We start from the raw sequence: 56,134 nt of genomic DNA, 5'->3' as shown, positions 1-56,134 counted from the left end.
CCAGACCCCGTCGGACGACGACGAGGCCGTGCACGAAAGCAGCTCCCCACCCATGGGTTACATCGTTTACGACGGGGAAATCCTCGAATTCAAAGTCGAAGACCGTCTCCTCGCCCATCTGCAAATCGTCATCGTGAACAAATTCCGCAAAAACGAGTCCTTGATGTTCTCGTGGCGGGAACCTGCTGAGACGGGCGACGGCCGCGCGACCGTCTGGCTGTCCCCGAACATCGGGTTGCGGTTCAAATTCGCGGGCGGCCGGATGCCCAAGATCAATCCCACCTGGCTTGCTGCCCTCTACGAGGCAGCCGACTCTGGCCGGGGTCTCTACGCCGTCGACGAACCCCCGCGCGATAGCACCACGGAACTGCCCGGGACCAGCGGCAACCCGGTTGATTGGGCCCACGACCGCGTTCCCGCGGGGAAACCGCGTGCAGCCCGGCCGTTGGCAGGGGAGAAGCGTCAGGAGTGAACGCTGGAGGCGGATTCCAGGCGCTAAAGGCCGCGGGAGTTCGGATCACAGAAGGTTCGGTGCATGAACGGCCGGCTCCCCATGCCCTCTACTCCCCGGTGGAAGCATCTCCGGGACGCGGATTATTTGGGGTGAACAGGGTGGCGGCGGCACCAGTGAGGACGTCTGCGACGGGCTTTTCTCGGACGCTGGCCAGGGCTCCGGACAGTCCAGCCGTAAGCGTGCCGGCCGCGATCGAAATGGCTTCGACCACTTCCTCCTGGCGTGGTGTGAGGGGCTCGTCGACGAGTTCGTCGACGGTGTCGAGGAGGTTCTCACGGGCGGCGTCGATAACGACCGGGTCATCGTCATGGAGTGCCGTGGCCTCCGCGATGACCACAAGACCCGCCTGAGTGAGGTCGGAGTTCGGGTCGGGTTGTGCCGGAGGCGAGCCAGTCATGCGGTGCACGGTACACGGGCGTCGGCTGTAGCGCTGATGCAGGTACAGCCGACAGGACAATTCTGCCGGCTCGGGCGGAAGGCGCGGACCGGGGGACAGGTGACTGCCCGGCTGTTGTGGCTGCAGGGTTCCCGGATGAGTTGACGACGTCCGTGTGGCGCCGTAGTCGGAGGAGATCTGGCCGGGTCAAGCCCGGTCGCGGGATCGGCATGCGAGCGTACGGTCGTTTTCTGACTACTTCAGGAAACAGCGACACGCCCGACGGCTCTTCGCACCCGACGGAGGAGCAGAAGAAGCACACCGAAAATCTCGCCGATGGGTCACCGTCCGGCGACGCCACGAAAGACCCTGGTAAGGACAGCGACACGACGTCGGGCGGTGAGCCCGAATGAGCGACCCGAGGCCCACCTCCGTTCCCGAGCCGGACGAGGTAGACCCGGAGACGGGGACAGACCCGGACGGCGCACCAATCGACAACCCGTCCGGTCTCACCCTCCACCTCGACGGAGCGTCCGCGCTGTGAAGTCTTTCGGCGCGGTAGGAATCGGCATCGCAGCGGGCCTGCTGCTTTCCGCGTGTGCCCCCAGCGCCCAGAACCTCGGCCCGGCGGGCGATCAGAACGATGCCGAGGATTCCCGCACCAACCCGGCCCAGGCGAACAAGAACGCCTGCGACCTCGCCTCCGACAGCACGCTGGCGGCCCTGACCGACCTCTCCAGTTCCGGCCCGGCACGGGTGGGCTGGGTCGCCGAAGGCGACGGGGGCTGGTACGTCTCGGCGCCTCTGGGTGAAGACGGAACCCTGTCAGACGTCGTCGGGCTGTGGGCGACCGACAAGGATCCGGCGGACAAGTCGTTCGACTCGACCTTGTACGCCGTGAATGGCGATGCACAGTCGAACTCGACTGCTGCGAAAGCCGCTGCGACCACCTTCACCGCCGAATCATCGGCGGCTAAGAAAGCCATTACCTGCGCTACCGAAACGGACGACTGATCGTTCTCCGTTCGTGAGATGACAAAACCCCGTCACGCACTGCCAGCGTGACGGGGTTCTGTGTTGCAGAGGCGCTCTAGGAGTTCTTGACCTCGTCGGCCGAACCCTGCGCGCTGTCCTTCACGTCTCCCGTACAAACCGTAGCCACAACAATCATGGCCGCTGCGCGCCGGTTCACACCGAATCCGTGACACAGCTCACCGGTTGCGTAATTGCCGGTCTGTAGCCTCATCGACGTCTCCGCAAAACCATCGGTCCAGCACTTCCACGAAGTCCGGGTCGTCAGGTGCGGCGAGCAGGAACAAAGTCATCGACGACTTCAGTTTCTGCGCATCGACACTCCCAAGAAGAGCATCTGCTGACTGCCCTGGGGCTGTTGCGATGGCCCGGGCGCTTTCTCTCAATCGTGGTCCGAGCACGGGGTGGTCAAGGAACGCTCGTGCTTCCTCGAGCGAGCTGATTGCGAACTGCTGCGCGGTCGCGCTTCGTCCGAGGCCTGCCACCTGAGGGAAGACGAACCACATCCAGTGAGACGACTTCCGACCGCGCCCGATCTCACGAAGGGCGGTCGTGTACGTCTGACGGTCGTCTTGAGCCGAGACAAATCGAGCCAGATCGAATGGGTCTGCTTTCGGAGCGTCCTCTGTGCGTCCCTCCGTGTCCATGGCGCTATTTCATCACTCGTGACCAGGCCGCGGTGCGCTTTAGAGCTCGATGCGGCCCTGGTCGATCTCGTCGTCGAATACGGAGATCATGATTTCGCGGTCTCGAGCATCGCAATCACGTGGGGTGTACTCCAGCGAAGAAGATCGGTGGACGGTGGCTTTTCGAGGTCCTCTCCCCAGATAGCAACGGCGGCACCCGCCATCGGGCCGGAGAGCAGCGAGCCTGAGTCGCCGTCCCATGCCCGCAGTGACCAGTTGTGACGAAGGTCAGCAACGGTGTATTTGCTATCAGCTTCGTTCAGGTCGGTCGGCACCTCATAGAGGTAGTAGGAGTTGTAGTTGAGCAGCTCGATGCCCGCGTTGTAGAGGTCGTTAGCACTCGCCCGTCGCTGTCGACGTTCGAGGCGTTCCGCCTTGTCTTCCGTGTCGCCGTCGAAGCTCCAGTACGTGACATGGATGCGCGGATCCAGTTGTCTCGCTTCCGCTCGATCTATCCCGTCGTTCCAGGCCCAGACAGCACGGCTACCGAGCGCGGCCGCGATCTCATTGAGCCACGTAACGCGCCGAACCGCGGTGACGCCACCTCCCCATTCGTCGCCGCCGATGTGCACAGTGCGGCTAGACGGGAAGGTCCGCGCCACCTCCCTGTACAGCTCCGTTGCCAATGAAAGGCTGCCAGGTGCCGACGTCTTGAGCTCGTTTTCACCCGAACGAATACGGTCAACCCACTTCCTGCCGTGCCTCGCTTCGAGGAGGGCGAATGCGGCGGCCATGTGGCCGGGGGTGTCGATCTCAGGAACGATGGCGATGCCCCGCTTCGCCGAATAGGCCGAGATCTCGCGTGCCTGCGAGGCGCTCAGAAATGGACGACCCGTTACTCGGCTCGTGTAGACACCGTTCTTGAGTTCGGCATTTGCGGGGGTTTGGCCGAGGACTCTGCTCTCGATTCCGACGTTCTGATCATCGGTGAGATGCAGATGCAGAAAGCGGCCGCCATTCTTGGCGAGGAGGTCGATGTACTTCTTGATCAGCGCCACCGGGTAGTAGGCGCGAGCGACGTCGAGCATCACCCCTGTTGCCGGGCGTGCACGGGCGGCGGGCTTGATCGTGGTGACGGTCGCTTTCGATGCGCGGCAGTTCTCCTCGGAGTAGGCCCCAGCACAGGCGAGGACCGAAAACTTCCCAGCTTTCGAGCGGAGGGGCGCAGTGTAGGTTGTGCGGATCGTTGTGCTGGCACCCGAGGCGAGTGCCTTCACGGTCGCCTGGCCCAGCGTGTACCTCTTGTGTCCGGCCGCGAGATAGAGCCAGGCATGGAGTGCTGGCTTGCGTGTCGAGGCGGCGTTCCGGACCCTGAGGGTGGTGTGCACGGCTGTGCCGGCGGAGGTGGCGGTGCCGGTCGCGGTGATCTTGGTGACGGTTATCGGCGAAGCTCTGGATTCGACGACGGCGGCCTTCGCGCCAGAAGTGCTCAGCGCTCGGGCGTCCGCTGACCCTGCGAGTGCACCGGTGCCGACCAACGCTGCTACCAACAACGCGATTGCCACACCGACGGCGATGGGGCGTCGAAGCTGATGAGGAAACACTGCTGAAGGCGCCACTGCCATGTTCCTTTTCTGACGCACCACGATGTCCTGCCGCTCATGCATGCCTATCGTCCCCGCCATCGCTCGGCCCTCCGACAGGTAGGGAAGGCTGCATGAGCGTATCGGACTCGTGTGGAGAGCATCGAGTGTTCATCAACCCCCACCGGCACATGCGCTCGCTCGGGCAGAGTCGGCTGCGGAGCAGACCGCCCCGGACGAGACATCTATCGAGACTCAGCACGGGAATTGACGCGAGGAATGTGAAATCAACCGCTTGGTTGATAACCGCATAGAAACTTGATAACTTCACTGTGCCCCGAACGGGGGCGGTCGTTGTCCTCTCGCGATCGGGCTTGTTCTGCCGCTGCCACCCGAAGACGCAGCAGCGGGAGCCCCTACCGGCCACGGCCGCGGTGTCGCACCTTCCCCAGGCGACATTTACACCTCCCGAAAGGCCTCTTTCTTGGCTCACGAAAAAAAGCGGAGGTCGCTGCTGGCGGCCACCGCGACAACCTGCGCGCTGGTGCTCGTCGGCACCTTCGGCGGCGCTTCCGCCGTGCAGGCTGCTCCCGCCCACGCCCCCGCTCATGCCGCACAGGGCCGCGCGGCCAACGCCGCGAAGGCCGAGAAGGCCATTCGCAACGGGTCCGGCCGCATCACCGAGGTGGCTCCCGTCGACGGCACCTGGATGAACCGCAAGCTGTCCGCCGACAAGCGGGCAGACCTCCTCATGGCCAAGATGACCCTCGAGGAGAAGGTCTCCCGACTGCACGGTGAGTTCAGCGGAGAGACGGCGTTCTACATCGCCCCTCTCGCCCGGCTCGGCATCCCCGCACTGCTTCTGACGGACGCAGGATCGGGCGTCCGCGTCACGAACGCGGCGACGAACGACGGTAAGGCGACCGCTCTTCCCGCCCCGATCGCCCTCGGTGCGACCTGGGACACCGCCATGGCATCGGCGTACGGCGACGTGCTCGGCAAGGAGGTACGGGCAACCGGCCAGAACGGACTCCTTGGGCCGACCGGCGACCTCGTCCGGGATCCTCGCTGGGGCCGTCAGTTCGAGGCGCTCGGTGAAGACCCCGCCCTCGCCTCCGCGCTCATCGGACCGGAGATCAAGGCGGTGCAGTCTCACGACGTGGTCGCGACCATCAAGCATCCCGCCGTCTACAACGAAGAGACCAGTCGACTCAACGGCGGAAACGTCACCGTCAGCGAGCGAGCTCTTCGCGAGACGTATCTGGCACCCATCGAGGCGTCGATCAAGGCCGGCGTCGGCTCGGCCATGTGCTCCTTCAACAAGGTCAACACCGTCTACGCCTGCGAGAGCGCCGAGGTCTTCGACATTCTCAAGAAGAGCTACGGCTTCAAGGGGTTCATTCAGACGGACTACGGCGCAGCTCACAGCACCGTCGCCGCCGCGAACTCCGGCCTCGATGTCGAGTTCCCTGCCGCCGGCTACTTCGGTCAGCCTCTCATCGACGCCGTGAACAACGGCCAGGTGTCTCGCGCCACGGTCGATGACAAGGTCCACCGTGTTCTCCGGACGATGTTCGCGATGGGATCCTTCGACCGACCCGTCGGCACCAGCCCTCTGACCGTGAGCGCAGACCGCGCCGCGGCGAGGCAGATCGCCGAGAAGTCCGCGGTTCTCCTGAAGAACAGCGCCGTGAAGGGCACCGCATCGCGCGCTGCCGTCCTGCCCCTCAACCCGGCCAAGACGAAGTCGGTCGCCGTGATCGGTGCTGACGCCGACGCCCTCGCCACCGGCGGCGGCAGCTCGGTCGTGAAGCCGACCGCCTCGGTGACTCCGCTCGCCGGAATCAAGAAGCGTCTAGGATCCTCGGCGGTCGTCTCGTTCACGCCGGGTACCGACCCGGTTGGCCCGGCTCACTCCTTGAGTGGCGCCGCGGTTCCGTCGTCTGTGATGGCCCCCGCGTCCGACCCGACGGCCTCCGGGCTCAAGGCCGAATACTGGTTCGGCCGAGACACCTCGGGAACCCCCAACGTGACTCGCACCGACAAGCAGGTCGCGCTCAGTGCCGGCTTCCTCGCGATTCCCGGGCTCTATGGATCGTCTGTGCCCGCCGTTCCGGGTTACAACTTCGGCGGCCCGCTGTCGGCGCGCTGGACGGGGACCATCACCGCCCCTGCCGATGGTGCCTACACCCTGTCGCTGACCGGCTTCGGCAGCTCGAGCCTGTTCCTCGACGGAAAGCAGATCATCGACGGGTCCGATCCTCACGCGGTTCGCACCGACACGGGCGCAACCCTGCGCCTGGCCAAGGGCGAGGCGCACGAGCTGCGCGTCGAATACACCAATGACGCCACCGACCCCGACCAGGAGAGCTCGGCCGATCTCGTCATGACCTGGACTCACCCGTCACAGGTCGTCGTTCCCGCGGTCGCAAAGGCTGTCGCCGCTGCGAAGGCAGCCTCCGTGGCGGTCGTCTTCGCCCGCGACTACGTCGGCGAGGGTCGCGACAAGAAGACCTTGACCCTGGCGAACGAGCAAGACGCGCTCATCGCGGCCGTCACGAAGGCGAACCCCCGCACCGTCGTCGTCCTGACGACAAGCGGCTCCGTCAACATGCCGTGGCTCGCGTCGGTACCGTCCGTCCTCGAGGCTTGGTACGGCGGACAAGAGCAGGGCACCGCGATCGCTCGCGTCCTCTTCGGAGACGTCAACCCGTCGGGCAAGCTGCCGGTCACGTTCGCCAAGAACGACGCGGCGACTCCGACTTCGGCACCGGCCTCGTTCCCCGGACTCGACAGGACGGCTACGGTCGACGGAGTCAACATCGGCTACCAGGCGTACCGCGCTGCCAAGATCGCCCCGCAGTTCGCATTCGGCACCGGTCTGAGCTACACGAAGTTCGGCTACAGCAAGTTCGCGGTCGCGACCTCGAAGAAGACTGTCACCCGAGGCGCGCCTGCATCGGTCACGGCGAAGGTTCGAGTGACGAACTCCGGCACCCGCACGGGCACCGAGACCGCGCAGGTGTATGTCGGCACGCTGCCGTCGAAGACGGTCGCGACGTCACCGCAGAAGCTCGCGGGCTTCGCAAAGGTCACCCTGCGTCCCGGTCAGTCCAAGACGATCACGGTCAAGCTCAATGCACGAGCGTTCGCGTACTGGAACTCAGCGAAGAACGTCTGGGTAACTCCCACGGGAAAGACCACCGTTAGCATTGGCTCGTCTTCCGCCGATATCCGCCAGCAGGCGGTGGCGGTCCTCCGCTAGAACGATGGCACGACGCCCGCTGGGCTGAGAACGGTCACCTCCTACACTCAGGGGGTGACCGTTTCTCGTCCCAACGCTGCCGTGCATCGAAGTGGTCCACCGACCAACCGGCGTGGGGCCCATACTCGCGCTCACATCATCGCCACGGCGGGCAACCTCTTCGGCTCCCAGGGGTTTTTCGGCACCAGCATCCGCGAAATCGCCGCCGGCGCCGGTGTCAACCATGCCACCCTGCTCCACCACTTCGAGTCGAAAGAGGTGCTCCTCGAGGCCGTTCTGGAAGAACGGGAGCAACAGGTCTACCGCCTCGTCGACGCGTCCGCTCCTCGTCGTGACTTTCGGGAGTTCTATCGCAGGCTCACCCTGCACAACGAGTCGGTGCCCGGCCTCATAGCGCTCTTCGCTCGCACTTCTGTGGATGCGACCAACGTCAGTCACCCCCTGCACGAGCAGTTCCGGGCCCGGTACGAACGGATCGTCCTCAACATGACGACGGAGTTTCAAGCCCTGCAGCAACTCGGGCTCCTCCTTCCTGGCGTGAAACCGGACGAGGCGGCCCGGACACTCATCGCGGCCCAGGATGGCGCACAGATTCAGTGGCTGTACGACCCGGAAGGTGTCGACATCAACGACATTATTCAGGGGCTGCTCGACACGCTTCTCGCGAGCCCACCGACGGCGACGGGCGCAGCCCCGTGACGTGAAAACCAGCATATGGGCCGTCTGCGGGCAATCCCCCCATCGCAATGTGAAGCGAAGTGCTGGCGGGTCGACGCGTGGACATGCCGCTCGGGGCACGTGCATCGACGAGAAGATTCTGGTCGGGGGAACAGATCCCTACCCAAGGGGCTGTTCCGCCCGAACAGACGCAACCGCAACCCAATGGCGGTCCCGCTTCCCCGAAGACCCGAATGCTTCAGGGGGTACATCGAAGATACGCCACACCAGCAGTGTAAATAGCAGAAACTAGTGGTTTATCAGGGTTTTTAGCAATACTTGCACACGAGTGAGCAGCGACGTATAAGACCCATAGGGTACAAAACGGGGTACGAAAACTGCGCCCCACAGAAGTCCCAACCCCTTACTCCTCGGCGAGGAGTGTCGCATCGTCCAGCCCCAAGGTTCCAGGCCAGCCCAGGGTCCAGGGTCCAGGGAGGAGCTTGGACGAGATCGCTTGTCGGAAGGAAACTAGCGCCAGCCATTCGCGTCCGGGCGGTCGGCGGGCACCGCCCGGGGAAGAGAGAATGGTCGACGTGAATATCGTCGACTGGCTGGGAGACTCCCGCGCGGTGCTGCCCTTCGGCATCGCCCTCGCGGTCGCCGTCGTCGCGGCGTTCCTGGAGTCGGGGGTGGGGCTCCTCCTGTTCGTTCCGGCCGGGCCGATAGTGATCGTTGCGGCGAGCGGCACGGCGACCGTCCCTGGGATCCTCGGGCTGGTCATCGCTGTTGTCGTCGCCCGGGTCGTCGGCGACGTCGTTGGCTTCCGGTTCGGGCGCACCCGTGGTGCCGCCGGTGCCCGCGACTCCGCGGTCGTCGCCCGCCTCGGCGCGCAGCACTGGGATGTCGCCGTCTCGTCGCTGAGACGCCACGGCCCGATCGCCGTGCAGCTGTCGCGGCTCGTGCCCGTGCCGCGGGCGCTCGCTCCTGCGGTCGCTGGCGCGTCGGGCATCGCACCGGCGCGGTTCGTCCGAGCGAGCGTCGTGGCCTCGGTCGCCTGGGCGCTGCTCTACGTCGGCGTGGGAGTGCTCGCACGCGCGTCGTTCCCGATCGTGCGGCCGTATCTCGGCGTGGGCGCGTGGTTCGTCATGGCCGTGCTCGTCGCTGTCGGCATCGTGTACCTGGCGGTGCGAACGGTGGTCGTGCGGCTTCCCGCCGGCGACATCCGCCGCGTGCTCGGCGACTCGTCGTTCGCCGGGGCGAGCCCGAACGCCGAGGGTGGATCGAGTCTGCTGCAGCGGCTGTTCCACGAGGACAACTGGCGCACGCTGCCCAATGTGATCTCGGCCGTGCGGATCCTTTTGTTGCCGCTCTTCGGAGTGCTGCTCGTCGCGCATCAGTTCTGGGCCGCGATCGTCACGCTGCTCGTCGTGTTCCTCACCGACTTCGTCGACGGGTTCATCGCGCGCCGCTTCAACCAGATGTCGAATCTCGGCGCCTGGCTCGACCCGGTGGCCGACCGTCTGACCGTCGTCTTCGTGGTCGCCGCGTTTGCGGCGTCGAACATCGTGCCGTGGCAGCTGGTGCTGATCCTGCTCATTCCCGACCTGCTGTCGGGGGCGTGGGCCGTCGTCGCGTTCGGTGGAGCGCCCGATGTGCGCGTCTCGAAAGTCGGAAAGGTGCGGACGGCGCTGCTGTTCACCGGGCTGTTCCTGCTGCTGTTCGGCGAGGCCGTGAGCGGGGCGCACGACGTGCTCGTCGGGGTCGGGTTCGCGTCGTTCGTGCTCGGAGTCGTCGGACACTACCTGGCCATGGCGCGCAACGCCCGCGGCCTGGTGACGCTATGGCAGCGGGAGCCCGCCCGGGTCTGAGTCGACACCACGCCTCATGGGCGACCCCAAGGGGATGCCAAGCAGGGGGAGAGGTCGGGCACTGATCGTTGACATTTCAACGAAGGGTGCACTCATGAACATCAGGCAGAAGGGGATCCGCGGCGCCCGCGCCGTCACCGCGGCCGTCGGCGGCATCGGCATCGCAATCGCGGCCGTCACCGGCATCGCGGTCTGGAACCAGAGCAACGACGAAAAAGCCGACGCGGCAGCGACAAGCACGACCGAGTCGACCGACACGAGCGGCAGCACCGCGACGACCGAGCCGACCGACACGTCCAGCAGTAGTAGCGACACGAGCGCCACGGACGGCAGCACCGACAGGAGCGGCACCGACAGCAGCAGCGGCACGAGCAGCAGCGACTCCACCGACAGCAGCTCGACGACCACGACGACGCCGGTCACTGGCGGAACGTCGAGCGGATCGTCCGACGCGACGTCCACCGGATCCTGACTTCTCGCCCATCAGCAAGCGTCCAGAAACCTCATGGCCACGGCATCGGAACTGGACTGAGAGCGCATAGGCCGGCCGGTGAGAGTGGGAGTCCGCGACGGAAGGACTCCCGCATGAACGAGCAGCTCACCCCCACCCGCGCCACCGCCCTGAACGCGACCATGGACTGGCCCATCTGGAGCACGACGGCCCGCATCGTGGTGACCGACGCGACGGCGCTGAACAGGGCTCGACGGATCGCCGATCGGATCCTCGTCGATGTCGAGATGGCGTGCAGCCGGTTCCGTGACGACTCCGAGCTGCGGCAGATCGGCGGACGGGCATCCGAGGGCATCGAGGTCAGCGACATGCTCGCCGCCCTCGTCGACCGGGCACTGTTCGCCGCGCGCTCGACCTTCGGCGACGTCGATCCGACCCTCGGCGGTGTGCTCGACGGACTCGGCTACGACCGAGACGTGTGCCTGCTGCCGCATGCGCAGCACGGTGACGAGGCCTCGTTCTCGATGTCGGTCGCGACGCCGCGCGAACCGGGCTGGCGCAGGATCCGACTGGTCGACCGGGTGCTGACCGTCCCCGACGACCTGAGGCTCGACCTCGGGGCCACAGCGAAGGCAATTGCGGCCGACCTGTGTGCAACGGCCATCGCCGACGAGCTGCACTGCGGCGTGCTGGTCAGCCTCGGCGGCGACCTGGCGACTGCTGGTCGCTCGCGCGACGACGGCTGGCAGATCACGGTCCGCGATCTCGACCGCGACCCCGAGACTCGCATCACCCTGGCGGACGGCTTCGCCGTCGCGACGTCGAGCACACAGAAGCGACGCTGGGTGCACGACGGCCGTCAGGTGCACCACATCCTCGACCCTCGGCTCGGTCTTCCCGCCCCGGCCGTCTGGCGAAGTGTGACCGTCGCGGCGCACGACTGCCTGCGGGCGAACACCCTGTCGACCGCGGCGATCGTCCGCGGTCGCAGGGCGGTGGAGTTCCTCCGCGACGAGCAGACGCCGGCCCGACTGGTCGACGCCCGTGGCAACGTGGTCCACCTCAACGGCTGGCCCGACGACGAGCGCGAGCCGGCGCCTGCCCTGTTCCGTCGGGCGGGCTGAGATGGAAGACGCACTCTGGGCTCTCGGCCGAGGCACGGGAGTCGCCTCACTCGTGCTGTTCACCGTCTCGGTGCTGCTCGGTGTCGTGACCCGCTCGGGCCGGCCTCTGCCGGGTCTGCCGCGCTTCGCCGTCACCCTGGTGCACCGCAACGTGTCGCTGGCTGCGACTCTCCTTCTCGTCGTGCACATCGTCAGCCTGCTGTTCGACCCGTATGCGCAGCTCACCCTGCTCGACACGATCGTTCCGTTCTTCGGCGAGTACCGCCCCGTGTGGCAGGGCCTCGGCACGCTCGCGTTCGACCTGGTGTTCGTGATCGTCGCTACCGGCCTGCTCCGCCACCGCATCGGCAACCGGGTGTTCCGGGCGGTGCACTGGTCCACCTACGCGCTCTGGCCCATCGCCCTTGCACACGCCATCGGCAACGGCACGAACGGCACCGACGGTTGGTTCCTGGCGCTCGCCGGAGTCTCCGTCGCCCTGGTCGCAGCCGCCGTCGCCTGGCGTCTCACCACCCGCTTCATCGAGTTCCGCGGCGTCCGCGTCGCCTCGCCCGTCCGATCCGGAGGGATCTCATGACCTTGACCCAGCCCATCACCACCAGCATCGCCGGCCCGACCGGCGTCAGTCGCCTCTTCGCCGCCGGGGCCAGCGACTTCCGCTCGCACCGTGCCGTGTTCGGCCCGATGCCGGGCGCCGTCGACGAGGGCCATCTGCTGGCCGAGCTCGAGGCATCGGGTCTGGCCGGCCGCGGCGGCGCCGCCTTTCCGACCTGGCGCAAGCTGGTCGCCGTGCGCGACGCGTCGTTCGGGGGCACCCGCGCTGGCGGCACCGGCCCCGGCAGCCGCGGCTTTGGCACTGGCACCGGCCGCCGCAGCTCCGCGACGCGAGGCGGCCCCGTCGTCATCGCGAACGGCGCCGAGGGTGAGCCGCTCAGCCGCAAAGACGAGACCCTTCTCGCCGGTGCCCCGCATCTCGTGATCGACGGCCTCCTGCTCGCCGCGACGTCGGTCCGCGCATCGGACGTCGTCCTGTATGCCCCGACGCGCAGCCTCGAGTACGTCACCCGTGCCATCGCCGAGCGCACCGACGCCGAGCGCATCCGACTCGTTACGGCCCCCGAGACCTTCCTCTCGGGCGAGGCTTCCGCCGTCGTGAGCGCGGTCGGCGGGGGCCGGGCCATCCCGCGTGACCGTATCGTGCGCCTCAGCGAGAGCGGCCTCGGCGGCGCGCCGACCCTGGTGCAGAATGTCGAGACCCTCGCCCACCTCGCTCTGCTGGCGCGTTTCGGGGCGACCTGGTTCCGCTCCCGCGGCACCGACGAGGATCCGGGCACCCGCCTCGTCTCGGTCAGCGGCGATGTGCCGAGCCCCCGGGTATACGAGGTGGCTGCCGGAATGCCGCTCCTCGATCCGCTGGTGTCTGCCGGCGCCCGGCCCCCGGGGATCGGCGCGGTGCTGGTCGGCGGCTACCACGGCGCCTGGGTGCCCGGCACCGCAGTGGCGACATCGCTCTCACCCTCCGGCCTGCGGCCGTTCGGAGCGGCACCGGGCGCCGGGATCCTGATGGTCCTCGGCCCGCACCGCTGCGGCCTCGACGCCTCCGCCGAGATCGTGAAGTACCTCGCCGGGCAGTCGGCCAAACAGTGCGGCCCCTGCGCCAACGGCTTGCCACGTCTCGCCGATGTGTTGCGGCGACTGGCGCGGCGCGACCGGGCCGAGTGGCTGCCCGCCGAGATCAAACGCCTGGCCCGCGTGGTGGCCGGTCGCGGATCCTGCCATCACCCCGACGGCACCGCACGGCTCGTGCTGAGCACGCTCACCGTGTTCGCCGACGACGTGCAGGCGCACCTGCAAGGGCGCTGCGAGGTGCGGCGATGAGCCGGGATGCCTCCTCGAGCAGCGACGCGTCGCTCCACATCGACTGGACCCTCTGCGACGGGCGGGGGCTCTGCACCGAACTGCTGCCGGAGCTGCTGACCCGCGACGAGTGGGGCTACCCGCTCGCCGCAGCAGGATCGGACGTGACTGTGCCGCGCGAGCTCGTCGGCCCCGCAAAGCAGGCGGTGGGGCTGTGCCCGCGAGCGGCGCTGCGTCTCAGGGCGTCTGCAGGTGCCTGAGGGGCAGGCGTAGCGTTGTGGGCATGACACGTCTCACCACGCCCTTCGGGGCAAAGACCACGGCCGCCGAGATCCTCGACGGCAGCATCACCGACCGAGTCGACCTCACCGGCAAGCGAGCCGTCGTCACCGGCGGCGCCTCGGGCATCGGGCTCGAGACGGCTCGCGCGCTCGCGGGAGCCGGCGCCGACGTGACGCTCGCCGTCCGCAACGAGAGCGCAGGATCCGACGCGGTCGCCGACATTCGCGGCACCACCGGCTCCGACAGGGTTCACGCCGCCTACCTCGACCTGCAGAAGCGCGACACCCTGCGCGCCTTCGCCGACGCCTACGACGCTCCGCTTGACATCCTCGTGAACAACGCCGGCATTATGGCGACACCCCTGACCCGCACGCCGGAGGGCTGGGAGCTGCAGTTCGCCAACAACCACCTGGGGCACTTCGCGCTCGCCCTCGCGCTGCACGACTCGCTCGCCGCGGCCTCGGACGGAGCACGTATCGTCTCGCTGTCGTCGACCGGGCACCACTACTCCGACGTCGTATTCGACGACCTCGCCTTCGAGGCGCGCGAGTACGACCCGTGGCTCGGCTACGGGCAGTCGAAGACGGCGAACGTGCTGTTCGCGGTCGGTGCCGGCAGCCGATGGGCCGACGACGGGATCACGGCCAACGCCGTGCACCCGGGTGGCATCATGACGAACCTGCAGCGGCACATGGATCCTGCCGAATTCACCCGTCGGGGCTGGCTCGACGCCGAGGGCAAGCCGAACCCGGCGTTCAAGTCGACCGAGCAGGGCGCATCGACGTCGGTGCTGGTCGCCGCGTCGCCGCTCGTCGCGGGTGTCAGCGGCCGCTACTTCGAAGACGCCAACGAGGCGGTGCCGTTCGACGAGGCGAAGCCCGGCGTCGGCGTGAAGTCGTATGCGCTCGACTCCGACTCGGCCGACCGCCTGTGGGAGGTCTCGCTCGGCCTGGTGGGCTGACGGCTCGTAGCAAGCCGACGTGAATCGGCCAATCTCGCGCGCCGCGGCGCTGTGATATTGGCCGATTTACGCGATGTCGCCGATCCACCGGGCCATGAAACGGCGAAGGGCGCCGCCACCTCGAGAGGTGACGGCGCCCTTCGGCGAGCGGCGCGAACTACGCGCGGCTGCCCTTGCGGCCGGTGATCGCGCCGTAGATGACGAGCACGATGAGCGATCCGACGATGGCGATAGCCCAGCTCTTGATCGAGAAGAAGCCGTCGTAGCCGATGTTGAAGATGAGTCCGCCGAGCCAGCCGCCGAGGAGGGCGCCGATGACTCCGAGGACGAGGGTGGCGATCCAGCCGCCAGCCTGACGGCCCGGGAGGATGGCACGGGCGATGGCGCCGCAGATGAGGCCGAGAAGAATGAATCCGAGGAAGCTCACGATGGTGCTCTCTTTCTAAGTGGGGTTGCTGTCACCGGTAGGTGAGGAGTTACGCGAAGCGCTTTTTGGCTTTCTTCGCAGCGATCTTGCGGCCCTTGGCGACGTCTTTCTTCGCCTGCTTGCGGGCCTTCTTGACCTTGGGGTCGTTCCAGACGCCGGTGAAGGCGCTGGTGATCTCTTTGTAACGAGACGTACCGGCTTTCGCGCCCAGCAGGTAGGCGAAGAAAGCGATGATGATGATTACTACGAATTTCGGTCGCATTATGTGTCCTCCCAGATGGACTGACGAAGCCGGAGGGCCTCGTGCACTCGAGATTGCCCGAATACTGAGGAAACGCTAGTCCACAGCGCATTTGCAGGTTCTCAGGTGTCAGTTTTTCGGGGTACAAGGCCGGCCTCGGTCGAAGGCGGCGTCACGCCCCCGCCCACTGTTCGAAACACTCCCGCAACAGCGGGCCCCTAGGTTCGAGACATGGGAGACCTCTTCGACGGTTACGCCGGTGTCGCACGCCGAGACACCCGCCGCCGCTCATCACCGGCATGGGACGAGATGTTCCAGGGGGCCGGGCATCCGCGCAGTATGTACCGCGAGATCCATGCCGCTCTCGAGAGCATGACGCAGGACGAACTCCGTGGCCGGACAGCCGCCCTCGCCGACTCATACCTCGCTCAGGGCGTGACCTTCGACTTCGCCGGCGAGGAGCGGCCGTTCCCGCTCGACGCGGTTCCGCGCGTGATCGAGCAGGCCGAGTGGCTCACCGTCGAGCGCGGCATCAAGCAGCGGGTGCGGGCGCTCGAGGCGTTCCTCGCCGACGTCTACGGAGCCCAGCGGTGCGTTGCCGACGGCGTGATCCCGGCGTCGCTCATCACCTCGTCGAGTCACTTCCACCGTCAGGCCGCGGGCATCGACCCGGCGAACGGCGTGAGGATCCAGGTCTCGGGCATCGATCTCATCCGCGACGAGGCGGGTGCGTGGCGCGTACTCGAAGACAACGTGCGGGTGCCGAGCGGTGTCAGCTACGTCATCTCGAACCGGCGGGTGATGGCCCAGACGCTTCCCGAGCTCTTCGTCTCCATGCGGGTCCGCCCGGTGGGCGACTACCCGAACCGACTGCTGCATGCGCTGCGGAAGAGCGCACCGACGGGAGTCGAGGATCCTACCGTCGTCGTTCTCACCCCCGGAGTCTTCAACTCGGCGTACTACGAGCACACCCTTCTCGCTCGCCTGATGGGTGTCGAACTCGTCGAGGGCCGCGACCTCTACTGCTCCGGCGGGCGCGTCTGGATGCGGACGACCGCGGGGCCGCAACGCGTCGACGTGATCTACCGCCGCGTCGACGACGAATTCCTCGACCCGCTGCAGTTCCGCGCCGACTCGGTGCTGGGTTCGCCCGGCCTGCTCATGGCGGCGCGCCTCGGCACCGTGACCATCGCCAACGCGGTGGGCAACGGGGTCGCCGACGACAAGCTCGTCTACACGTACCTGCCGGACTTGATCCGCTACTACCTCGGCGAAGACGCGATCCTGCCGAACGTCGACACCTGGCGGCTCGAAGACTCGGGAGCCCTCGAAGAGGTGCTCGACCGGCTCGACGAGCTCGTGGTCAAGCCGGTCGACGGCTCGGGCGGAAAGGGGCTCGTCGTCGGGCCCGCCGCGTCGAAGGCCGAACTCGACGACCTGCGCGGTCGCCTGCTCAAAGACCCTCGTGGGTGGATCGCGCAGCCGGTGGTGCAGCTGTCGACGATTCCCACGCTCGTCGACGAAGGGCTCCGCCCGCGGCACGCCGACCTCCGGCCGTTCGCGGTCAACGACGGCGACGACATCTGGGTGCTCCCCGGCGGTCTCACCCGTGTCGCGCTGCCGGAGGGGCAGCTCGTCGTCAACTCCAGCCAGGGCGGCGGCTCGAAAGACACCTGGGTGGTCGGCCTCGATGCCGGCACCTGGACCGGCGGTCACAACGTCGGCGAGCTCGTCAGCGAGCAGGCTACGCAGACCTCGTCGATCCCGATCGTCGCCGCCGAGCACGTTCCCGACCAGTCGCCTGCCGACGACCCGAAACGCGACCAGCAGTCGCAGCAGCAGCAGGAACACCAACAACAGCAACGTCAGCTGTCTGACACGGAAGAGACATCATGCTGAGCCGCATCGCCGAGAGCCTGTTCTGGATCGGAAGGTACATCGAGCGGGCAGACGGGACCGCCCGGATCCTCGACGTCCATCTGCAGTTGCTGCTCGAAGACCCGTGGATCGAAGAGGACGCCGCGTGCCGGTCGCTCCTCTCGGTGATGGGTTCGGAGGCCCCCGACGACACCGCGCTCACCCGGGCCGACGTGCTGACGATGCTCGCGGTCGACCGGCACAACCCGGCCTCGATCGCGTTCTCGCTCGGCGCCGCTCGCGAGAACGCCCGGCGTGCCCGCGAGATCGTCTCGACGGAGCTGTGGGAGTGCCTCAACACGACCCGGGCCCGGATGCCGCGCAAGGTGTCGAGCGAGAAGGTCAGCGACTTCTTTGCCTGGGTGCGCGAACGGTCGGCACTCGCCGTCGGCATCATCGAGTCGGCGACGAGCCGCGACGAGGTCTGGCAGTTCTTCACGCTGGGGCGCTCGATCGAGCGTGCCGACATGACCGCCCGCCTGCTGGCCACGCGCACCCTGACCGAGGCGTCGGGCCCGTCGTGGACGACGATCCTTCGCTCGGTCGGCGCCTATGAGGCGTACCTCCGCACCTACCGCGGGGTGCCGAGCGCGCGCAATGCCGCCGAGTTCCTGCTGCTCGACCGCCTCTTCCCGCGGTCGGTGCTGTTCGCCATCTCGCGCGCCGAGAACTGCCTGCGCGAGGTCGAGCCCGGCACCGCGCGCACCTCGTCGTCGGGTACCGGGGTCAGGATCCTGGGACAGATGCGGTCCGAGCTCGAATACAAGCCGATCGCCGAGATCCTCGACGATCTGCCGAAGCACATGGACGCCGTCCAGGCCGCCACCTCCGCCGCGTCGGAGGCGATCCGCCAGCGGTACTTCCCGACCTCCGCCGCTCCGACCTGGGTGGGAGAGCGCTCGTGAGCCGGCTTCGGATTCGCCACGTCACCGGGTTCCAGTACCTCGGTGAGGCGAAGGCCAGCTATAACGAGGCCCGCATGCTGCCGGCGTCGACCGAGACGCAGTTCGTGCTCTCGTCGCACCTGCGCATCGAGCCGAACTCGGGCGCGCACGAGTACCTCGACTACTGGGGAACGCGCGTTTCGTCGTTCGAGGTGCTGCAGCCGCACACCGAGCTCTCGCTCTCGGCGACCTCGCTCATCGAGGTCCGTGGCACGCCGCACCTGCCGCACGACCTGTCGTGGGCCGACCTCGAGACGGCGGCCGCGCGATCGGCCGAGTTCGTCGAGCAGCTCGAGCAGACGCCCCTCACCGAGCCGCCGGCCGAGGTGGCGGCCCTCGCCGCCGACGTCGTCGCGGCGACGAACGCCCCCTGCGACGCCGCCCTCCGCATCTGCGAGGAGATCGGCGATCGGGTGTCGTATCTGCGGGGCGTCACGAACGTGAAGTCGACCGCGGCCGAGGCCTGGGAGGCGAAGGCCGGGGTCTGCCAAGACATCGCGCACATCACGCTGGGCGCATTGCGGTCGGCGGGGATCCCGGCGCGGTACGTCTCGGGCTACCTGCACCCCAAGCCCACCGCGGAGCTCCGCGAGACTGTGACCGGCGAATCGCACGCGTGGGTGGAGTACTTCTGCGGATCCTGGTCCGGGTACGACCCAACGAACCTCATCGACATCGGAGAGCGCCACGTCGTCGTCGGGCACGGACGCGACTACAACGACGTGCCGCCGTTGCGCGGTGTCTACGGCGGCTCGGGTGCGTCGAAACTCTTCGTGACGGTCGAGATCACCCGCGAGGCGTAGGGGCGCCGGGACGGTTAGCAGGTCTGGTAGACGTACGCCTTGCTCTTCGGGGTCGTCAGGTCTCGATCGCGGAGGATCGTCTGCGGCGGGGTGTCTTTGCGAGCGCAGACCTGAGCGAACGTGCCGCGGAGGTCGTCGGTGTATTCGACGTCGAGCACGTGCGTGCCGTAGACCTTCGTGAACGAGCCGCACTCGCTGTAGACGTCGCACTCCTCGGTGGTGACGAAGTCGAAGCCGATCGACGTCTTGCCGCGGGAGCCCAGCTCACCGGTGTTCTTCTGGCTCGCCGCCAGACCCTTCGCGTGGGTGTGCTTCACCAGGAGCTTCGCGAACGCGATCGACTTCGACAGCGTCAGCCTGCCCTTCGACCGGGAGTACGAGTCGAGGTTGTCGAACTCCACGGCCCGGAAGCCCTTGGCCGCGCACGAGTCGGTCATGGTGTTGATGCGCTTGCTCGCGGCGGTCCGCTTGGCGGCCGTCGAGATGTCGATGATGCGCTCGTCGGGCCAGCCCGGATCGACGATCGGCTTGCCCGCCTTGTTCTTCAGAATGAGGTTGCTCGGCCAGCTCGACCCCGGCTGCGTCTGGAATCCGTTGACGTAGCAGATCGAGTAGACGCCCTTCGCGGGCGTCGAGGTGCTGTCGCGCGTCACGACGGTGACACCTTTCGCGGGGGTGTACGACCCTCCGAGCTGGTAGTCGAAGGTGCCCTTCGTCGGGGGCAGCGTGCGGGTCGCGGTGGAAGCGACCGCAGGATCCGACGACCGCGTGTTCGCACTCGGCGAGGCGCATCCCATCGTGACGAGCAGCACGGCGGAGGTCGCAACGGCCAGGCCGGCTCGCAAGAGTGTCATGCCGTCGAGCTTAGGTTGCCCGCGCTGGCCGGTTGCTCGCCTGGGCTCCCGCGGGCTCCCGCCCGCGGCCGGTGAGGCACCCCGGTTTGGTCGTTTTCGGGGTGGCATCTGGGGGTTATTTGGCCGATCGGGGGTGCGTCGGCTGCTCGGCTGGCACCCGGGCGGGATCCGGGGCGGGCTCGCGGGCCGTTCGCTGGGCTTCCGACCAGGCCTCGGCCACCGCGGCGAGAGCGATGATGAAGCCCGCGATGAGCAGGGCGACTCCGACGAGCAGCACGACGGCCACGATGAAGTCGAGATGGCCAGAGGCGACGCCCTTCGGCGACCAGGCACCCTGGGCCCCGAGCGTCTGCGAAGCCCAGATCGCGAGGCCGGCGCCGATCGCCAGGCTGACGCCGGCAACCGTGCCGATGAGGCGTGCCTTGCGCATGGGCCGCTCCTTCGCGACGGGGGGCTGTGCTCGGGTGGGGCGGATCCTGACGTGAGCGATCGTCATGCGTGCACTGTAGGCGCAGTTGCCGCGCCGCGGAAGCCCCGGCCGTGCGGCGGCGGCAGGGTCGGGCTCGCGAGTGCCGCCTAATGCCGCCGGCCCGGGCCCGCCGAGTGCATTCGGCGGCACTCGCGGGGGCGCCGGCGCTCACCGGAGCGGGGCTCAACCCTGAGTGCCGCCTAATGCCGCCGGCGCGGGCCCGCCGAGCGCATTGGGCGGCACTCGCGGGAGCTCACTCGGGGCCAGGCAACCCGAGGCGCCCTAAAGGCCAGCCTCAGCGGCGGGCGGGCTCCGCCGGCAAAGTGATGGAGGCCGTGGCCGGGAGGCCGTCGCCGTCGTGCCGGATCCTGAAGTGCAGCCCCTCGTCGTGACGAAGCCTCAGGTGCTGCTGCCGCACCAGCCACACGATCGCGACGGCGGCCGCCGCGAACCCGGCGCCCGCTCCGACGCCGATCGCGGCCCGCGGGCCGAACGTGTTCGCGACCCAGCCGACGATCGGAGCGCCGATCGGGGTGCCGCCGGTGAAGATCGCCATGTAGAGCGCCATCACGCGCCCGCGCATCTCGGGGGCGGCGCCGAGCTGCACGGTGCCGTTGGCGGTGGTCATCAGCGTGATCGACGAGAGCCCCACGGCCACGAGCACCGCGGCGAAGCTCCAGTAGGTCGGCATGAGTGCGGCGACGGTGCAGGTGACGCCGAACGAGATCGCGGCGAGCACGAGGATCCGCATCCGCGGCCGCTCACGCCGGGCCGAGAGGAGGGCCCCCGTCAGCGAACCCACCGCCACCGCCGAGGTCAGCAGGCCGAACCCGCTGGCTCCGACTCCGAACGCCTGTGTCGCCATGGTCGACGTGAAGATCGGGAAGTTCATGCCGAAGGTACCGATGATGAAGATCATCACGAACACGACGACGAGGTCGGGGCGCCCCCGCACGTAACGGAAGCCCTCTTTGATCTGGCCTTTCGCGCGCTTGAGCTTCGGCTTGAACTGGAGCTGGTTCACGCGGATGAAACGCAGCGAGGCGAGCACGGCCAGGAACGACGCCGCGTTGATCACGAAGACCCAGCCCGACCCGACTGTCGCGATGAGCACGCCGGCGACCGCGGGGCCGACGAGACGCGCGCCGTTGAACGATGCCGAGTTGAGCGAGACCGCGTTCGACAGGTGCTCGGGCGGCACGAGCTCCGAGACGAAGCTCTGGCGGATGGGCGCGTCGATCGCCTGCACGATGCCGAGCAGGAGGGCGAAGCCCCAGACCATCCAGAGCTGGACGACGCCGGTGATGACGAGGAGGCCGAGGGCGAGGCCGAGTGTGCCGAGGGCGCCCTGCGTGAACATCAGCATGCGGCGGCGGTCGTAGCGGTCGGCGATGAGGCCCGTGATCGGGATCAGCAGGATCGGCGGCAGAAACTGCAGCGCCATCGTGATGCCGAGCGCCGTGGCGTTGTGGTCGGTGAGCTCGGTGAGCACGATCCAGTCTTGGGCGGTGGACTGCATCCACGTGCCGGTGTTCGACACGAGCGCGCCACCGAACCAGAGACGGTAGTTGAAGAGGCTCAGCGAGCGGAACATGGCGCTCACGAGCGACCCAGCTCACGGAGGATGCGAGTCGCTTCGGCCAGTGTGCGCCGCTCGTCGGGGCTGAGTTTCGCGAGCCGCGGCACGAGCCACTCGTCGCGGCGTCGCCGGGTCTCGAGCACGAAGTTCGCGCCGACGGGGGTCGTGCAGAGCATCACCTTGCGGCGGTCGTCGGCGTGGGCGCTGCGCTCGACGAAGCCGAGTTCGACGAGGGCGTTGACGGTGCGGTTCATCGACGGGGGAGTGACGCCCTCGTGTTCGCTCAGGGCGCCGATCGTGAGCGGCTCGTTCTGCAGCAGGAATCCGAGCGCGGCCATCTGCGCGTCGCTCACGTGCGTGTCGGCCTTCTGCTGCCGGAGTCGCCGCGAGAGACGGAGCACGCCCTGGCGCACGTCGGTCGCCAGCTGGGCGTGGGGAACGGTGCGCAGGGCACCCGTATTCGTGTCAGACATCGATGGTTAGCCTAACAAATTAGCTTTGCTAAATAAACGGCTCGGGCGTACTCTGTGGCTTAAACAACAAGTGTCGTCAAGAGAGAAGGATCCGAGATGGGCAAGTTCGAAGGCAAGGTCGCGATCGTCACCGGTGGCGGTTCGGGAATCGGCGAAGGCATCTCGAAGGCGCTCGCCGCCGAGGGAGCCTCGGTCGTCGTCACCGACATCAAGCTGGACGCGGCCCAGCGGGTCGTCGACGAGATCGTCGCGGCCGGCGGAACGGCCAGTGCATTCGAGGGCAACACGTCGGTCGCCGCTGACAGCGAGAAGACCGTCGAATTCGCCCAGCAGACGTATGGTGCTCTGCACCTGGCTGTCAACAACGCGGGCATCGGCGCCGCCCCCGCCAAGATCGGCGACTACGACATCGCCGCGTGGGATCGCGTCGTCGGCGTCGACCTGAGCGGCGTCTTCTACGGCCTGCGCTATCAGCTGCCCGCCCTCGTGGCCGCCGGTGGTGGCGCGATCGTCAACATGTCGAGCGTGCTCGGCTCCGTCGGAATCGCCCAGAATGCCGCCTACGTCGCCTCGAAGCACGCGCTGATCGGCCTCACCAAGGTCGCCGCCCTCGAATACTCCGCCCAGGGCGTCCGCACCAACGCGGTCGGCCCCGGGTTCATCGACACGCCGCTCGTCCGCTCGTCGCTCTCCGCCGACGAGCTCACGGCGCTCGAGGCCCAGCACGCCACCGGCCGGCTCGGCACCGACGCCGAGGTAGCCGCGCTCACGCTCTTCCTGCTGAGCGACGACGCCTCGTTCATCACCGGGTCGTACCACCTCGTCGACGGCGGGTACAGCGCGCACTAGTGCGTGGGCGGCGGGGTGCCGCGGGTGCCGCGGCTGGCCGAAAGTGCCCGAAGTGGGGTCCAGCTGGCTGTGTGAGGCCGAACTGCGCACTCTCGGTCGCGTTCGGGTCGGGGCCGCCGGATCCTGCGGTCCATCCCCGCGAGTGCACGAAAACCGCCCCTGGCGCAGCGGCCGGGGGCGGTTTTCGCGCATTGGGGAGGGCGCGGCGCCGATTTCAGCCCCGCTTCAGCGCATCGCCGCCATGCTGGACGTGCCCGCGGTGTGTGGGCACCGATCGCAGGAGGCAGCGTGCGCGTGCTCGTCGTCGAAGACAACCAGGGGCTCGCTCAGGGGTTACGCCTCGGGCTCGAAGCCGAGGGCATCGCCGTCGACCACGCCGCGACCGGCACCGACGGTCTCTGGCGTGCGCGCGAGAACGACTACGACGCGATCGTGCTCGACATCATGCTTCCCGGAATGAGCGGCTACAGCGTCTGCCGCGCCCTCCGCGACGACGGCGACTGGACGCCCGTGATCATGCTCACCGCCAAAGACGGCGAATGGGACGAGGTCGAGGGCCTCGATACGGGCGCCGACGACTACCTCACGAAGCCGTTCTCGTTCGCGGTGCTCCTCGCGCGGCTGCGGGCTCTGGTGCGGCGCGGCGTGCGCGAACGGCCGACCGTGCTGACGGCCGGCGACCTGGCGCTCGATCCAGCATCGCGGCGCGTGACCCGGGGCGAGACCCCGATCGAGCTGACAACGCGCGAATACGCCGTGCTCGAGTTCCTGATGCGCCGGGCGGGCGAGGTCGTCACGAAGCGGCAGATGCTCGACGGCATCTGGGACGACGACTTCGAGGGCGACAACAACATCGTTGAGGTCTACGTCAGACACCTCCGCAACAAGATCGACCGGCCGTTCGGGCGCGACTCGATCGAGACCGTGCGCGGCGCCGGCTACCGGTTGGCGGGGACCGGTGGCTGAGCGGCCGCGACCCGGTTCGCGCGGGCCCAAGGGCTCGCTCCGCCCGCGGCGCGGATCGCTGCGTCTGCGCATCACCCTCGCGGCCACGGCGATCGTCGGAATCACGCTGCTCGGCGGGTCGGCGGTCTACGTGGTCGTTCAGCGCGCCGTGCTCGCTCAGGGCGTCCGAGCGGAGGCCGTGAGCGACGCCGATCGCGTGCTGGCCCGGCTCGAGTCGGGGGCCACCCCGGCGGCGGCCGTGGCCGGGCTGGGCGAGCGTGACGGGGCGGTCACGGCGGTTCTGTCGGCGGACGGCTCGCGGATCCTCGGGGTCTCGGGCGACCCCGTCGCCGTCCGCGCCTACGAGACGCTCGCCGAGCCAGCGCGCTCGGGAACGGTCTCGCTGTCAGGCGAGAACTACGCGATCGAGACGTCGTCGGGCAGCGACCAGTCGACTCCGGCGCCGACCGTGACGATCACGCCGCCGAGCGACGACTCGACGAGGAGCACGGAACCGACACCAGGATCCGGCGGCGGCGGCTCGAGCACCGACGACTCGGGCGGCGGCGGGTCGGACGACTCGGGGGGTTCCGGTGGCGGATCGAGCGGGAGCGGCGGGTCGAGTGGTGGCTCGGGCGGTGGGGGCGGGTCTGGCGGTGGTTCTGGTGGTGGCGGGTCTGACGACGTCGGCGCCCCCGCACCCGGGCGCGGACAGCCGACGCTGACCGCGGCCCGGCCGACTCCGGCTCCGGGTTCGTCTTCGTCGTCCTCGTCTCCTTCTTCGTCCTCGGCGGCTGCGGCGAGTGATGGCGGTGCCGGAGCCGACGTCGACTTCGTGGTCGTCGCCGGTCGTTCGCTCGCGGCTGCCGCGGTCTCGGAGCGGGCGACCGTGACGACTCTCGGCATTGTGATCCCGGTGCTGCTCCTGGTGATGGCGGCGACCACCTGGTTCGTGGTCGGACGTTCGCTTCGTCCGGTGGAGCGGATGCGCCGGGAGGTCGAGGGGATCACGGCCGCTCGACTCGCGACCCGGATCCCCGGCCCGGGCGGCGACGACGAGATCGCCCGACTCGCCTCCACCCTCAACGAGATGCTCGATCGGCTCGACGACTCGGCGCGCGCGCAACGGCGTTTCGTCTCGGATGCGTCGCACGAGCTCCGCTCGCCGTTGGCGGTGATGCGGCAACTGGCCGAAGTGGCGCAGGCCTACCCAGGGCGCATTGAGACCGAACTCTTGGCCGACACGGTGCTCACCGAGGGGCAGCGCCTGGCCGACCTGGTGCAGGGCATGCTCATCCTGGCCCGGGCCGACGAGGGCGGGCTCGAGCCGTCAATGCATCCGGTCGACGTCGACGACATCGTGCTGGCCGAAGCCGCGCGCCTGCGCAAGGCGGGCCTCGTGACGGTCGACGCGACCGGCATCGCACCCGTCCGCGTCCACGGCGATCGCGGGATGCTCGGCCAGGTCGTCCGGAACCTCGCCGACAACGCCGCACGCCACGCGACCTCGACCGTCGCTCTCTCGCTCGCCGAAGTGGACGGGCACCTCGTGCTCACGGTCGACGACGACGGCTCGGGTGTGGCCGACGCCGACCGGGAGCGAATCTTCGCGCGCTTCGTGCGGCTCGACGAGGCGCGTGCTCGGGAATCCGGCGGCAGTGGTCTCGGTCTCGCGATCGTGCGGAGTCTCGTGGCCGCTCACGGTGGAGCCGTGGCTGTTTCCGGCAGCCCGCTCGGTGGTGCCCGCTTCACGGTCACCCTGCCGGTCGACGCCGCTGTGCCCGCTGGTGCTTCCGCTCCCGCCGGGTGAGTGTCCACGATCTGCTGATGTTCCGCCTCCACGACTAGCAGATCGTGGACACTCACCCTCGCCCGCCGTTCGTTCTCGGCGCGAGCGGGTGTCTCTCCATTCCTCATTGACTCTGGAGTCAATTGCGCGCCGGGCGATATCGCTCCAGGCCCGTGTCATTTGACTCCAGGGTCAATCATGGTTTTCGAGAGTCCCCGCCCGATCGCGTGTCCGGACCCGATGGCAGGCAGCCCACTCAGCCAGCAGTCGGGTGAGTGAGTCGGACGTGCGCTGAACGGACGTTCAGGGAAGGTCAGAAGCGGTTCAGCAGCCTCTTGGGAAGGTCATGGCATCCAACAAGGAGGACACCATGAACCGCAAGAATCTCATCATCGTCACCGGAGCAACCGCCGCCGCCCTCGTGCTCGGCTCGGCCGGAATCGCGTTCGCATCTCAGGGTGCCGACGACGCGACCACGCCGTCGCCGGCCTCGAGCGTGACCGTGGCGCCGACAACCGTGCCGACGACCGGATCGACCGGCGTGCCGACCGGCGTGCCGACCGCCGTGCCGACCGCTGGGCCGGCGACCGTGCCGAGGGGCCACACCCACCACGGGCGCGGCCGTGACGACTCTGCCACCCACGACGTCAACGACGATCACGGCACCGACGCCGCAACCCACGCCGTCGCTGACGACTCCGGCCACCACGAGGCGGCCGCGACCCCGACGCCGGTCGCTACCCGGCCGACGGCCGCGCCGACATCGGCGCCGGCTGCATCGGCGCCGGCGAGCGACGACGCCGCGACCCACGACGTGAACGACGATCACGGCGCCGACGCTGCGACCCACGACGCCAACGACGACCACGGCAGCGACTCGGGGCGCCACGGCGGTGGCGGGCGGGGACACGGCGGCTCCGACGACTAACGCCCGGATCCTTCGGTCTTTGCCCTAGACCAGCCCACCGAATGCACGATTTCCGCCCTCCGCACCCGCGCGGAGGGCGGATTTCGCGCATTCGACGCAGCGCGGCAGCGCACGCCTCCTGACAGACTGACGCCGTGTACACCACCCGCAGCTACGTCGACGCCCAGGGCGTCACGATCACGTTCTACGTCTGGCCGGCAGTCGGACACACGGCGGAACCCCGAGGCATCGTCCAGATCGCGCACGGCGTCGGCGAATACGCCCTCCGATACGAGCGTCTGGCCGAGGCACTCGCCGCGGCCGGCTACACCGTCTACGCCGACGACCACCGCGGCCACGGAGCCACCGGCCTGGCCCAGTGGGGCGAAGGATCCGGCCGCCTCGGTCACCTCGGGGTCGGCGGCCATCCGGCGACGGTCGAAGCCGTTCGGCAACTCACGCACCTCGCCCGCGCCGAGAATCCGGGGATCCCCGTGACTCTGCTCGGCCACTCGTGGGGCTCGTTGATGGCGCAGATGCTCGTCGATGAGCACGCCGACGAGTACGACTCCGTCGTGCTCACCGGCACGGCCTACCGCACCCCGCTCAGCATGAACGGCGGCGATCTGAACAAGCGTCACGCCCACCTCGGCACGACCGGGTTCGAGTGGCTCAGTCGTGATCCGGCCGTCGCCGAGGCGATGTCGACGGATCCTCTGGCTGTCGAGGCGAGCGTGCTCACGCTCTTCGGTCTGCGCGACTCCGTGCGTCTCTACGGCCGGCCGAGCCGGAACCCGCGCCATGACGTGCCGCTGCTCGTGATGGTCGGCGGCGACGATCCGCTCGGCGGGCCGAAGAGCGCCGAGAAGCTCGTCGCGGCGTACCGCTCGCGCGCTGGCTTCACCGACGTCGAGCTGATCGTCTACGACGGTGCGCGGCACGAGATCTTCAACGAGACGAACAAGGAGGAGGTCACCCGCGACCTGATCGACTGGTTGGACGCCCGGTCGTAGGCTCGACGCATGCACGGTGAATACAAGGTCCCAGGCGGCAAGCTGGTCGTGGTCGACCTCGACGTGAAAGACGGTCGGATCGAGAACTTCCGGCTCGCCGGCGACTTCTTCCTTGAACCCGACGAGGCGCTGGAGGCCATCAACCGATCGGTTGACGGACTCGACTCCGCAGCCGACTCGACCGACATCGCGGCCGCCGTTCGACGCGGGTTGCCCGAGGGCACGACCATGCTCGGGGTGAGCCCCGAGGCGATCGCCGTGGCGATCCGCCGGAGCCTGAGCCGCGCTACCGCCTGGCGCGACTACGACTGGCAGATCATCCACGACGGGCCCGTCTCGCCGAACACCCACCTCGCGCTCGACCAGGTGCTCACCGAGGAGGTCGGCGCCGGCCGTCGCGGGCCGACCCTGCGGTTCTGGGAGTGGAACGAGCCCGCCGTCGTGATCGGCAGCTTCCAGTCGCTCAAGAACGAGGTCGATCCTGAGAACGCCGAGAAGTACGGGTTCCAGGTGGTACGCCGCGTCTCGGGGGGCGGCGCCATGTTCATGGACGCCGAATCGATCGTCACCTACTCGCTCTACGCGCCCGGCGACCTCGTGCAGGGCATGAGCTTCGCCGACTCGTACGCCTACCTCGACGAGTGGGTGATCACCGGCCTCAAGTCGATGGGCATCGACGCGTTCTACCAGCCGCTCAACGACATCACGAGCGCCAAGGGCAAGATCGGCGGGGCCGCCCAGAAACGGCTGGGCAACGGTGCGCTCCTCCACCACGCGACCATGAGCTACGACATGGACGGCGAGAAGATGGTGCAGGTGCTGCGGATCGGCCGCGAGAAGATGAGCGACAAGGGCACCACGAGCGCGGCTAAACGCGTCGACCCGCTGCGCTCGCAGACCGGACTGCCGCGTGCCGAGGTGATCGAGCGTCTCAAGCAGACGTTCACCGGCCTCTACGGAGCGACCGAGGGCCACGTCACCGCCGACGAGCTCGCTCAGGCGGAGGAGCTCGTCCGCACGAAGTTCGCGACGACGGAGTGGCTCGCGCGCGTTCCCTGAGCGTCTTCGACCACCCCTCCGGCGGCGTCAGGCGAGGCGCCAACCGACCGCAGCAGGCGAGGCGCAACCCGGCCGAGGCGTCAACAGGTCGGGTCAGGCCACGCGATAGGCGAGGTATTCAGCCGGAACCGCACCGAGGATGGACGGCCTGCGCGGGTCGATCGGTTCGGTGATCGCGGCGGCTCCCTTGCGGATCCGCACCGTCATCACGACATCGTCGCCGAGACCGGTCGCGGGCGCAGCCTTCAGGTCGCGCATGCCGATCACGAGGGTTCCGCTCGTGTCGGCGAGGCGGTATTCGGCGTAGCCGGTCGCACTCCACAGATCGGTGATGCGGCCCTCCACGGTTCCGACCACGTCGGTGGTCTCGCTCGCCGAGACGAGTTCTTCGACGGTGTGGGTCGCCTCGTCGGGAGTACCGGGGGGTTCGTGAGCGGGAGGAGCAGCGGAGGTCAGGGCGGTGCGACGGGCGTGGGCGCCGGATCCTGCGCCTTCCGCTGCCTCTGTCAGATCGTCGAGCAGCACGCAGAGATCGCGGTGCCGGGGTTCGAGCGCCACGGTGAATGCGGCGACGCCATCGACACGGGCCTCGTCGTCGGCCGACTCGTGTGCCGCGATGAGCGCGGGGGAGCGGAGGGCGCGACCGAAGAAGAGGGGCAGCGGTCCGCCACTGCGCCAGCGGTACAGGATCTCGAGCTGGGGGCTCAGGATCCTGGGCGCGATCTGCTCTCGGAGTGACTCGACGCCGGCGTCGTCGAGGCCTGGCGCGAACGAGGCGAGCAGAGCCGGGTCGATCGACGAGAGGATGAGCTCGAAACGAGCGAGCTGATGGGCGAGGGTCACCCTGTGAGTCTGATCGACGCGCGATGCGTGCGTAAGTCCGCAATCGGGTGCGACCCGAACGGGGAGAGGCGACCCTCCTGCCACTATCGGTAGAGGGGGCCGAACCGTTAGCGGCGGGTGAGCTCTTCGTACTGCGCGTTCTTCTTCACGAACATCTCGACGTACGAGCAGGCGGGCACGACGCGGAATTCGGTGTTCGCGGCCACATCGTCGAGGGCGTGCTGCACGAGCACCGCTGCGAGCCCTTTGCCCTGCTCCGAAGGGTCGACCTCGGTGTGAGTGAACGCGATTTCGTTGCCGGTGATCTGGTACGCGGCGAACCCGACCGGTCGGTCTCCGTCGAGGATCGTGTACTGGTTTTGGGCTTCGTCGTGACGCACTTCCACACTCATTCCGTGAACGATACGCCGCTGTCGTGAAAGCAGGCTCCGGCGCGGCCATCATGAGGGGTGGTCGGCCCTGACACCGCAGACGGCCACAATAGGGGGATGCCCGTTAGCTGGACCCCCGAGTCACCCGATCTCGTCGTCCACGGCGAGAATCTCGACGTTCTTCCCGCCCTCCCCGACGGCGCTTTCTCGGTGGTCTACCTCGACCCGCCGTTCAACACCGGTCGGAGCCAATTCCGTCACGAGACGCATTCCGTCCGCGGGTCGCGCACCGGAGCGGTGACCGGCTTTAAGGGCGTCCAGTACGAGCGCATCCGTGGCGATCTGATGAAGTACGACGACCGCTTCGACGACTACTGGTCGTTTCTCGAACCCCGGCTCGCCGAGGCCTGGCGCCTGCTCGCCGACGATGGAACCCTCTACCTCCACCTCGACTACCGCGAGGCGCACTACGCCAAGGTGCTGCTCGACGCGCTCTTCGGTAGGGCGTCTTTTCTCAACGAGATAATTTGGGCCTACGACTACGGCGCCAAGAGCCGCAGCCACTGGCCGACGAAGCACGACACGATCCTCGTCTACGTGAAAGACCCGGCGAAGTATCACTTCGATTCGACAGCCGTCGACCGCGAGCCCTACATGGCGCCGGGGCTGGTCACTCCCGAGAAGGCGGCACGCGGAAAGCTGCCGACCGACGTCTGGTGGCACACGATCGTGTCGCCGACGGGTCGAGAGAAGACGGGGTATCCGACTCAGAAGCCTCTCGGAATCTTGCGCCGCATCATTCAAGCGTCGACCCGCGAGGGCGACTGGGTGCTCGATTTCTTCGCAGGATCCGGCACGACCGGCGCTGCGGCCGCCGAACTGGGGCGGCGCTTCGTCCTGGTCGACGGCAACGCCGAGGCCATCGACGTGATCCGCAAGCGCCTGCCCGGCGCGACCTTCGTCTAGGCCGTCTTCAGAAGCTGCTTGAAAGCAGACCCGTGGAAGACGAGCGGCTCGACGCTCGCGTCGGCGTAGAGGCCCGTGACCTCGAGCAGGATCAGCGTGTGGTCGCCGGCCGGGTACTCGGCATAGGCCTTCGTCTCGAGCCACACCGGGGAACCCTTGACGAACAGGGCGCCCTGCTCGCTGGTCTCGAGCTCGAGGTTCTCGAACCGGGTCGCCTTGTCTTTCGCCGCGATCTGCCGGGCGGTCTGTCCGTGCGTCTCGCCGAGCACCGAGATGCCGATCCGCTCGGCGCGCTTCAGCACCGGCCAGGTGGTCGAGGTGTTCTGCACGGAGAACAGCACCAGGGGCGGATCCATCGAGACGCCCACGGTGAACGACGACGCGACGAGACCCTCTCGCGCGCCCTCGATCTCGGCGGCGAGGGCGACGACGCCGGACGGGAAGTACGAGAACGTGGTCCGCAGAAGCTGCGGATCCGGGGAGTACGGGGTGAGAGCCATGGAACGTCCTTCGCGAGTCGGTTGCTCCATGCTGTCACTCGATTGTTGAATCTAGATTTCGCGGGCCGCTAAATGACGCGCTGTTTCGTTACGTTCTGATTGCGCCGGACCGCGACGTGCGACGTCCTGAGTTCAGGTGCGTGGCCGACGGCAGCAGGGCGAATGCACCTGAATTCAGGATCCGGCAGCCGCAGCTGAATCCGCCGTGCACCTCAACTCAGGCGCACGCGCCCCGCCGCATCCGCCGCATCTGCCGCCTGTCGCGAACCAGCTACGCCCCGGCCGCTCTAGGAGTAGGCCGGGGCGTCGTTCGCGAGCCGAGATCGTCAGTGGTGTGAGGTCGAGCTGTCGGATCCTGGGAGCCGGATGCTTCCGGTGTCGGGCGAGACCGGCGAGCCCATCGTGTTCGCGGCGGACTGCGCGGCCAGGGCGGCCCGATCGGTCTCTTCGGCGTCACGCGCGTCGGATGCCGCAGCGTCGGTGGCGTCCTGGTGGGCCGCTTCGTCGAGGGCCGAGCGCGTACGGAGCGGTGCCGGGCGGAGGAAGAAGCTCAGCACGAATGCCACGGCCACGACCACCAGCGAGATAGTGAAGACCGTCACTGTCGCGTTGGCGAATCCGTCGAGGAACGGCGCCTTGAGAGCCAGTGCCGCCTTGTTAAGGAACGACGTGTCGCCGTTGAGGGCGTTGCCGAGAGCCGAGGTGTCGCCCGACGCGGCCTTCTTGAGCAGCCCGATGAGACTCGAGTTGTTCGGGTCGGCGAGCACCGACGGGTCGGCGAGGGCCTTCTGCTGGGCGGCGGCGAGCGTCTTGTCTTGGAACGACTCCGGAATCGTCGTCGAGAGACGGGAGAACAGCACCGAGAAGAGCACCGCTGTGCCCAGGGTTCCGCCGATCTGACGGAAGAACGTCGACGACGACGTGGCCACACCGATGTCGCGCGGTCCGACCGAGTTCTGCGAGGCGAGGGTGAGCGTCTGCATCAGCTGGCCGAGACCGAGACCGACCAGCACCATGCCGATCGAGAGGTAGTACCAGGGCTTGTCGTAGCTCACCTGCGAGAACCAGGCGAAGCCGAGGATCATGAACGCGGTTCCGATCGGCGGGAACATCTTGTACTGCCCGGTGCGCGAGATGATCTGACCGGAGACGATCGACGAGATCATGAGGCCGAGGATCATCGGGAGCATCTGGAAGCCCGACTCGGTGGGGGTCGACCCGTTGACGAGCTGCAGGTAGAGCGGCACGGTGAGGAGCGCACCGAACATGCCGAAACCGACCAGGACGCCGAGGATGGTCGCCATCGAGAAGGTGCGGCTCTTGAAGAGCTTCAGCGGGATCAGGGCGGCGTCGCCCATCATGCGCTCGGCGACAATGAAGGCGATGATGCCCAGCCCGCCGATGACGTAGCAGACCCAGGCGTTGAGCGAGCCCCAGCCCCAGATGCGGCCCTGCTCGGCGACCAGCAGGAGCGGCGCGGCCGACACGATGACCATCGCGGCGCCCCACCAGTCGATGCGGATGTTGTCTTTGCGGCTCTGACCGGGGATGTGCAAGAACCGGCCCACGATGAAGAGCGCGACGACACCGATGGGCACGTTCAGGAGGAAGACCCAGCGCCATCCGGTGATGAAGAGGATCTGGTCCGCACCGGCGAAGAGACCGCCGATCAGCGGGCCGATGACGCTCGAGATACCGAACACGGCGAGGAAGTAGCCCTGGTACTTCGCGCGCTGGCGAGGAGCGAGGATGTCGCCCATGATCGCGAGTGGGAGGGCCATGAGGCCACCGGCACCGAGGCCCTGCAGGCCGCGGAAGGCGGCGAGCATGTACATCGAATCGGAGAACGACGCGGCGGCCGACCCGAGGATGAAGATCGCGATCGCGATGATGAACAGCGGTCGACGACCGAAGAGGTCGGAGAGCTTTCCGTAGATCGGCGTCGAGATCGTGGAGCAGATCAGGTAGGCGGTGGTGACCCAGGCCTGGTGATCGAGACCGTGGAGGTCGTCGCCGATGGTGCGGATCGCCGTTCCGACGATGGTCTGGTCGAGCGACGACAGGAACATACCTGCCATGAGGCCGAAGATGACGAACAGGATCTGCCTGTGGTTCATCAGGCCCTGCTTCTCGACGGGTGCCGTTTCTGGTGCGGCTGTATCTGCCCGGGACATGTGACTCTCTCTGGTGCTGTGGCGATGACTGGTGCGGTGGCGGCCGGCGGTGCGGTCGCGCAAATCTTTGCGTGCGGTGCAAATTTACATGACTGCCAGGAATTTGACCACGCGAGCGCTGGGATCCTTGGCCCGAATGGCCTGGGCAGAGACCAGGGGGCGCAAAACCGTCGGTGATAGCCTGGCGCCCGCCGAACGGCGTCGAAACGAGTGGAGTCTGCTGCATGCCGAGAAGGATCGCCCCCACCCTGATCGTGACGGTGGTCGCCGTGTCACTCCTCGCTGGCTGCACGGCCGGGTCGAACGGAGTGAGCGCACCCGCCACCCTCGGCCAGGGCACTCCCAGGGCGTCCGCCACACCGGCAGCCGCCGCCGTCTCGAAGGTCTCGCCCGTCGTGGGCGGAGTCACGGGCGGCACCACGATCACTCTCACGGGGTCGAACCTCGGTGCCGTCGATCGCGTCAAGATCGGCAGGCAAGACGCAACCGATGTGAAGGTGGTCAGCGACTCCAAGGTGACCGCGGTCGTTCCGCGATCGGTCGACTACCAGCCGGCGAGTGGCGACGTCGTCGCGTACGCCGGGTCGAAGGCGGTCAGCGCCGCCGCCACCGCGTCGTACACCTGGAAGGTCTCGTCGGGCGTCGACCGCGAGATGCAGTACGCGTTCGCGCACTGGAACGCCCCGACCTACAACGCCTCGTACCTCGACTTCAACTCGGTCGGTGGCGACTGCCAGAACTTCGTCAGCCAGGCGCTCGATGCCCGGGGCCTCGCGCAGAATGACTCCTGGCACTACAACTCGTCGGGTCACAGCGAGACGTGGGGGTACGCACCCGCCTTCGACAACTACCTCAAGGCCAACCCCTCGCTCGGGTTCACCCCGCTCACGGCCGACCAGCGCTCTCAACTCTCGGTCGGCGATCTCGCGTACTTCGACTGGAACAACAACGACGTTCCTGACCACGTGATGATCGTCTCCGCCATCGACGGCTCGAAGATCTCGCTCGTCGGGCACAACCTCGACTACGACTACCGCGACCTCGACACGGCGATCACGAAAGATCACCCGGGCGCCAAGGTCTGGTTCTACAAGGTGCCCGCCTCGCTGTAGCTGGGTGCCTGGGTCACGTGCCGTGACGCACCCCCGTTCGGCCTGATCGGGCCCGGCATTTGGGGGTTGTCTGGCCAACCGGGGGCGCCTCGCCCATCGAGTTGGGCCTTGCGAGCGGCCGTCAGCGCGCGGGCCGCAGCAGCAGGGGTGCTGCGACGGCCGCGAGAGCGAGTGCGGCGATCGCGCCGACGAGCCCGAGCCACACCGAGCCCGCCTCAGCGCCGGCCGGGCGGATGAGCGCGAGCACCGCGAAGGCGACGATCTGCGCTGCCACCTGCACGACCAGATAGCGGAGCAGCGGGCGCCGCAGCACAGCGAGCTGCACTGAAGCCCGGCGGGGGAGCCACGCAGACAAGGATCCGACAGCGACCAGCAGGTGCCCCGCTGCCAGCAGCCCGATCAGCGGTGGCGCGTAGCCGGGCCGACCGCCCGCCACCAGCGCGACCGCGAGCAGCACGATCAGTATCGCGGCGAAGGGGCCGCGGGGCACGGCCGCTGCACCGAGCGCAAGCAGCAGGGCCACCACGAGCCAGCCGCTCACCCCGAGCACGAGGAAGCCGGCGCCCGCTCCGGCGATGAACGTCAGCGCGGAGAGGGCGAGGGCGGGAACGGTCGGTCCGATGTCGGGAAAGCTCGTGGGCGTCGCACGGCCCCGGTTCGTGTCGCTCATCGGATCCGCCGCGGGCGGGTGAGGGCGCGCAGTCGCACGGCTGGCACGGCGGAGCCGGGAGCGGCATCCCAGCGGACGGGCTCGACGCCGGAGGCTGTCATGCCGTCGAGACGACTGGTGCGTTCGAGCATCAGAAGCTGGAACGCGGTGCGCTCCTCGCGGCTTGCGGCGGCCACGTCGACCTGGGGCAGCGTGTCGATGGCAAGAACGCGATGGCCTGTCGAGGCCCAGGTCACCGCCATGGTGGCTGCGAGGTCGTCGAGGAACGACGAGATCACGACCACGAGTGCCGAGGCGGGGACGATGGGCGTGCGGGTCGTCTTCACGGGGCGCCCGGTCGGAGCCGCGGTGGCGATTGTGGTCTGGAGGCGCTGCAGATGCCGCGTGCCGCCCCCGGGCTCCACCGAGCGCGCCGTGCCGGCGAGGTCGCGCATCCCGACCCGATCGCCCGCTGCAAGATAGGCAGAAGCCAATGAGGCCGCCGCTTCGCGAGCGAGGTCGAGAGACGTCGTGGAGGTCAGGGGCCCTTTTGACCCGGACCACCGAGAGATGTCGGCGCTCACCTCGTCTCGGTCGTCGATGACGAGCATGACGATCGCGTCAGCTGTCGAGAACGTCCGGCGGACGTAGAGGTCGCCGGGGAGCTGCGCCCTCCGGGCAGTGACCTTCCAGTCGATTCGCCGGAGCCGATCGCCCGGTGCGAAGAGCGCGACATCGCGGAACTCGCCGCCATCGCCCGGCGTCGCGGAGTCGTGAGCCCCGGTGATGCCCACCACTCTCTGGGGCAGCGGAAGGCTGTCGATGGGGAGTCGCGGCGGTGGCACCAGACGGGAGCTTGCGGGGCCCGCGTCGGGTGAGGTGAAGGCGGCGCCGGCGGCGCCCAGCGCCGAGTAGTGCAGCCGCAGGATCTCTTGCGGCCCGGAGTGCGTGACCGCCACTTTTCCGATGAGGCGCCTCGCGGTTTCGGGGGTGACAGCGAATCGGTGCGTCGTTCCGTCGGCGGTGGCGAGGACGACGGCGAGGGCGTCGACATCGGCGGAGAGGTCGAATCGGGTGTCGTAGCCGACACCGGTGGCATCCGTGTCGGGCGCCAGCCGTGTGGTGGTCGTCACGACCTCGGAGCGGCGTGGCCTCCGCTCGACCCCGAACGCCACGATGGCGAAGAGTGGGAGGGCGATCAGGGCGAACTCGGGGCGGGAGGTGACGAGGGCGAGGCCTGCCAGGAGCGCGGCGGCAGCGGCGGCGTACCCGACCGCCGGATTGAGCGACCAGCGTGGCCGCAGTGAGGTGCGGTCGGCGTGCCCGCCGGGTCGGGCGTCGCTCATCGAGGAGTCGAGGAGTCGACGGGGTCGGTTGCCCGGCCCACGGCCGGAGGCCCGGCGACCCGCGAGACGATCGAGCCGATGACCTGGGCGGCGTCGACGCCATTGGCCCAGGCCTGGGGGGTGAGCGACACCCGGTGCGCGAGGACGGGGATGGCCGCCGCCTTGACGTCTTCGGGCGTGACGAAATCGCGGCCGTCCATCACGGCGCGAGCTCGGCCGACGAGCATGAGACCCTGGGCGCCGCGAGGGGAGGCGCCGACCTGGATGTCGCGGTTCTCGCGGGTCGCGGTGGCGAGGTCGACGCAGTAGAGGGCGATGTCGGGATCGACGTGCACGCCCTCGACCGTGGCCTGCATGGCGAGGAGCGTCTCGGGGTCGATGACCGCGTCGATCCGCCCGACTTCGCGGCGTCGCGCCACACGGCTGAGGAGGACTCTCTGCTCGCCCTCGCGGCTCGGGTAGCCGACCGAGAGGCGCACCATGAACCTGTCGAGCTGCGCCTCGGGCAGGGCGTAGGTGCCCTCGTACTCGATGGGGTTGGAGGTCGCGATGACGTGGAACGGATGGGGGAGCGGGAAGCTCTGGCCTTCGACCGTCACCTGGCCCTCGGCCATCGCTTCGAGTAGGGCGGACTGCGTCTTCGGGGAGGTGCGGTTGATCTCGTCGGCGAGGAACAGGCCCGTGAAGACCGGGCCCGGGCGGAAGAGGAACTCCGACGTGGCGGGGGCGTACAGGAACGAGCCGGTGATGTCGGCGGGGAGAAGGTCGGGCGTGCACTGGAGACGACGGAAGTCGAGACCGGTCGCCTGCGCGATGCTCCGGGCTGCCAGGGTCTTGCCGAGCCCGGGGACGTCTTCGAAGAGAACGTGGCCACCCGCGAGGATGCTGGCGAACGCGAGCTCGAGCGGCTCGCGCATGCCGACGACGAGCTCGCCGACCTCGTCGAGCACTCGCCTGCTGAGCGAGGCGACCTCGGCGATGGAGAGGGATGCGGGGGCGGAGGTGGTCACGTGTGCCTCTCGGTAGGCGACCCGAGTGCCTCGATGGCATTCAGGAGGCGGGTGAAGGAGATCAGGTCGAGATTCGTGGCGCGCGGCACCAGGAGTGTGCGCACGACGCCGGGTGCCAGGATCTTCTCGATCTCGGGTCGGTCGCCCGGATCGAGGAGATCGAGGCCGTAGAGAAAGAGCAGTCGATGCCGGGCCGCCTCGCGGGCCCTCGCGACGGTGCGGTCTTGGACGCCGCCGCGGGTCTTCATCGACCAGCTGAGCTCTTCGACGTCGAGCCGCGCGCCCGGGGTTCGCCGGATCGGCGGCTGAGGCCACGCAACGGCGTTCTCGCCGGCGAACGACTCCCAGGTCAGGCCGACGACGAGGAGGACGCCGAGGGCGACGACGGTGACGACCACGGAACCGACGACGTCGAGGCCGAAGAAGTAGACGATGGCACCCACGACGAGCGCTGCGACGGACGAGAGGATCAGGGTTCGGCGGAAGCTCACGCGTGACCGCCGTCGTCGGCAGGGTGGGCGGAACGCTCGGCCCATTGGGCCTCGAGGACGACGAGCGCCTGGCGTGCGGTGACGACGTCGGCAGGTGAAGCGACGGCGTCTCCGAATCGCACGGCGAGGTAGAGGCGTCGGAGCGTGCCGAGGGACTCCCCGTCGACCCCGGTCAGGCGGAGGATCCGGCTGGTGAACTCGGTCGGAGTCTCGGAGTCGAGGCGGGAGTAGCCGGCGTCTTCGGCGGCCTCCTGGAGGCCCAGCCAGGCGGCGACGATGGCGTCGTTCGGCGCGCGATCGCCGTCGAGGAGATCGAGGGCGAGGCGCAGGCCCCGGCGCAGATAGGGGGCGCTGGTCTCGATCGACGGGTCGTCGGCGAGGGGTGAGGGGTCGCTCAACTCGTCGAGCGACGCGGCGTTAGCGGCAGGCCGATCGCGGCGACGGGAGCGCCACCACCGGATGACCACGACCGCGAGGGCGAGGGCGGCGAGGCACGCCACGACGACGACGAGCCAGGTGAGGTCTGGCGTGGATGCTCCGCTGGTCGCCGGAGGCGATGCCGTGGGGTTGTCAGCCGGCTGCGACGGAGGGGCGGGCGGTGTGGCGGTGGGGAAGGCCCCGAGGCTCCAGCGCGGGCCGGAGAATCGGAGTTCGCCACCGAAGGCGCTGCCGATAACGACGAGGAGACCGAGCACGACGGCGAGAATGCCCGCGACCGGAAGCCGACGCGCACCCGAGTTGGGACGCGGTCGTGCGTCCCTCTCGGGTAGCTCGGTGTCGGTGGGCATGGATTCGACGCTAGTCGATTCCGACCGGGGGCTCTGCGGCATAGGTCAGCCCTGTGGACAACTCGTCCGCGCTGGAAAGACCGCCTGCGTGGAGGAAGGCGCTACGCCGCCACGCCGAGGCCGTCGAGGGCCTTCTCGAAGATGGTCAGGCCCTGCATGCCGGGAAGGCTCGCGATGTTGTTGTCGAGCTTCTTCATCTCTTTGCGCCCCTCGACGCCGCCCATGATCTGGCCGAAGACGAACTGGACATCGTCGCGCTCCATGATGCTCGAGCCCACCGGGGCCCAGAATTTCGAGAGGAGGAGGCGGGTGAGCTTCTGAGCACGCTTGCTCTTGAGGAGGCGCTCGCGAGCCTGCGAGACGTAGAAGGCGACGTGCCGTGTCTCTTGCTTGGCGATGCGCCGCAGCAGCTCGCCCAGCACGGGGTCGGTCTCGAGGTCGGCCATGCGCTTGTAGGCGCTCACGGCAGACCACTCATTTGCGGCACCCCACGACATGTGGACGGCGACGAAGTCGCTGCCGACGATCTTGCCGAGCATGGACTGCTTGATGGGGTCGAGGCGGTCGCGCCAGCCGAGCTTGAGGCGGGAGGCGCGGAGGGCGTCGTAGTCGACGGTGATTCCGTGGACGGCCAGGACGGCGCCCAGGGCCTCGCCATGCCAGAACTCCTCGCGGTTCCACATCGTCATGAACGTCGAGATCTCGCCGTCTTTGTGCGACGGGGTCGTGAGCAGATCGCGGGTGTAGCAGACCGTGTGGTACTCGACGTCGGCCATGTAGCGGAGGGTGCGGAGCGTCTCGGGCGAGAGGGGGTTTTCGCGGAAGTGCTCGAGATCGAGGTCGTCCCAGCCCAGGCGCTCAGAGCCTGCAGCGTACTTGTCGATATCGAATGCCATCGTATGTCGGAAGAGGCATATCCCTCTTCCACTCCTCTCGGGTGTGCCTAGTCGGTGCCGCCTGCGGGGGTCTCTCCCGCTGACCTCAGGTGACTCGAGGTTAGCTGGATCGGCCCGCGCTTCCAATCGCGGATTCTCCACTTTCTTCGGAGGGCTTCACGAGAAAGATTGGAATCCGGGTTGACGGCGCTTGGATTTCCGAGCATTTCGAGCCAGACGAGGTCGGCGTGACTATCACCGTAACCGTACGAAGCTGAAAGATCGACACTGTTCCGCTCGGCGTATTGGCGCAGCCAGGCTGCTCGCGCCTCGTCGACCACCGGGGGCTGAGCGAGGTATCCGGTGTAGATGCCGTCACGGGCATGCATCGTCCCGGCGACCACCTCGTCGAAGAGGTGAGCGAGAGGCGAGACGAGCGTTCCGATGGAGCCCGTGACGAGCACGGTGCGGTGCCCGGCGGCGCGGTGGGCGGCGATGCGCTCGAGTGCTTCAGGCATCGTGTGCTTGAGAAGCGTCTGGGCGTATCCGCGAGCCACGACCTCTTCGAGGCGGGTCACGGGCATGCCCTCGTATCGACGGAGGAACGCGCGAATGAACTCGCCTCGATCGCGCTGTTCGGCGCGAAGGTAGCCCGGAAGCGACGCGAGGAGACTCGCCACCTCGGCGGGCCAGGCCGCCTTGCCGAAGCCGGAGCCGCGCACCCAGAGGTACTGCTCGACGATGTTCGAGTCGACGACGGTGCCCTCGAGATCGAAGATCGCCACGACGTCTTTGCGTCGGGGCAGCTCGCGGTCGAGCGCAGGGCCGGACGAGGCGGGCCGAACGCTGAACGCCCGGGTCATCGTCGTGACCGCGGGGAAGTGCACGGTCTGGAAGTAGTCCTCCCACTGGATGTCGGCCATGTCGAAGCCGATGTCACCCGACACCTCGGCCGGCTGGGTGGCGACGAGAGCGGCCTGAAGCGCCTTCGTGCGGCGATCGTCGAAGATGATCTCCGACTGGATGTAGTGGCGATAGAGATCGGTCAGACTCTGCAGTGATTCGAGGTCGGCGCGGCGACGATCGACCCCGGCGAGGGCCTCGCGCGTCCGGTCGGTGGACGGCAGCCGCAGAAAGACCGATTCGCGCGCATCATTGAGACGTGCCTGGAGTCGGACCGCCCGCTCGACCTTGCGCCCGCCCGGAAAGCGCCAGGTCGCGGCGGCAATGGAGCCGCTGTCGGCGGTCGGCAGCGGGTTGGCCGTGAAGAACATGCTGAGGTTCGTGAACATCCGGTGGATCGGCAGCGGATTGCTGGCGCCCGACGACACGTGGAAGAACTGCGGCTCGCCAGCGGCCGCGGGGTTGGACGCGACCAAGACGATCACGTTGACGACGAAGTCGACCGGCACCACGTCGAGGACGCTGTCGGGCACGCCCGGGAACTCGGGGAGCATGCCACGGCCGTAGGCCATGATCAGCGGGTCGGCGACCTTGAAGCCGTCGATCCAGCCCGGGTACGGGTGGCGGAGCGCGCTCTCGACGATCGCCGGGCGCACGAACGACAGGCGGTGACCGCGAGCGGCCCACATCTGCTCGGCCGCGCGCTCGGCGAAGGCCTTCGTGAGCGTATAGACGTCGGTCCAGCCGAGGCTCTCGGCGCGGGCGCGACCGTGGTCGACGAGTTTCGCCTTGACCCAGGCCACGCGGCGCTCCTCGGCCTCGCGCGACACCGCGAGGGGGCCTTCTTTGCCGTGCTTGGCTCGGGCTTCGGCGATGAAGCGGCGCAGCACCTCCGGCTGGCGCGACGACAGCTCGACGCGGGAGCGGGCGGCACGGGCGGCCTCGAACTCGGTGCGCCAGTCGACCTCGTGGGTGAGAGATGCCTCGGGGAAGATGCCCTTGCGGAGGCCGCCGACGTAGGCGGTCGAGACGTGGACGACATGCGGGTCGGTGCCCGAGGCGATCAGCGCCTCGTACAGGCCGACGGCACCGCCGACGTTCGTCTCGAAGGCCTGGTCGATGGGCGGGTCGAACGAGACGCTCGACGCGGAGTGGATCACGACGTCGAGGTCGCCCGGCAGCTCGGGTACCGCGTCGAGACCGCCTTCGAGCACGTTCAGCCGGTTCAGGATCGCGTCTTCGACTCCGTCGGGGCCGACACTCTCGCGCCAGGAGGCGAAGACGGGCTTGCGCAGTACATGACGAAGACGGTCGACGCCCGAGGTGCTCCCCTTGGTGCGGATGAGCAGGGTGATCCTGGTGCCCGGGTGGCTCGCGAGGAGCCGTTCGAGGATCGCCTGACCGACGAAGCCGGTGCCGCCGGTGAGGAACACATGCGAGGATCCGAGGTCGGTCGAGAAATCGGGAAAGTCGAGTGCGCTCACGGGGTCAGCTTCTTTGCGGTCGTCTGGCCGATGCGCGCATCCATGCCGGGGAGAGAGGCGACGCGGCGCCCGATGTCGTCCGCACGAGCCGAGCCGTCGGATCCTGAGAAGACGAATGCCTCGAACCGGTCGCGGTCGGCGGCGGCGCGCTCGACCCCGCCGATGGGCCAGGCCGCCGTTGCGAGAGCCGCGCGCGTCTGACGGGCGGCGCGCTTGGAGTCGCTCAGGCGCCACTCGGTCTCGTCTGCGAAGAAGGCCTCGTGTCGTTGCTTGATGATCTGGATCCTGCCGATCGTGTCGCGGAGCGCGGGCGAGTCGGTCGTCGCGCGGAGATGATCATATGCCGCGCGGAGAATCCACTCGTCGACCAGTCCGAGGGTCATGTGGGTGGCCACGATGGGGGCGCCGAGACCGACGGCGGCGATGGCGCGTCGGATCGGACCGGAGCGCTGGATCGCCTCGTCGGCACCCGTGCGGGGAGGCCCCTCGTCGACGTTGCGGGTGCGATCGAGACCGTGCGCGCCGAGAACGGCGTCGAGGGCGTCGGCCATCCAGAACTTCTCGAATGCCCAGGTGACGAGGAACGCGGTGACGCGGGCGTCTTTATGGGTCGCCGTGACGAGCAGGTTGCGCAGGTGCTCCATGGTCGCTGCCTCGAGCCTCGACAGATAGCGGACCAGCTCGAGGGTCTCGGCGTCGAGGGGATGCGCCTCGTACGAGGTGAGGTCGAGGTCGGCACGGAAGTTGCCCTGCGCCGTCCGTGTGAACTCACGGATGTCGAAGGGGCCTGCCGCCTCGGAATTCGGGCTGTCGGTCATGAAACGTGTGCCTCCGGAGGGGGTCTGAGCCGGGATCGATGCGCGAATCTCCCCGTAGGCACCGTATCGTAAGCGGCATGGTTGTAGCGCTCGTGACCGGGGGCACGTCCGGCATCGGAGCCGAATTTGCCCGCCAGCTCGCACACAGGGGATACGACCTCGTTCTCGTCGCTCGAGACGAGGCGAGGCTTGCGTCGACCGCTGACGACCTCCGCGGTCTCGGCGTGGGCGTCGAGCTCTTTCCGGCCGACCTCTCGCAGCGCGCAGACGTCGACCGCGTGGCGGCACGGCTCGAGGATCCAGCCCGGCCGATCGATTTCCTGGTGAACAATGCCGGTTTCGGCATGCACATCCCCTTGACCTCGCACGACGTCGAGGGTCTCGATCTCGGTTTCGAGGTCATGTGCCGAGCAGTGCTCGTGCTTTCGGCCGCGGCGGCACGCTCGATGCGTGATCGCGGAGAGGGCCGCATCGTCAACGTCTCCTCGACGGCGGGCCTGCTCGCGATGGGGGCCTACTCGGCGATCAAGGCGTGGGTCACGTCGTTCTCGGAGGGGCTGGCCGTCGAACTGAAGGGGACGGGCGTCACTGTCACCGCCGTCCTGCCGGGCTGGGTGCGGACGGAATTCCATCAGCGCGCCGCCATTCGCACGTCGAGCATCCCAAACTCCCTCTGGCTCGACGCCGAACAACTGGTCACCGCGTGTCTGCGCGACGTCGACAGGGGCAAAGTGATCTCCATACCCACCATTCGGTACAAAGTGCTCGTCGGGTTGCTCCGTCACGCACCGAAGAGCGCCGTGCGAGGCGTCTCGGCGGCGATCTCGTCGGGCCGCAAGAAACCGGTGGAGGCATGAGCGTGGAGGAGTCGAAGGGCGAACGCCCGGATCCTGAGGCCCTGCCCGAGGAGAAGGCCGCCGATGGGTCGGAGCCGACCGCGGCCTCGGTGATCGGGGCGGTGGCCGGCCGGGTCAACGACACCGCGGCCGACGTGCGGGGTCGTCTCGGCGAAGCGGCGGAAGACGTCCGCGACCGGTTCAATTCGCGTATGCACGCCTCGGTGCGCTTCGTGGCCCAGCGCTGGGTGATGAAGCCGACGATCTGGTCGATCACCGACGTGACGGTCATCGGACGGGAGCGGCTGATCGGTCTCGAGGGCGGCTTCGTGCTCATCGCGAACCACTCCAGCCACCTCGACGCGCCGCTCATCGTGAGTGCCCTGCCGCGCAAGCTCTCGCGCTACCTCGCGACCGGAGCGGCCGCCGACTACTTCTTCGACGTCTGGTGGCGTCGCGGCCTGACCTCCCTCTTCTTCAACGCGTTCCCGATTCAGCGGGGTGGCCGTCGCGATTCGAAGAAGCGCGCCAAGCCCGCCCGAGAGAACCCCTCCGTGAGTGCGGTCTCGTTGCTCCAGCGGGGCTTTCCGGTGCTGGTGTTCCCCGAGGGCACGCGCTCCAAAGACGGCGAGATGGGATCGTTCAAGCCGGGCGCCGCTCGTCTCGCGGCAGCCTGTGACGTTCCCATCGTGCCTCTCGCCCTGATCGGGGCCAATATCGCTCACCCTCGCGGAGCGCACTGGCCGCGCCCCGGCCGCCTCCCCGTCGGCGTCGCATTCGGAGATCCGATGCGCCCTGAGCCCGACGAGACCGCTATCGCTTTCTCGACACGTCTCCGCGACGAGATTCTTCGCATTCGAAACCAGTACTCGGCCGATATCCTCGGTCAGTCCGATCCGTCCAAAGGAGTCCGCCCGTGACCGACCTGAAACCCCGCCAGACGTCCGCCCCCGACGAGGGGCCCGACGTCAAGCACATGAAGTGGTGGGGCTGGGGTGTCGAGGGGGTCGCCTTCCACCACGAAGACAAGCCCGCGTTCGCTCCGTTCGTGAAGAAGATGGTCGGCGTCGACCTGCACTCCGATGAGATCACCGCCGTTCCGGCCTTCGACGATCTCGAGATCCCCGCCTCGCGCATCACCGCCGACGTCTCGAGCGCCCTCTCGCTGATCGTCGGCGAAGGCCACGTCGTGCTCGGCGACATGGAGCGCGTCGTCCACACCTACGGCAAGAGCATTCGCGACCTGATCCGGATCCGCAACGGCGTCTTCCCGCGCACCCCCGACGCCGTCGTCTATCCGGCCACCGAGTCGGAGATCGCCAAGATCGTGACCGCGGCCGTCGAGCACGACCTGGTGCTCATCCCCTTCGGCGGCGGCAGCAACATCGTCGGTTCGCTCGAGCCCATGCCCATCGAAGAGCGCATCGTCATCTCGCTCGACATGGGGCGCCTCGACCGCGTGCTCGACATCGACGACGACGGACGCATCGCGCGCATCCAGGCCGGAGCGCAGGGCCCGGCCATCGAAGAGCAGCTGAACGCCAAGGGCTGGACCCTCGGCCACTTCCCTGACAGCTTCACCCACTCGACCCTCGGCGGCTGGGTCGCGACCCGCTCCTCGGGCATGCAGTCCGACAAGTTCGGCGACATCGCCGACATCACCAAGGGCCTGCGCATGGTGCGGCCCGACGGCGTCGTCGTGATCCGCGCCGTCCCGTCGGCATCGACGGGCCCGTCGCTTCGCGAGATGATCATCGGATCCGAAGGACGCCTCGGCATCATCACCGAGGTCACCGTCCAAGTGCACCGCATCCCCGAGAAGCGTGAGATCCTCGCCTACTTTTTCCCCACCTGGGAGGCCGGCCTCCAGGCCATGCAGGCGATCGCCGAGAGCGACGCGAACCCCTCGATCACACGTGTGTCGAACGAGTTCGAGACCGAGATGTCGCTCGCGACGTCGAAGGCCAGCAAGGGCATCTCTTCTCTCCTCAACCAGGGCGTGCAGAAGTTCATGAAGCTGAAGGGCTGGGATCTCTCGAAGATCTGCCTGTCGTTCATCGGCTACGAGGGCTCCGACGAGCACGTCGACCGCAACGAGAAGCTGGTCGCCAAGATCGTCAAGAAGCACGGCGGCTTCGGCGTCGGCAAGGGCCCCGGCGTGCTCTACGACCAGAAGAAGTTCGACACCCCGTACCTCCGCGACTTCTTCCTCGACCACGGCGGCGCAGCCGACGTGTCCGAGACCGCTGCACCCTGGTCGAAGCTGCTCCCGCTGTACAACGGCGTCTACGCCGCGGCGAACCGCGCGTTCGAGAAGATCGGCGCGCAGGGCCTGATCATGGCGCACCTGTCGCACTCGTATCACTCGGGAGCGTGCCTCTACTTCACGTTCGCGTTCGAACACGGCGACCAGCCGCTCGAGCAGTACGACATCGTCAAGAAGGCGATCCAAGACGCCTTCATCACCGAGGGTGGCACGGTGTCGCACCACCACGGTGTCGGTCTCGAGCACGCCCCCTGGCTCGGCCAGGACGTCTCGCAGCCCGGCCTCGCGCTGATGCAGGGACTGCTCGACTCGGCCGACCCGAAGCGCAACTTCAACCCGGGCAAGGTGACGGGCAAGTAGTTCGGGGTTGCGCCTCTGGGTCGCTACGCCGCTACGGCTCGGCGCCTTTGCGCCGCACCACGTCTGACGGACTACCCCTCCTGCCGCGGCAGGTCGGGTAGTCCGTTTCGCGTTTGGAAGCGACGAGTTCCGTCGCGGCGCACCGTCTGGCATGAGGCAGACTGTCGGGATGCGCACCGCCAGTGGATCGAACGCCGACCGGAGCCGATTCACCGCGCTCGAACTCGAGTTGGCCGAGATCGTCGGGCAGTGGGATCCGATCGGCGTCGGCCCGGCGCGCGTCGCCGACGGCGAATACGACGATCTGGTGCGGCCGATCCTGATCGAGCTCGGCCATGGCGTGCGCGATCGGGCGCTGGCGGTCAAGATCGCAGGAGCGATCGACAGCGACTACGGCCTGGCGATGCGCGAGCAGCAGGCCCGCGGGGTCGCCGCAGACATCACCGCCTGGTGGGCGCAGCAGCCGAACGCTCTCTGAGCTGAGGTTCCCGGGGTCCGTCATCCGGGCCGGGTGCTCCTTTCGTTCAAGGACCGCAGGATCCGGCCCGCCCCCGCTGACTCCCGGCGTCAGCCGCGCGAGATGGCCTGATCTCCGCTCCCGCCTGCAGATTCCCGGCATACAGGCCATTTCGCGCGCCTCCTCCGCCCCCGCCGAGTGCCGCCAATTGCAGCTCGGCTGACCGCCACGCCCGCTTTGGCGCCACTCAGCGTCAGCCCGCCCGGCGTACCGAAGGTGACCCCGCCGAGTGCCGCCGAATGCAGCGCTGCTGACCGCCACGCGCGCATTTGGCGGCACTCGGCGCACCGCCAGAACGGCAGAGCGGAGCACCGCCAGAGCGGCGCACCCGCCCGACGAGCCGACCCCGAACTAGGCGCCGAGCGCCGCGTCGACGATCTCTTTCGCCTCGGCCTGCACGCGCTTCAGGTGCTCCGGCCCCTCGAACGACTCGGCGTAAATCTTGTAGACATCTTCGGTGCCCGACGGTCGCGCCGCGAACCACGCCTTCTCGGTCACGACCTTGAGGCCGCCGACCGCGGCACCGTTGCCGGGAGCCTCGCTGAGCTTCGCGATGATGGGGTCGCCCGCGAGCTCGGTCGCCGTGATGTCGTCGCCGCTCAGCTTGCCGAGTCGGGCCTTCTGCTCTTTCGAGGCGGCCGCGTCGATGCGCTGGTAGACCGGGTCTCCATACTTCCCGGTGAGCTCTTTGTAGAGCACCGACGGTGTCTTGCCGGTCACCGCGAGGATCTCGCTGGCGAGCAGGGCGAGGATGATGCCGTCTTTGTCGGTGGTCCAGACCGAGCCGTCGCGGCGCAAGAACGACGCCCCGGCGCTCTCCTCGCCGCCGAACGCGACGCTGCCGTCGACGAGACCGGGCACGAACCATTTGAAGCCGACCGGCACCTCCCAGAGGCGTCGACCGAGGGAGTCGGCGACCTTGTCGATGATCGACGACGAGACAAGCGTCTTGCCGATTGCGGCGTCGGCGCGCCAGTCGGGACGGTGGCTGTACAGGTAGTCGATGGCGACGGCCAGGTAGTGGTTGGGGTTCATCAGCCCCTCGTCGGGCGTCACGATGCCGTGGCGATCGGCATCGGCGTCGTTTCCGGTGACGATGTCGAACTCGTCCTTGCGCTCGACGACGCTCGCCATGACGGAAGCGCTCGACGGATCCATCCGGATCTTCTCGTCCCAGTCGAGGGTCATGAAGCGCCAGGTCGGGTCGACTCCGGGGTTCATCACGGTGAGGTCGAGGTCGTACGCGTCGCGGATGGCGGCCCAGTATTCGACGCTCGCGCCACCGAGCGGGTCGGCGCCGATGCGGATGCCGGCCTTCTTGATCGCCTCGAAGTCGATCACGTTGGCGAGGTCGATCACGTACCCGCGCAGGAAGTCGTGGCGCCCGGGGCTCACCATGCTCTTCTTCACCTCGACGTTGCCGCCGGCGATGATCTCGTTGGCACGGTTCGCGATCCACGACGTCGCGTCGCTGTCGGCCGGGCCGCCGTGCGGCGGGTTGTACTTGAAGCCACCGTCGCGAGGCGGGTTGTGGCTCGGCGTGACGACGATGCCGTCGGCCTGATCGGTGTGCTCGGGGTCGTTGTTGTAGACGAGGATCGCGTGGCTGATGACCGGCGTCGGCACATAGCCGCCCTCGGCGTCGGCGAGCACGGTGACCCCGTTGCCGGCGAGCACCTCGAGGGCTGTGCGCTCGGCAGGGCCCGAGAGCGCGTGCGTGTCGCGGCCGATGAACAGCGGCCCGGTGATGCCCTGCGCCGTGCGGTACTCGACGATCGCCTGCGTGATGGCGGCGATGTGAGCCTCGTTGAAGGCGGCGTCGAGCGACGAGCCGCGGTGACCGGACGTGCCGAACACGACCTTCTGCGAGGGGTCGGACACGTCGGGGATCAGCTCGTAATAGGCAGCCGAGACGGCCTCGGGGTTGATGAGGTCTTCGGGGGTGGCGTAGGTGCCGGCGCGATCGGTCATGTGAGCAATAGTGGCACTGACGGCAGACGTGTGTCGTGGTTGTCCACAGGTGGGGCGGCGGATCCTCGTGTCTGTCTTTGCTGGGGAGACAAGGATCCGTGGGCTCGTCGCCCTGCCCTAGGCTCTGAGCCATGTCAGCGATCGACCACGCCCCCGACCCGCTCGAGACCTACAGCTACCTGGGCCCGGCCGGCACCTTCACGGAGGCGGCGCTGAAGCAGGTTCCGGAGGCTCGGGGCAAGAGCTGGCGGAGCGTCAACAACGTGGGCGAGGCTCTGGCCGACGTCGTCGCCGGTCGCAGTGTGGCCGCCATGATCGCGATCGAGAATTCGATCGACGGAGGGGTCAGCGCGACGCAGGATGCCCTGGCCAACGTTCCGGGCCTGCGGATCGTCGGGGAGTATCTGGTCAAAGTCGACTTCGTGCTCGTGGCCCGACCCGGCACGAGGCTGGACGACGTCAAGGTCGTCAACGCGCATCCGGTCGCCTACGCGCAGACCCGGCTGTGGCTCGAGAAGGCGCTGCCCGACCACGGTCACCTGCCGGCCACCTCGAACGTCGCGGCCGCCGCCGCCCTGCTGCCACCGGTCGGCGCCGGCGAAGTCGTCGGCGGCCTGGCCGACGCGGCCATCGCCCCACCCGGAATCATCGAGCACTACCCGCTCGAGGTGCTCGCCGACGGGATCGGCGACAACCCGAATGCCGTCACCCGCTTCGTGCTCGTGGGGCGCGTGTCGGCTGTGCCGCCGGCCACCGGCTCCGATAAGACGTCGATCATCGCGGAGCTCCCCGACGACCGAGCCGGAGGTCTGCTCGACATGCTGGAGCAGTTCGCGACGCGCGGCATCAACATGAGTCTGCTCGAGTCGCGCCCCATCGGAGACGCCCTCGGCCGCTACCGATTCGTGATCGACCTCGACGGGCACATCCTCGACGAGCGGGTCGCCGACGCGCTGCTCGGGCTCAAGCGGTTCAGCCCGAACGTGATCTTCCTCGGCTCGTATCCGCGGGCCGATCGACGTGAGGTGACGGTCACGCCGCGGTACGACAACCAGGCGTTCGTCGAGGCGCGCGACTGGCTGCGGGGTCTCGTGGCGGGGGAGCCGGAGCAGCTCTAGTCGCCGCATTCGGCGAGGCGAAGCGAAGCGACGCGATTCGGCCGTACTGACCCGGCGCGCCAGGTCGCTTCGGCCGATCCGCGTCGGATCATGCCGCAGCTCCGCGCCGAGCAGCCCTACGCCGGGACGCGCACCCGCAGCGCCAGCGGGTCGATCCACGCGCGGATCGCCACCGCCATGCCGTGGGAGTCGCCGTCGAGCTCGAAATCCTGCGGGGAGTCAAGTCGCACGACGATCTCGGAGCCCTTCATATAGCGGACCGTCTTGAGGTCGGGCGCGAGCCGCATGATCTGACGACCCGCTCGAGAGCGCCGCAGAATCCCGTTCTCCCACACGATTTTGAGCCAGATGCCGACCCAGTCGATCTTGCGCTCGGGGCGAAGCGCGACGATGTCGAACACGCCGTCGTCCACGGCCGCGTCGGGAAGCAGCATCAGGTTGCCGGGCAGCAGCCCGCAGTTGCCGATGATGATCGTGTGGGTCTTCATCGTCTTCCGGCCGAGTCCGTCGAGGTCGTAGCGGATCGAGATGGAGTTGTTGTCGCGGAGGCTCTTCGCGATGGCGTCGACGTAGGCCAGCCAGCCGACGCGCGCCTTGAGCTTGTCGTTCGTGTTCGCCAGCATCTGCGCGTCGAGCCCGAGCCCGGCCATCACGACGAAGCACGAGCGGTCGCGCGTGCCATCCGGATTCTCGATGTCGACGACCCCGAGGTCGATCTGGCGTTCGACGCCGTTGAACGCAGTCGAGATCGCGTTGTCGAGGTGGTCGAGGCTGAGCTTGAGATTGCGCGCCAGCAGGTTGCCGGTGCCCGAGGGGAGCAACCCCAAAGCCGTCGAGGATCCGCGGAGCGCCTCGGCGACACAGCGCACCGTGCCGTCTCCGCCAGCCGCTATCACCATGTCGGCGCCGGCCTCCACCGCCTGGCGCGTGATGCCGCCGCCCGGGTCGTCGATCGAGGTCTCGTAATAGAGGGTTTCGCCCCAGCCGGCTTTCTGCTGGTGACGGCGCACCGACTTCTTGATGTCGGCGAGCGACACCTTGATGGGGTTGTACACGACTGCGGCGACCGGTCGGGGCGAGGCCGGGTGCATCTCGTCATCCCTTTCGGCGGTGGCGGGGGATGGGTGGCTCATGGCACAACCGTATTAGACCGGCGCCTCCGTCGTGTGGCGGGGGTGTTAACAGCGGCCACGACCACGACTTATCCACAGGTCGATCATCTCCGCCTCGACGCCGGGCGAGGACTCCTTAGACTGACTGGGTGATCGATCCCCAGCTCCTCCGCGACGCCCCCGACCGCATCAAGCAGAGCCAGCTCGCCCGCGGCGACTCCACCGAGGCCGTCGACGTCGCGCTCGCCGCCGATGTCGCGCGTCGGGCCGCGATTGCAGTCTTCGAAGACCTCCGCGCCGAGCAGAACGCTTTCGGCAAGACGGTCGCGAAGGCACCCAAGGAGGAGAAGAAAGAGCTCGTCGCCGAAGCGCAGAAGTTGGCTGCGCGCGTCAAGGAGGCCCAGGCGGCCTCGACCGCGGCCGACGAGGCGTTCGACGTCGCGATGCGCGGGGTCGCCAATCCGATCATCGAGGGTGTTCCTGCCGGGGGCGAAGAGAACTTCGTCACGCTCCGCACTCACGGCGAGCCGAAGACCTTCGACTTCGAGCCGCTCGACCACGCCGACCTCGGTGAGAAGCTCGGCGCGATCGACATCAAGCGCGGCACCAAGGTGTCGGGCTCGCGCTTCTACTTCCTGCGCGGCGTGGGCGCCCGCCTTGAGATCGGCCTCATGCACATGGCCCTAGACAAGGCCATCGCCGAAGACTTCACCCCCCTCATCACACCCACGCTGGTGCGGCCCGAGGTCATGGCGGGCACCGGGTTCCTCGGCTCGCACGCCGACGAGATCTACTACCTGCCCGCCGACGACCTCTACCTGACGGGTACCAGCGAGGTGGCTCTCGCCGGTTATCACGCCGATGAGATCCTCGACGTCTCGAACGGGCCGATCCGGTACGCCGGGTGGTCGACCTGCTACCGGCGCGAGGCCGGTGCTGCCGGCAAAGACAACCGCGGGATCCTGCGGGTTCACCAGTTCAACAAGCTCGAGATGTTCAGCTACATCCACCCCGATCAGGCGGAGGCCGAGCACGAGCGCTTGGTGTCGTTCCAGGAGCAGATGCTGCAGGCCTGCGAGCTCAGCTACCGCGTGATCGACGTCGCTGCCGGCGACCTCGGGTCGAGTGCCGCCCGCAAGTTCGACATCGAGGCGTGGGTGCCCACGCAGGGCACATACCGCGAGCTCACCTCGACTTCGAACTGCACGACGTTCCAGGCGCGACGCCTCGACACGCGCTACCGCACGGAGTCGGGCAAGACGGCGCCGGTGTCGACGCTCAACGGCACTCTGGCGACGACCCGATGGATGGTGGCGATCCTCGAGACGCACCAGCAGAAAGACGGGTCTGTCGTCGTGCCGGCAGCGCTGCAGCCTTACCTGGGCGGTCTCGAAGTCTTGGAGCCGGTCGCGTGAGCCGCGATTCGTCAGAGCCCCAGCTCTCGTTCTCCGTGCCCACCATCTCGCCCGCTCCTCGGCCGCGTCGTGATGACGCCTGGCTGGTCGCACTCGACGTCGACGGCACGATCATGACCGAGGGCGGGCAGATCAGCGATGCCGTGGCCGACGAGATCACGCGTCTCCGGCTCGACGGGCACGAAGTGATGATCGCCACCGGGCGCTCCGTCGCGATGACCCTGCCCGTGATCGAGCGTCTCGGTTTCGACTCCGACTACGTCGTCTGCTCGAACGGTGCCATGACCCTGGGGCGCGACGACACCTCCTCCGACGGTTACAAGACCGTTTTTGTCGAAGAGTTCGACCCGACCGAGGTGTTGACCACCATCGACGGTCGACTCGAAGGCGCGGGCTATGCCGTCGAAGACGCCCACGGCAACATGCTGTACCTCGGCGCGTTCCCCGAGATCGCCCTCACCCCGACCAGCCGCGAGGCCACGTTCGCCGAGCTCTGCGGCGTAGCGGCAACCCGCGTCGTCGTGATGTCGCCGTCTCACAGCCTCGACGAGTTCCTCGAGATCGTCGAGAGCATGGGCCTTCACAAGGTCAGCTACAACGTCGGGTGGACTGCCTGGCTCGACATCGCGCCCTTCGGCGTCACCAAGGCGACCGCGCTCGAGCGTGTGCGCACCTGGCTCGACATCCCGGCCGAGCGCGTCATGGCGGTCGGTGACGGCCGCAACGACATCGATATGCTCACCTGGGCCTCCCGTGCCGGTCGCGGCGTCGCCATGGGCCAAGCGCCCGACGACGTGCTCGACGTGGCATCCGAGCGCACGGGCAGCGACGTCGACGACGGTCTCGCGTCGGCGCTTGCCACCCTGCGCTAGTCGGTCCGTTCGAAAGGCCCCGCGGTGAGGTGCTCCTGTCAAAAGGAACGTCACGGCCGTGCCTTCCTGCCTGCAAGGTCAGACCTGCTGCGATCTCCTCCTGGGCCGAACACTGGTCCTCTTGAAGGGAGCGGCGGGCACGTCGGATAAGATCGTCATGGTCGCGACTCGAGGGTCGCGCCCGGGAGGGCTGTCCGAGCGGCCGATGGAGCTTGTCTTGAAAACAAGTGGGCAGAGATGTCTCGTGGGTTCGAATCCCACGCCCTCCGCACCAGCAGACCAGAAGCCGGAGTCGATCAAATGGCCACAGTGATCCTCGTCCGGCACGGGCGCACCACCGCGAACGCGAGCGGCATCCTCGCCGGGCGCACCGCCGGCGTGAGACTCGACGACGTGGGCCGCAAGCAGGCCTTCCGCACCGCCGAGCGCCTGTCCGATGTTCCCCTCGTCGGCGTGGTCTCGAGCCCTCTCGAGCGGTGTCGTCAGACGACCAAGTTCGTCGTCGAGGCGCAGCGAGCCCAGGGTTTCGACCCACAGACGCCGCTCGACCGAGCGATCACCGAGTGCGACTACGGCGACTGGCAGGGCAGGCCGCTCAAAGAACTGGCGAGCGAGAAACTCTGGTCGGTCGTGCAGTCGCAGCCGTCGGCAGCCGTTTTCCCGGGCGGGGAGTCGATGCAGGTGATGCAGGCGCGATCGGTGGCGGCGATCCGTCGGCACGACGCCGCGTTCGAGGCCGAGTTCGGGCCGCAGGCGGTGTGGGCGGCAGTGAGTCACGGCGACATCATCAAGTCGATCTTGGCGGATGCCCTCGGCATGCATCTCGATCTGTTCCAGCGCATCAGCGTGGGCCCGGCCTCGGTCTCGATCATCCGCTACGGGTCGAGCCGCCCCGAGGTCATGGCGACGAACACCGACTCTGGCGATCTGAGCTGGCTTCGCGTCGCCAAGCCGGACGCCGACGCCGCAGTCGGAGGCGGCGCGGGGCACCCGGCCGCCTGAGACAGGCCGTTCGGCCAGCGCGGCGGGCCACTCGGGCACCCGCCAATCACGCTGCAGGTGCTCGTGAAACTCGACCGTCAACCCGACTGCGAACCAGTGTCGGCGGACGCTCGTAGGATGACAGCATGCCCACAATCGTCCACGGATTCGACTGGCCCGACCGGCTGGTGGTCGGCACAATCGGCCAGCCCGGAGCCCGTTCGTTCTACCTCCAGGCCCGCGCCGGTTCGCGAGTCACCAGTGTCGCGCTCGAAAAGCAGCAGTCCGAGCTTCTCGCGGCGAAGATCGACGAGATCCTCGACGAGCTGATGGTCGCCGAGGGCAACCCGATCACGATCCCCGCCACGACGCCGATCGAGCTCGTCGACAACGAGCCGCTCGACCAACCCGTCGAACCCGAATTCCGCATCGGGGCGATCACGTTGGGGTGGGATCCCTCGACCGCCCAGGTCGTCATCGAGGCGTACCCCTACGACGACTCCGAAGACGGCTTCGACGACAGCGACGAGTTGGGCGAGGCGACCCCGCCGAGCGAGGTGCTTCGGGTCAAGATCCCCGTGGGCACTGCGCGGGCATTCGCCAAGCGCACGATCGAGGTCGTGGGTGCCGGTCGGCCGCTCTGTCCTCTGTGCGCGACCCCGATGGATCCTGAAGGGCACACCTGCCCTCCGCTCGACGACCTGCTGTGACCACGAACGCCGTCGAACCGCCGGTCGGTGAGCTCGAGCTCGCCGGCCGCATCCGAACGGCGTCGAACGCCACCTTCCTCGGCACCATCGGCGAGACGGCCGTCGTCTACAAGCCCATCGCCGGCGAAAAACCGCTATGGGACTTCCCTGACGGCAACCTCGCCCACCGAGAAGTCGCGGCCTACGTGGTCTCAGAGGCGCTCGGGTGGAACATCGTGCCGCACACGTGGCTAGGCCAGGGCCCGCTCGGCGAAGGCATGGTGCAGCTCTGGCAAGACATCGATCCCGAGCAAGACCCGGTCGACCTCGTTCCGACCGACGCCGTGCCGGGCGACGGGTGGCGTCACGTCTTCGACGGTGACGACGAGGAAGACCGGCCGGTGTCGCTGATCCACGAAGACACTGTTGCGCTCCGTCGCATGGCCGTGTTCGACGTGCTGGTCAACAACGCCGACCGCAAGGGGGCGCACGTCTTGGCGATGCCGGGCGGCCACCGGTACGGCGTCGATCACGGCCTCACCTTCCATGTCGAGCACAAGCTCCGCACGGTGCTGTGGGGGTGGATCGACGACGAACTCAGCGACGACGAGCGGGCAGGCGCCACAAGGATCCGTGAGGGTCTCGGCGGCGAACTCGGCACAGCGCTCGACGGGCTGCTCAGCGTGCGAGAGGTCGACGCGCTCGCCGCCCGCTGCGATCGTCTTCTCGCCCGGGGTCGGTTCCCGGCGCCGCACGGGCACATGCCGGCCGTGCCCTGGCCTCTGTTCTGAATCCGTTT

55 protein-coding genes and 1 tRNA gene are annotated in these 56,134 nt (G+C 68.1%); 33 read left to right on the top strand and 23 right to left on the bottom strand.

Translation table 11 applies throughout. From position 1 onward, the window contains the following. Positions 1-52: 52 nt before the first annotated feature. Positions 53-472, top strand: a complete 420-nt coding sequence (locus tag ASF54_RS08745; protein WP_200919582.1) for a DUF7882 family protein — start codon at positions 53-55, stop codon at positions 470-472. 88 nt (positions 473-560) lie between these two features. Here ASF54_RS08745 and ASF54_RS08740 read toward each other — a convergent pair whose 3' ends face one another. Continuing rightward, the gene (locus ASF54_RS08740; RefSeq protein ID WP_123940875.1) at positions 561-911 is read right to left on the bottom strand and encodes a hypothetical protein; all 351 of its coding nucleotides are present in this window, start codon (positions 909-911) and stop codon (positions 561-563) included. A gap of 519 nt (positions 912-1,430) precedes the next feature. Here ASF54_RS08740 and ASF54_RS08735 point away from each other — a divergent pair. Further along, the gene (locus ASF54_RS08735; protein WP_055960961.1) at positions 1,431-1,904 is read left to right on the top strand and encodes a hypothetical protein; all 474 of its coding nucleotides are present in this window, start codon (positions 1,431-1,433) and stop codon (positions 1,902-1,904) included. A gap of 197 nt (positions 1,905-2,101) precedes the next feature. On the opposite strand, the gene ASF54_RS08730 is transcribed toward ASF54_RS08735, so the two are convergent. Both ASF54_RS08730 and ASF54_RS08725 read right to left on the bottom strand, forming a co-directional pair. Next, positions 2,102-2,569 (bottom strand): DUF1810 domain-containing protein, encoded by a 468-nt coding sequence (locus tag ASF54_RS08730; RefSeq protein WP_055960959.1) that lies wholly within the window; start codon positions 2,567-2,569, stop codon positions 2,102-2,104. A gap of 86 nt (positions 2,570-2,655) precedes the next feature. Continuing rightward, positions 2,656-4,215 (bottom strand): family 20 glycosylhydrolase, encoded by a 1,560-nt coding sequence (locus tag ASF54_RS08725; protein ID WP_162237114.1) that lies wholly within the window; start codon positions 4,213-4,215, stop codon positions 2,656-2,658. Between the two features lie 400 nt (positions 4,216-4,615). Here ASF54_RS08725 and ASF54_RS08720 point away from each other — a divergent pair, with 400 nt between their 5' ends. The 9 genes from ASF54_RS08720 (at position 4,616) to ASF54_RS08680 (ending at position 14,599) form a co-directional block, all read left to right on the top strand. After that, positions 4,616-7,396, top strand: a complete 2,781-nt coding sequence (locus ASF54_RS08720; RefSeq protein WP_157510089.1) for a glycoside hydrolase family 3 protein — start codon at positions 4,616-4,618, stop codon at positions 7,394-7,396. 54 nt (positions 7,397-7,450) lie between these two features. After that, the gene (locus ASF54_RS08715; protein ID WP_055960953.1) at positions 7,451-8,095 is read left to right on the top strand and encodes a TetR/AcrR family transcriptional regulator; all 645 of its coding nucleotides are present in this window, start codon (positions 7,451-7,453) and stop codon (positions 8,093-8,095) included. A gap of 545 nt (positions 8,096-8,640) precedes the next feature. Beyond that, positions 8,641-9,924, top strand: a complete 1,284-nt coding sequence (locus ASF54_RS08710) for a CDP-alcohol phosphatidyltransferase family protein (protein WP_055960951.1) — start codon at positions 8,641-8,643, stop codon at positions 9,922-9,924. A gap of 94 nt (positions 9,925-10,018) precedes the next feature. Then, positions 10,019-10,396: a hypothetical protein gene (locus ASF54_RS08705; RefSeq protein ID WP_055960949.1), complete on the top strand. Its 378-nt coding sequence runs from the start codon at positions 10,019-10,021 to the stop codon at positions 10,394-10,396. 113 nt (positions 10,397-10,509) lie between these two features. Next, positions 10,510-11,499, top strand: coding sequence for an FAD:protein FMN transferase (locus tag ASF54_RS08700; RefSeq protein WP_055960947.1), 990 nt, complete (start codon positions 10,510-10,512; stop codon positions 11,497-11,499). A 1-nt stretch (position 11,500) separates the two neighbouring features. After that, the gene (locus ASF54_RS08695; protein WP_055960945.1) at positions 11,501-12,076 is read left to right on the top strand and encodes a ferric reductase-like transmembrane domain-containing protein; all 576 of its coding nucleotides are present in this window, start codon (positions 11,501-11,503) and stop codon (positions 12,074-12,076) included. Next, positions 12,073-13,377, top strand: a complete 1,305-nt coding sequence (locus ASF54_RS08690) for an NADH-ubiquinone oxidoreductase-F iron-sulfur binding region domain-containing protein (RefSeq protein WP_055960943.1) — start codon at positions 12,073-12,075, stop codon at positions 13,375-13,377. The genes ASF54_RS08695 and ASF54_RS08690 overlap by 4 nt, the downstream gene beginning before the upstream one ends. Beyond that, positions 13,374-13,616, top strand: coding sequence for a ferredoxin (locus tag ASF54_RS08685; protein WP_055960941.1), 243 nt, complete (start codon positions 13,374-13,376; stop codon positions 13,614-13,616). Before ASF54_RS08690 ends, ASF54_RS08685 begins: the two co-directional genes overlap by 4 nt. Positions 13,617-13,639: 23 nt before the next feature. After that, positions 13,640-14,599, top strand: coding sequence for an SDR family NAD(P)-dependent oxidoreductase (locus ASF54_RS08680; protein ID WP_055960939.1), 960 nt, complete (start codon positions 13,640-13,642; stop codon positions 14,597-14,599). 157 nt (positions 14,600-14,756) lie between these two features. Here ASF54_RS08680 and ASF54_RS08675 read toward each other — a convergent pair whose 3' ends face one another. Together ASF54_RS08675 and ASF54_RS08670 are read right to left on the bottom strand one after the other, a co-directional pair. Beyond that, positions 14,757-15,026, bottom strand: coding sequence for a GlsB/YeaQ/YmgE family stress response membrane protein (locus ASF54_RS08675; protein WP_055960937.1), 270 nt, complete (start codon positions 15,024-15,026; stop codon positions 14,757-14,759). Between the two features lie 49 nt (positions 15,027-15,075). After that, entirely contained in the window at positions 15,076-15,288 is a 213-nt protein-coding gene (locus ASF54_RS08670; protein ID WP_055960935.1) for a hypothetical protein, read from the bottom strand. Between the two features lie 210 nt (positions 15,289-15,498). On the opposite strand from ASF54_RS08670, the gene ASF54_RS08665 reads away from it, so the two are divergent. The 3 genes from ASF54_RS08665 to ASF54_RS08655 are packed head-to-tail and all read left to right on the top strand — an operon-like array spanning position 15,499 to position 18,931. Continuing rightward, positions 15,499-17,166 (top strand): circularly permuted type 2 ATP-grasp protein, encoded by a 1,668-nt coding sequence (locus tag ASF54_RS08665; RefSeq protein ID WP_055960933.1) that lies wholly within the window; start codon positions 15,499-15,501, stop codon positions 17,164-17,166. Then, positions 17,160-18,089, top strand: a complete 930-nt coding sequence (locus ASF54_RS08660; RefSeq protein WP_055960931.1) for an alpha-E domain-containing protein — start codon at positions 17,160-17,162, stop codon at positions 18,087-18,089. The genes ASF54_RS08665 and ASF54_RS08660 overlap by 7 nt, the downstream gene beginning before the upstream one ends. After that, complete coding sequence (locus tag ASF54_RS08655; RefSeq protein WP_055960930.1) at positions 18,086-18,931, top strand: transglutaminase family protein; 846 nt, start codon at positions 18,086-18,088, stop codon at positions 18,929-18,931. Before ASF54_RS08660 ends, ASF54_RS08655 begins: the two co-directional genes overlap by 4 nt. A 14-nt stretch (positions 18,932-18,945) precedes the next feature. Here ASF54_RS08655 and ASF54_RS08650 read toward each other — a convergent pair whose 3' ends face one another. From ASF54_RS08650 to ASF54_RS08635, 4 genes are all read right to left on the bottom strand, one after another. Further along, on the bottom strand, positions 18,946-19,785 hold the full coding sequence (locus tag ASF54_RS08650) for an endo alpha-1,4 polygalactosaminidase (protein ID WP_055960928.1): 840 nt from the start codon (positions 19,783-19,785) through the stop codon (positions 18,946-18,948). A gap of 115 nt (positions 19,786-19,900) precedes the next feature. After that, positions 19,901-20,281, bottom strand: a complete 381-nt coding sequence (locus ASF54_RS08645; protein ID WP_157510088.1) for a DUF6479 family protein — start codon at positions 20,279-20,281, stop codon at positions 19,901-19,903. A gap of 268 nt (positions 20,282-20,549) precedes the next feature. Beyond that, on the bottom strand, positions 20,550-21,857 hold the full coding sequence (locus ASF54_RS08640) for an MFS transporter (protein ID WP_084816052.1): 1,308 nt from the start codon (positions 21,855-21,857) through the stop codon (positions 20,550-20,552). Continuing rightward, a complete protein-coding gene (locus ASF54_RS08635) occupies positions 21,854-22,306 on the bottom strand; it encodes a MarR family winged helix-turn-helix transcriptional regulator (RefSeq protein WP_055960924.1) in 453 nt (150 codons plus the stop codon). Before ASF54_RS08635 ends, ASF54_RS08640 begins: the two co-directional genes overlap by 4 nt. 96 nt (positions 22,307-22,402) lie before the next feature. On the opposite strand from ASF54_RS08635, the gene ASF54_RS08630 reads away from it, so the two are divergent. The 6 genes from ASF54_RS08630 (at position 22,403) to ASF54_RS08605 (ending at position 28,868) form a co-directional block, all read left to right on the top strand. Further along, complete coding sequence (locus ASF54_RS08630) at positions 22,403-23,155, top strand: SDR family NAD(P)-dependent oxidoreductase (RefSeq protein ID WP_055960922.1); 753 nt, start codon at positions 22,403-22,405, stop codon at positions 23,153-23,155. Between the two features lie 288 nt (positions 23,156-23,443). Then, a complete protein-coding gene (locus ASF54_RS08625) occupies positions 23,444-24,121 on the top strand; it encodes a response regulator transcription factor (RefSeq protein WP_055960920.1) in 678 nt (225 codons plus the stop codon). After that, positions 24,114-25,910: a sensor histidine kinase gene (locus ASF54_RS16880; protein WP_055960918.1), complete on the top strand. Its 1,797-nt coding sequence runs from the start codon at positions 24,114-24,116 to the stop codon at positions 25,908-25,910. The genes ASF54_RS08625 and ASF54_RS16880 overlap by 8 nt, the downstream gene beginning before the upstream one ends. A gap of 349 nt (positions 25,911-26,259) precedes the next feature. Further along, complete coding sequence (locus tag ASF54_RS08615; RefSeq protein WP_055960917.1) at positions 26,260-26,817, top strand: hypothetical protein; 558 nt, start codon at positions 26,260-26,262, stop codon at positions 26,815-26,817. A 134-nt stretch (positions 26,818-26,951) separates the two neighbouring features. Continuing rightward, positions 26,952-27,809: an alpha/beta fold hydrolase gene (locus ASF54_RS08610; protein ID WP_055960915.1), complete on the top strand. Its 858-nt coding sequence runs from the start codon at positions 26,952-26,954 to the stop codon at positions 27,807-27,809. 9 nt (positions 27,810-27,818) lie between these two features. Continuing rightward, complete coding sequence (locus ASF54_RS08605; RefSeq protein WP_055960912.1) at positions 27,819-28,868, top strand: lipoyl protein ligase domain-containing protein; 1,050 nt, start codon at positions 27,819-27,821, stop codon at positions 28,866-28,868. 93 nt (positions 28,869-28,961) lie between these two features. Here ASF54_RS08605 and ASF54_RS08600 read toward each other — a convergent pair whose 3' ends face one another. Then, positions 28,962-29,711, bottom strand: coding sequence for a hypothetical protein (locus ASF54_RS08600; protein ID WP_055960910.1), 750 nt, complete (start codon positions 29,709-29,711; stop codon positions 28,962-28,964). A gap of 107 nt (positions 29,712-29,818) precedes the next feature. After that, the gene (locus ASF54_RS08595) at positions 29,819-30,103 is read right to left on the bottom strand and encodes a GNAT family N-acetyltransferase (RefSeq protein WP_055960908.1); all 285 of its coding nucleotides are present in this window, start codon (positions 30,101-30,103) and stop codon (positions 29,819-29,821) included. A 96-nt stretch (positions 30,104-30,199) separates the two neighbouring features. Here ASF54_RS08595 and ASF54_RS08590 point away from each other — a divergent pair, with 96 nt between their 5' ends. Next, positions 30,200-31,048, top strand: coding sequence for a DNA-methyltransferase (locus ASF54_RS08590; RefSeq protein ID WP_055960906.1), 849 nt, complete (start codon positions 30,200-30,202; stop codon positions 31,046-31,048). Here the strand turns inward: ASF54_RS08590 and ASF54_RS08585 are convergent. Both ASF54_RS08585 and ASF54_RS08580 read right to left on the bottom strand, forming a co-directional pair. Continuing rightward, the gene (locus tag ASF54_RS08585; RefSeq protein ID WP_055960904.1) at positions 31,045-31,548 is read right to left on the bottom strand and encodes a flavin reductase family protein; all 504 of its coding nucleotides are present in this window, start codon (positions 31,546-31,548) and stop codon (positions 31,045-31,047) included. The genes ASF54_RS08590 and ASF54_RS08585 overlap by 4 nt on opposite strands. A gap of 326 nt (positions 31,549-31,874) precedes the next feature. Continuing rightward, positions 31,875-33,722, bottom strand: a complete 1,848-nt coding sequence (locus ASF54_RS08580) for an MDR family MFS transporter (protein WP_235480980.1) — start codon at positions 33,720-33,722, stop codon at positions 31,875-31,877. Between the two features lie 224 nt (positions 33,723-33,946). On the opposite strand from ASF54_RS08580, the gene ASF54_RS08575 reads away from it, so the two are divergent. Beyond that, on the top strand, positions 33,947-34,834 hold the full coding sequence (locus ASF54_RS08575; protein WP_055960900.1) for an amidase domain-containing protein: 888 nt from the start codon (positions 33,947-33,949) through the stop codon (positions 34,832-34,834). Between the two features lie 121 nt (positions 34,835-34,955). Here ASF54_RS08575 and ASF54_RS08570 read toward each other — a convergent pair whose 3' ends face one another. From ASF54_RS08570 to ASF54_RS08535, 8 genes are all read right to left on the bottom strand, one after another. Beyond that, positions 34,956-35,504, bottom strand: a complete 549-nt coding sequence (locus ASF54_RS08570; RefSeq protein ID WP_055960898.1) for a hypothetical protein — start codon at positions 35,502-35,504, stop codon at positions 34,956-34,958. Further along, positions 35,501-36,829: a DUF58 domain-containing protein gene (locus ASF54_RS08565; protein ID WP_055960896.1), complete on the bottom strand. Its 1,329-nt coding sequence runs from the start codon at positions 36,827-36,829 to the stop codon at positions 35,501-35,503. Before ASF54_RS08565 ends, ASF54_RS08570 begins: the two co-directional genes overlap by 4 nt. Next, positions 36,826-37,839: an AAA family ATPase gene (locus ASF54_RS08560; RefSeq protein WP_055960894.1), complete on the bottom strand. Its 1,014-nt coding sequence runs from the start codon at positions 37,837-37,839 to the stop codon at positions 36,826-36,828. The genes ASF54_RS08565 and ASF54_RS08560 overlap by 4 nt, the downstream gene beginning before the upstream one ends. Continuing rightward, complete coding sequence (locus tag ASF54_RS08555; protein ID WP_055960892.1) at positions 37,836-38,330, bottom strand: hypothetical protein; 495 nt, start codon at positions 38,328-38,330, stop codon at positions 37,836-37,838. The genes ASF54_RS08560 and ASF54_RS08555 overlap by 4 nt, the downstream gene beginning before the upstream one ends. Continuing rightward, the gene (locus tag ASF54_RS08550; RefSeq protein WP_055960889.1) at positions 38,327-39,118 is read right to left on the bottom strand and encodes a DUF4129 domain-containing protein; all 792 of its coding nucleotides are present in this window, start codon (positions 39,116-39,118) and stop codon (positions 38,327-38,329) included. The genes ASF54_RS08555 and ASF54_RS08550 overlap by 4 nt, the downstream gene beginning before the upstream one ends. 101 nt (positions 39,119-39,219) lie before the next feature. Next, on the bottom strand, positions 39,220-40,014 hold the full coding sequence (locus tag ASF54_RS08545; RefSeq protein WP_055960887.1) for a hypothetical protein: 795 nt from the start codon (positions 40,012-40,014) through the stop codon (positions 39,220-39,222). Between the two features lie 47 nt (positions 40,015-40,061). Continuing rightward, positions 40,062-42,380: an HAD-IB family hydrolase gene (locus ASF54_RS08540; protein WP_055960885.1), complete on the bottom strand. Its 2,319-nt coding sequence runs from the start codon at positions 42,378-42,380 to the stop codon at positions 40,062-40,064. Further along, on the bottom strand, positions 42,377-43,198 hold the full coding sequence (locus ASF54_RS08535; RefSeq protein WP_055960884.1) for a hypothetical protein: 822 nt from the start codon (positions 43,196-43,198) through the stop codon (positions 42,377-42,379). Before ASF54_RS08535 ends, ASF54_RS08540 begins: the two co-directional genes overlap by 4 nt. Positions 43,199-43,275: 77 nt before the next feature. Between ASF54_RS08535 and ASF54_RS08530 the strand changes: the two genes are divergently transcribed. The 4 genes from ASF54_RS08530 (at position 43,276) to ASF54_RS08515 (ending at position 47,138) form a co-directional block, all read left to right on the top strand. Next, positions 43,276-44,055 carry an SDR family NAD(P)-dependent oxidoreductase gene (locus tag ASF54_RS08530; RefSeq protein ID WP_055960882.1) on the top strand — a complete coding sequence of 260 codons (780 nt, stop codon included), beginning with the start codon at positions 43,276-43,278 and terminating at the stop codon, positions 44,053-44,055. Continuing rightward, on the top strand, positions 44,052-44,954 hold the full coding sequence (locus tag ASF54_RS08525) for a lysophospholipid acyltransferase family protein (RefSeq protein ID WP_235480979.1): 903 nt from the start codon (positions 44,052-44,054) through the stop codon (positions 44,952-44,954). Before ASF54_RS08530 ends, ASF54_RS08525 begins: the two co-directional genes overlap by 4 nt. Next, entirely contained in the window at positions 44,951-46,660 is a 1,710-nt protein-coding gene (locus tag ASF54_RS08520; protein ID WP_326934332.1) for an FAD-binding oxidoreductase, read from the top strand. The genes ASF54_RS08525 and ASF54_RS08520 overlap by 4 nt, the downstream gene beginning before the upstream one ends. A gap of 169 nt (positions 46,661-46,829) precedes the next feature. Beyond that, positions 46,830-47,138: a hypothetical protein gene (locus tag ASF54_RS08515; protein WP_157510087.1), complete on the top strand. Its 309-nt coding sequence runs from the start codon at positions 46,830-46,832 to the stop codon at positions 47,136-47,138. Positions 47,139-47,528: 390 nt separating this feature from the next. Here ASF54_RS08515 and pgm read toward each other — a convergent pair whose 3' ends face one another. Beyond that, on the bottom strand, positions 47,529-49,148 hold the full coding sequence (gene pgm, locus ASF54_RS08510; protein WP_055960878.1) for a phosphoglucomutase (alpha-D-glucose-1,6-bisphosphate-dependent): 1,620 nt from the start codon (positions 49,146-49,148) through the stop codon (positions 47,529-47,531). A gap of 131 nt (positions 49,149-49,279) precedes the next feature. Between pgm and pheA the strand changes: the two genes are divergently transcribed. Then, entirely contained in the window at positions 49,280-50,266 is a 987-nt protein-coding gene (gene pheA, locus ASF54_RS08505) for a prephenate dehydratase (RefSeq protein ID WP_055960876.1), read from the top strand. A gap of 116 nt (positions 50,267-50,382) precedes the next feature. Here the strand turns inward: pheA and ASF54_RS08500 are convergent, their stop codons facing one another. Beyond that, positions 50,383-51,399 (bottom strand): diacylglycerol/lipid kinase family protein, encoded by a 1,017-nt coding sequence (locus ASF54_RS08500; RefSeq protein WP_084816050.1) that lies wholly within the window; start codon positions 51,397-51,399, stop codon positions 50,383-50,385. Positions 51,400-51,527: 128 nt separating this feature from the next. On the opposite strand from ASF54_RS08500, the gene serS reads away from it, so the two are divergent. The 6 genes from serS (at position 51,528) to ASF54_RS08470 (ending at position 56,126) form a co-directional block, all read left to right on the top strand. After that, complete coding sequence (gene serS / locus ASF54_RS08495; RefSeq protein WP_055960873.1) at positions 51,528-52,793, top strand: serine--tRNA ligase; 1,266 nt, start codon at positions 51,528-51,530, stop codon at positions 52,791-52,793. Further along, on the top strand, positions 52,790-53,665 hold the full coding sequence (locus ASF54_RS08490; protein WP_235480977.1) for an HAD family hydrolase: 876 nt from the start codon (positions 52,790-52,792) through the stop codon (positions 53,663-53,665). The genes serS and ASF54_RS08490 overlap by 4 nt, the downstream gene beginning before the upstream one ends. Before the next feature lie 184 nt (positions 53,666-53,849). Beyond that, positions 53,850-53,934 (top strand) — tRNA-Ser (locus ASF54_RS08485). A 31-nt stretch (positions 53,935-53,965) separates the two neighbouring features. Beyond that, positions 53,966-54,667 carry a histidine phosphatase family protein gene (locus tag ASF54_RS08480; RefSeq protein ID WP_055960871.1) on the top strand — a complete coding sequence of 234 codons (702 nt, stop codon included), beginning with the start codon at positions 53,966-53,968 and terminating at the stop codon, positions 54,665-54,667. A gap of 125 nt (positions 54,668-54,792) precedes the next feature. Further along, positions 54,793-55,356: a DUF3090 domain-containing protein gene (locus ASF54_RS08475; RefSeq protein WP_055960867.1), complete on the top strand. Its 564-nt coding sequence runs from the start codon at positions 54,793-54,795 to the stop codon at positions 55,354-55,356. Continuing rightward, positions 55,353-56,126 carry an SCO1664 family protein gene (locus ASF54_RS08470; protein WP_055960864.1) on the top strand — a complete coding sequence of 258 codons (774 nt, stop codon included), beginning with the start codon at positions 55,353-55,355 and terminating at the stop codon, positions 56,124-56,126. Before ASF54_RS08475 ends, ASF54_RS08470 begins: the two co-directional genes overlap by 4 nt. The last annotated feature ends 8 nt before the right edge of the window (positions 56,127-56,134 follow it).

The organism is Frondihabitans sp. Leaf304, from assembly GCF_001423105.1.
Taxonomy (GTDB): domain Bacteria; phylum Actinomycetota; class Actinomycetes; order Actinomycetales; family Microbacteriaceae; genus Frondihabitans.
The sequence above is the reverse complement of the archived record's forward strand: the minus strand, read 5'-3'. Positions and strand labels throughout refer to the sequence as shown.

What these genes read in the sequence shown, in the direction of transcription:
- ASF54_RS08745 (WP_200919582.1), top strand. Translation starts at nt 53, where the DNA reads ATGGGTTACATCGTTTACGACGGGGAAATCCTCGAATTCAAAGTCGAA.
- ASF54_RS08740 (WP_123940875.1), bottom strand. Translation starts at nt 911, where the DNA reads ATGACTGGCTCGCCTCCGGCACAACCCGACCCGAACTCCGACCTCACT.
- ASF54_RS08730 (WP_055960959.1), bottom strand. Translation starts at nt 2,569, where the DNA reads ATGGACACGGAGGGACGCACAGAGGACGCTCCGAAAGCAGACCCATTC.
- ASF54_RS08725 (WP_162237114.1), bottom strand. Translation starts at nt 4,215, where the DNA reads ATGCATGAGCGGCAGGACATCGTGGTGCGTCAGAAAAGGAACATGGCA.
- ASF54_RS08710 (WP_055960951.1), top strand. Translation starts at nt 8,641, where the DNA reads ATGGTCGACGTGAATATCGTCGACTGGCTGGGAGACTCCCGCGCGGTG.
- ASF54_RS08705 (WP_055960949.1), top strand. Translation starts at nt 10,019, where the DNA reads ATGAACATCAGGCAGAAGGGGATCCGCGGCGCCCGCGCCGTCACCGCG.
- ASF54_RS08700 (WP_055960947.1), top strand. Translation starts at nt 10,510, where the DNA reads ATGAACGAGCAGCTCACCCCCACCCGCGCCACCGCCCTGAACGCGACC.
- ASF54_RS08695 (WP_055960945.1), top strand. Translation starts at nt 11,501, where the DNA reads ATGGAAGACGCACTCTGGGCTCTCGGCCGAGGCACGGGAGTCGCCTCA.
- ASF54_RS08690 (WP_055960943.1), top strand. Translation starts at nt 12,073, where the DNA reads ATGACCTTGACCCAGCCCATCACCACCAGCATCGCCGGCCCGACCGGC.
- ASF54_RS08685 (WP_055960941.1), top strand. Translation starts at nt 13,374, where the DNA reads ATGAGCCGGGATGCCTCCTCGAGCAGCGACGCGTCGCTCCACATCGAC.
- ASF54_RS08680 (WP_055960939.1), top strand. Translation starts at nt 13,640, where the DNA reads ATGACACGTCTCACCACGCCCTTCGGGGCAAAGACCACGGCCGCCGAG.
- ASF54_RS08670 (WP_055960935.1), bottom strand. Translation starts at nt 15,288, where the DNA reads ATGCGACCGAAATTCGTAGTAATCATCATCATCGCTTTCTTCGCCTAC.
- ASF54_RS08665 (WP_055960933.1), top strand. Translation starts at nt 15,499, where the DNA reads ATGGGAGACCTCTTCGACGGTTACGCCGGTGTCGCACGCCGAGACACC.
- ASF54_RS08660 (WP_055960931.1), top strand. Translation starts at nt 17,160, where the DNA reads ATGCTGAGCCGCATCGCCGAGAGCCTGTTCTGGATCGGAAGGTACATC.
- ASF54_RS08650 (WP_055960928.1), bottom strand. Translation starts at nt 19,785, where the DNA reads ATGACACTCTTGCGAGCCGGCCTGGCCGTTGCGACCTCCGCCGTGCTG.
- ASF54_RS08645 (WP_157510088.1), bottom strand. Translation starts at nt 20,281, where the DNA reads ATGACGATCGCTCACGTCAGGATCCGCCCCACCCGAGCACAGCCCCCC.
- ASF54_RS08635 (WP_055960924.1), bottom strand. Translation starts at nt 22,306, where the DNA reads ATGTCTGACACGAATACGGGTGCCCTGCGCACCGTTCCCCACGCCCAG.
- ASF54_RS08630 (WP_055960922.1), top strand. Translation starts at nt 22,403, where the DNA reads ATGGGCAAGTTCGAAGGCAAGGTCGCGATCGTCACCGGTGGCGGTTCG.
- ASF54_RS08615 (WP_055960917.1), top strand. Translation starts at nt 26,260, where the DNA reads ATGAACCGCAAGAATCTCATCATCGTCACCGGAGCAACCGCCGCCGCC.
- ASF54_RS08605 (WP_055960912.1), top strand. Translation starts at nt 27,819, where the DNA reads ATGCACGGTGAATACAAGGTCCCAGGCGGCAAGCTGGTCGTGGTCGAC.
- ASF54_RS08595 (WP_055960908.1), bottom strand. Translation starts at nt 30,103, where the DNA reads ATGAGTGTGGAAGTGCGTCACGACGAAGCCCAAAACCAGTACACGATC.
- ASF54_RS08590 (WP_055960906.1), top strand. Translation starts at nt 30,200, where the DNA reads ATGCCCGTTAGCTGGACCCCCGAGTCACCCGATCTCGTCGTCCACGGC.
- ASF54_RS08585 (WP_055960904.1), bottom strand. Translation starts at nt 31,548, where the DNA reads ATGGCTCTCACCCCGTACTCCCCGGATCCGCAGCTTCTGCGGACCACG.
- ASF54_RS08580 (WP_235480980.1), bottom strand. Translation starts at nt 33,722, where the DNA reads ATGTCCCGGGCAGATACAGCCGCACCAGAAACGGCACCCGTCGAGAAG.
- ASF54_RS08575 (WP_055960900.1), top strand. Translation starts at nt 33,947, where the DNA reads ATGCCGAGAAGGATCGCCCCCACCCTGATCGTGACGGTGGTCGCCGTG.
- ASF54_RS08570 (WP_055960898.1), bottom strand. Translation starts at nt 35,504, where the DNA reads ATGAGCGACACGAACCGGGGCCGTGCGACGCCCACGAGCTTTCCCGAC.
- ASF54_RS08565 (WP_055960896.1), bottom strand. Translation starts at nt 36,829, where the DNA reads ATGAGCGACGCCCGACCCGGCGGGCACGCCGACCGCACCTCACTGCGG.
- ASF54_RS08550 (WP_055960889.1), bottom strand. Translation starts at nt 39,118, where the DNA reads ATGCCCACCGACACCGAGCTACCCGAGAGGGACGCACGACCGCGTCCC.
- ASF54_RS08545 (WP_055960887.1), bottom strand. Translation starts at nt 40,014, where the DNA reads ATGGCATTCGATATCGACAAGTACGCTGCAGGCTCTGAGCGCCTGGGC.
- ASF54_RS08535 (WP_055960884.1), bottom strand. Translation starts at nt 43,198, where the DNA reads ATGACCGACAGCCCGAATTCCGAGGCGGCAGGCCCCTTCGACATCCGT.
- ASF54_RS08530 (WP_055960882.1), top strand. Translation starts at nt 43,276, where the DNA reads ATGGTTGTAGCGCTCGTGACCGGGGGCACGTCCGGCATCGGAGCCGAA.
- ASF54_RS08525 (WP_235480979.1), top strand. Translation starts at nt 44,052, where the DNA reads ATGAGCGTGGAGGAGTCGAAGGGCGAACGCCCGGATCCTGAGGCCCTG.
- ASF54_RS08515 (WP_157510087.1), top strand. Translation starts at nt 46,830, where the DNA reads ATGCGCACCGCCAGTGGATCGAACGCCGACCGGAGCCGATTCACCGCG.
- pgm (WP_055960878.1), bottom strand. Translation starts at nt 49,148, where the DNA reads ATGACCGATCGCGCCGGCACCTACGCCACCCCCGAAGACCTCATCAAC.
- pheA (WP_055960876.1), top strand. Translation starts at nt 49,280, where the DNA reads ATGTCAGCGATCGACCACGCCCCCGACCCGCTCGAGACCTACAGCTAC.
- ASF54_RS08500 (WP_084816050.1), bottom strand. Translation starts at nt 51,399, where the DNA reads ATGAGCCACCCATCCCCCGCCACCGCCGAAAGGGATGACGAGATGCAC.
- ASF54_RS08480 (WP_055960871.1), top strand. Translation starts at nt 53,966, where the DNA reads ATGGCCACAGTGATCCTCGTCCGGCACGGGCGCACCACCGCGAACGCG.
- ASF54_RS08475 (WP_055960867.1), top strand. Translation starts at nt 54,793, where the DNA reads ATGCCCACAATCGTCCACGGATTCGACTGGCCCGACCGGCTGGTGGTC.